Genomic DNA, 55,424 nt, shown 5'->3' on the forward strand with positions numbered 1-55,424 from the left:
TTTTTCGTAAGGAGTGGCTTGGGCCTGACAGAAGTCGTACCGGGGGCCTGCCAAAATCGGATAAATCAGAGACTCAATTGCGGTTATCGGGATAAATGAAGGTATATTTTTTAAAACAGAGTAATAGCTTGAAATAAGTTAATCTTAAGTTGAGAGATCACTACAAATTAGAACAAAAGCTCTAGCCAGAGACCACTTGTTGAAGAGATAAAAGACTGAAGAGATAGAAATTGAGCTGGCTTAACTATGAAGACATAAAAAGCCAATACATAAAAATCAAGGCATAAAAAAACCGCGCTTCCTTACACCAAAGAGTGTAGGTTCACGCGGTTTATTACTGTATCGCTCGGGTTACCCCGAAAAGCGATTAGCCGATAACAGAAACGTTTTCAGCTTGAGGACCTTTCTGGCCCTGAGTAACAGTGAAGGATACTTTCTGACCTTCGTCCAGAGTCTTGAAGCCGTCAGAGTTGATGGCGCGGAAGTGTACAAACACGTCTGGACCAGACTCTTGCTCGATGAAACCGAAACCTTTGTCAGAGTTGAACCACTTAACTACACCAGTTACTTGTGACATGATATAAATCCTGTAAATAAAACTATCTTTTAAGCCTTAACGGCGGTGGAGCTGAAAATGCCGGTATTACTTATGTTTACAGGACGAACTGGTCGTATTGAAGACATAAAAATAAGCCCAACTTTCAAGCTAAGTAGACTATAAATCATTCTGGAGATAAGTCAACAAACTTAATTGAGCCCTTGAGGTTTTTTTTACTTAAATTTCGAGTATTTGCCGTAACAAGTTGAAACCTATCTTATAGTTCTACGTCTTATGTATTACGCCGGTAAACCTGAATGTAAAAATCCAGCTCACAACCCAATCCCTCAGCTTGTAGCTGCTGTTTTTGTTCGGCGCTGAGCTTCCAGGCATAGGGAGTCATCTCCAAAAAGTCATTGCAAACCTGTCCGGCCGGTAAAACCAGCGGCCACTGCAATCGCTCATCATGCAGCAGACCAAAACCCGGTAGCTCTGACTTGGTCTGCTCATGCTCTCTTGGCTCACTGTAGATGATCTCTTTCAACTGAAAGTGATGTCTGGGGCCTGGGGATACACAGATAAAAATGCCGCCTGGCCTACACACCCGCGCCAACTCCTGATCTTTTGATGGCGCATAGATACGCAACATGAGATCAAAAGCAGCATCGGCAAAAGGCATGTCGTAGGCGCTGGCCACACAAAAGCGCATCTGGGGATGTGCCTTGGCGGCATAGCGAATCGCGGTTCTGGAAATATCCAATCCATAGAGTTCGCCACCAACAGCTTGTTGCAAACGCTCGCTGTAGTAGCCTTCACCGCAGCCCAGATCTAAAATCTCGGGTTGTCCCTTGCCATACTCCTGCGCCAGCTCGTTGACCCTGTCGCTGAGAGCCTGATAATAGCCGGCGTTCAAAAAAGCGCGCCTGGCCTGCATCATCTGCTTGTTGTCACCGGGATCGCGGGAGTTTTTCTTCTGCACCGGCAACAGATTGACATAGCCTTCCTTTGCCTGATCAAAACTGTGGTTTTGGCCACAACGCCATTGTTTTCCGTCCTGCACCAACTCGCTGCGGCACAGGGGACAAATATAAGTCATGCATTACTTCCATCAGAATTGGGCTTTGCAGCCCAAGGTGGTTTTACTCTTCGTCGGTCAACTGCCTGACCATGGCATTGAGCTCCGGCGATGACAAGAGTTCATAGCACTCAAGCGCGCGCCTGAGCCTTTCTTCGGTGCCATCATGGTTGGCACTCTGGCGGTAATTGGGACGCTCAAGCGACTGATTATAACATCGCAGCAGCCATTGGCGTTTCTGAGATAGACCTGTGAGCAGATGCCAGACTTCATTGAGCAGGCCTTCGGGCAATTTAGCCCCATGCGCCTGCTGGTATCGTTCCAGCCTGATTCGAGCCTGAGTCACTTCACTGAGTTGCACCGCCAACTTTTCACTACTGGCTTGATAATCCTGAGCTTCGGCCAACGCTGTCTTGGCCAGAATGATCTCTCTTGGCTCCTGGGACAAACGCAAATCCTGCTCCAGGGGCAGCAGCTCGAATCTGCCGGTTTGTAACGAGCAGAGAAATGTCTGCCCCGGCCATAAATCGAGACACACTCCCTGCCTCAGGGCAGCGATGCAACTTGAAGTACTGGTTCCAACTTCAGAGTAGAGTCTAAAGCCCTGACCTGCCGTGCGCGACACTCCATCCTTCCTGACGGATTCCAAGGGTAGCAACTGCTGAGTCAGAAAAGGTTGCAGCCTCAAAATAAACTGCCCCTGCGAAGCCTTGTCTTCTCCTTCAAGCATTACCCACTCAAGCAGCGGCGAGCGCAAGGCCTCCGACAACACAAAATCACTGACACTGTCCGGCAGGCTGAGGCACAACCTAGTCGGCATTGAAAGATTGACTATGGTGGGTGAACTGAAAAACTGACTGTACATCTGCATCCCTTCGGGTAATCCGAACCTCGTTGTCCCTGCCGGCAGGCCGCTTATTGTAACCAGAGGCCATCGATTCACCAAGGGCGGTTTTTAACCGAAATACCAGCGATAATGCTGGCAAAATCCCATTTCCGTAAAAAAATGTTAAGATAAGCTTTTGTCTACAGAGCCAAAGTCATCAGCATGAGTCAAGCCCAACCTCAGCCTTCCATATTCTGGCATGATTATGAAACATAAAACAACAACGCATTGATTAAAATAAGATTTTTAAAGACAAGCCTTTCTAAAATGTACTCACCAATGTACACAACACTCATTTGCCACTTATATAGACTATTTGTGTCATGGGATTCAGCCCGCCTCCCCCCGATCTTCCTTAACCTTCACTTACAGCTGATCATTGGTAAGTGATGCCAATTGGTAGTGTATTGCGGGGTTAGTAACTGACGCCTCATTGACCATTTCTGTTCAATCCCCTGAGCGGCAATAAAAAGGGTATCGGATCCATAACGGTTGTTAAGTGCGTCATATGCCTGCATAAGACGAGGGTCCGCTGGTGAAGGTGTAAATAGATCTGGCTGGAAGTGTTTGTCGCTTATGAGGTCGAGTAAACCAACGCCAATTTTGTAGTAGCGCACACCTGGGCGATAAAGTTCAGGGACGACTCGACTTACTGCTGCGGTGAGAACCGTAGAGCAATTAGTTGGTACCGGGATCCGTACCACCTGCTTAAACCCAACGGGCCGCTCATCATAAGGACTATTGTTAGCAAACACCAATATAGCGCTGGTAAGGCTCCCCTGCTTTCTTGCTTTCGCAGCTGCTACTCCAACATGCTTAGCGATAGCTTCGGCCAGAGATTGAACATCAGTTATCCGTTCACCAACTGAGCGAGTAGAAAAAATTTGCTTTTTATCTACCCGTGCTTCGTCCCATTGCTTGCATTGTAAACCGGACAATTCTCTTGCCGTTCTTTCTATCTCAATATTGAACTGTTTTCGAACAAGCCCTGGGGGTAAACAGGCAAGCTGCCAAGCAGTTTTGACATTCATCATCAAGAGTTTTGCTGAGATACGCCGGCCAATTCCCCACACATCACTTACGCCAATTTGCTCAAGCACATGACGGCGAGTTACTTCAGAATCAATCACACATACGCCATTAAAACCATCAAGGTTTTTAGCTGCGTGATTGGCAGCTTTTGCAAGCGTTAACGTTGAACCAATACCGACACATACTGGCAAGCGAGCTTCTTTCCAAACAGCACGACGAATCGCGGTACCTTGCGCTACCAGGCATTTGCTTTCCAAATTACCTCGGGCAAACGAGAGGAAGGATTCGTCTATCGAATATACATGCTGTTCGGGGGCAAAACGGCCAATGATCTGCATCATCTTCGCTGAGAGATCACCATACAGTTCATAGTTGGATGAAAGAGCAATTACGCCAGCCCGTTGACAAAGCTCCCTAACCTCGAAGTAAGCCTTAAATTTTTCAACCCCAGCGTGTTTGGCTTGTTTGTTGGCTGCCACAACACAGCCATCGTTGTTGGATAGCACAACCAGTGGTTTACCACGCCAGTCTGGTCTAAATACCTGTTCAGCGGAACAGTAAAAAGAATTGGCATCAACTAAAGCAAACATTAGCAAGAATGAAGCAGTCTACTGGGGCGGTGGCAACGCACAGAACGGATAACCACTCCTTCAACCGAAAACTGATCCCACTCAAAGATAGGAACAGGTTGATGATGTTCATTTGCAGAGACCAGTTGTCTGCGGCCAGTGTCGATTAACTTGCATACAAATTCACCATTGAGGTTTGCCACAATGACATCCCCATTCAACACTTTTATGTGCCTATCTACGATCAAAATATCTCCTTCGAAAATGCCAACTCCTTGCATAGAATCCCCTGCTGCTTGTCCTATGAATGTAGCACTGGGATGTTCAACCAAGAGCTCATCTAAGCTCAACGGAAGTTGATAATAATCCGCTGCCGGGCTTTCGAAGCCTGTTATCCCGGCTCTTGCGAGTAAAGGAATGACTTTCATTTGACACAAACCATACTGTATATATATACAGTTTAGTATGCGATTTGGGGATTATTCAAGTTGATGTACCCGTTAACGGGTACAGGTGACGGGGAAATGAACAATGGCTAGTATGGGAAACACTGTAAACCATGAAGGAAAGACGATGACATTCACTAGCTTGCTATCATTTACCAAGCAGAATCGTTACAAGAATAGTCAACCTGATATAGTTCGTGTAACCCAATACGTTTTAGATCACGGGAAAAATGGATTCAGCGTGCTCTCTGCATCAAATTCGAAGGAGCTAAACGGTATAGGTGTTCACACCGTTGCCACGGTATTGCGGAGCATTTGCTTGGATCTATGGGAAGGCCATCTGGAATTCAATACTAAGGTAGATTCAACATACTCGCATGCATCCTATGTAAAATGGGAGCTTACCCCGCAAGCGTACAATGACCATATTTCCCATCGTTCACTGCTGATGTCCAAATGGTCATTGTGGGCTACGTTACTGGCGCTGTTAGTTGCTATTGGGAGTTAGAAAAACTCTTGCTGCCGCCAGGATCGACCACATACCCCCCTTCCACTATCGCATAAGACGGAAATCCATAACGGGGTTCGGTGAACCGATACTCTTTGTAATGCTTACCGTCTTTATAATACTCATAAACGTTGTATTGCTGAGGCCCAGCAATACTCAGCATTTGGCTCTCGGTCATACAAATAGCCAAATGCCGCCAACGTATTGCATCACGTGGTATTTTTTTCCCATAACAAGGGTGATTATTGGTCATGTCTGTGGAAGGTTTTTCTTCCACAGCAGGTTCATATTCCACTTTAGGTGGGACCCGGTATTCAACGTTGGATCCTTGTCGAAGCTCTAACGGCTTGCTGTCAATGCTACATGGCTCTGCTTGGAAAACCCCAGGCTCGCACTCGTACACCTCTGCAAATGCTGCCGAAGAACCCAGGGCCAATATTAGCGCTATCGTTCTCATGCTGCTGTTCCTCCTTGATCTGTTTCAGTCTACACAAGGATTTGCGAGTGCGGCAAGTCGGGCGCCGGGCCCAGTACCCGGCCATCCTGAATATAAACGTATGAGCCAACATTGCCGCTGCCTGTTGCCCTGAATGTTTTACCGCTGCGCGTGGTAGCAGTCACTGTGCCATCTGCGTTCTCTGCGTTGACCTTCGCTATCTCACGCGCTGGCAGCAGCTCACGTTTCAGTTGTTTCAGCATTATGCCCCCTGTCTGATTAAACCAGCGTTCTGGCGCACGGTAAGGCCGCTACTGCTCATGTTTGCGCTGATGGTCACGGTATCACACAGCGCCTTATAGACTTCACCGCGCCAGGTAATACCAATCAGCTGGCCAGGGCGCAGCGGCGGCAAGTCGGCCATCACTGTGGTGTTGATACTGACTCGGCGCTTGGTACCTGAATCGGCAATGGCATTGGTACCTGCCAGCCTGGCGGCTTGGGTATCAACAATCAGCATGTTGCTGATATCGTCTGTTGGTTCGTCACCGGCGGTACCATTAAGCCGAACTTCTACCGAAACGCCCTGTTGTTCCCCGCGCACCCAGGCGACATTGCATTGCTGGCCACGTTCTGTTTGCTCGCTGTGATTGAAGATCACCGCATCGTGCAGCAATACGTCAGGAATTGCAGCGGCCATGCTCCAGGGCGTATAGGTCCAGCGCGGCAGGATCCTGAGTTTGCTGTTATCTTCGTCCGGGTCCACCATGCAGCCAACCAGCCCGGCCAACTCGGCCACGGCATCCAGCGGCGTTTTGCCGCTAACTGAGCAAACCCCTGCCGGGATCACAAAGTCAGGTACCTGAACCAGTTCAATGCTCCAGCCGCTGTTGGCTACAATATCGCTCAGGCAACCGGCGAATGACCGGGCCGCTTGATTGTGGTAACTGATCTCACGCTTCCAGGGCCATGCCAACTGAGAAGCCCGGCCCCTGGCGGCTGAGGTGTAGCTGTTAGAGGCCCATGCTTCGCTGCTGCTCGGCGCCTCGGCCAGCAGGTAAAACTCATAGCCGTTAATGCCAATTCTCAGCACCTCGTCAACGGCAAGAAGCGCATCCACTTTGCTTGAAAACTTGATACTGCCAGAGGTCACAAACTGGCTGCGGCTGTCAGTAATGCTGCATTCAGTAATAACAAGCTCGCGGTTATCAGAGAGGCGGTGACAGGTCAGTGTCGGTTGCATTAAATACAGTCTCCGGATCTGGGGTTCAATGGGGACTTTGAGATCAAGCGGTGGCTGAACCGGATTGGCATCTATCAAGCCGCCGCCATCATCCCAGTAGCAATGCCGTGGGTTTGGCTTGAACTTCAAGCTGACTGGGCTCTGGTTGTCCTGCCAAGATTCACTGAAACGGATAGTGATTGGCCCTGGCTCAGGTGGCAGGTAGGCATCAGAGCAAATCCAAACACCCCGATGCGGCCCCCAGGCTATGGCAGGTTCTGCGCCGCGCTGATCTTCATGGCTGTAGCTGATCTCGGTTTCGCCATAGCATTCAATACCAAAGGCCCAAGCAATGGGCTGAGGTAAATAAACACTGCTAAGCGCTTTCCATCCAAGCTGCCAGATGGCTTGCCAGGCTGCAGGGTTTAACCAGCGAATACCGGCGGCCGTCTGCAGCGGTACCGGCAGGCGCCAGGCAACTGCAGTTGAATGCTGCAGGGCATCTTTACTTTGCCAGTTTGCCAGTACCTCAATACCATGCTGCCTGCCTTGGCTCCAGTAAACCTGCAGCCGGTCGGCAATGGTCGTCGGGCTCTGCCAGCTAAGTGCCAGCTGGGCCGTAGTGTGCGGCCCAACCATAGGCAGCTGCAGCTGCTGCTCAGTCTGCTGAATATGGATCCAGCGAATAGCGATATCGGCGCCAAGAGACGGCTCTGGAATATCCGGCCCGGGATCCGGTGGGATATCACCACCAAACTTTATCTCAACGGGTGAAGTCACATTCTGCCATGGTCGGCTGAATGTGATGGTTACCCCGCCCTTATCGAATTTTGGTGATACCGGCGATTGAAGCTCGATCCATGCTTTGCTGAATCTCATCGGTTATCCTTACACTACTGGAATATTCGCATCAGCAGCCTCCAGCTTTATGCCGTCGATAACCTCGGCAGCATATTGCTTGTCATCATCCAGTATCATCAATATCACTGAGTTTGTGTGCTGATATCTTGGAGAAAATATCAGCGTTCTGTCGTGGGAACTGCCAAACACACCGACCCGCAATACCTTGCAGGTATCACGGTCAATAACCATGTATCTCTCAGCCGCAACATCGGCGTTAACAATGGTCAGTTTCGACATATTGCGGGGGATAGTCTTATCTTGTGAAGCTACAAGCACTTTACTCATACCATGACTCCGCATTAATCCAGTATTGGCAAGCTCCGTTATATGGGTTGGGAACCAAATAGTGTTCTACCCCATTAATCACTTTGGTGACCGGGAAAAGAGCATCAGAATATGCGGGCGATGAACTCAGCAACAACCCAGGGAACTGCCCTCTTATTAGAGGCTGTAACAGGCTATCTTTGAATAATACTCCCTCTGAGTCCTTGTATGCGTCGCCGGTGTTTGATGCATTATATGCGTCCATGACTATGGCCATTTTCGAGTATATTGGGTTTGGCGAGCCCTCCCCATTGTGCGCAGTGGAAAGAGATTGCGACATAGGAAAGAACATGGCTGCCTCATGAACTTTTCTGGTATCTTCACCTGTGACCTGTCCATATCTTCCAACTAATGAAGTACTGTTGGTGTAACCAAGGGCAAACTGCCATGAAGAGTTAAGGTTGTCTGAATTGTTATGAACAGTCAGAATCCCGAAGCCGTTAACATCATTAACGTAAAAGCTGTCAATGCTACCGATCCCGAATGCTGGATGCTCATAGGTGCCCTGTGCCATTGTCGGCCTATAGTCTGAGCTGGTTATGATGTAAAACGAAACGGCAGTGGCAATAACGATCCACTTTGTAGCGTAAGAACCACCCCAAGAAAAAAGGTAACTTACACCCGGAACAGAAGCCCAATCAGGATTGGACAATGATATTGCCGGAGCGGTTCTTACCTGCATAATTTCATTATTGCTGCCATTCTTGTTCTTTGATGACAACCACATGCAACCACCAGGATAGCCAGGTACAGTGTCAGCAGTTTTGAAAATCGTGTAGTTGTTTGCGGCATCGTCCAAAATAACGCTCCACCCGGCAGGCTGTTTGGTGCCATATCCATCAACCAAGCACTTGCGAAGGATCTCAATCCATTCAGCATAAGTTCTATTTTGCAGCTGAGGTGCGCCGGGATCGTCCCAGCGGTAAACCGTTACTGGTAAAGACATTTGATAAACTCCAAATTAAGGCCCGGTTGGGCTGAGACTTTGATTACGATTCGGTACCACGGAAGCTGAGCACAGATTTATCATCGGTTATCTGGCTGTGGCCGCTCTGGACTGAGCGAATTGCCTGGACTGGTTTTGATGCAGCATACTGCTGGAACCTGGCCGCTTCACCCGGTTGCCAGCCGCCGCCGAACGCGCCTTGGCGAATGATGAAAAATGGCAGTCCTGTAGCCGGGTTGTTTGGAATAAAGTCATTCAATGTGTCACCAGTGGCCACCTGGCCCCGACCGCGGCCAATGAGCTTGAAGGTTTCCCCTGAGCCGGTAAACACCAGCGCCCAGTCTTCATTTACCGCGCTTTCGTTGACCACTTCGATGGGGTATTCAATCACGTTCAAGCTGCCATTTGCTGGCGCCCCGTCTTGATCCCAATTGCCGTCCCAGGCGGTCATATCGCGCACCTCACCGATGCGGGATTCCAGCTCACCAAGTTTGAGAATGCTCGATACTGTGGCGCCAAGCTGATAATCATTTTTCAACTGGCCGGCGAGCAGCAAAGAGTTATCTGATACTCCGGTTACCATGGCCAGCTCGCCAATAGTGTCTGACAGAATGAAAGGCGCGGTGAAGCCAGGAAAAGCGCTCTGGATTGTTACCACGCCGGTTTCTTTGTCATGCTCGAAATGCTGATCGTCTATTGTCCAGAGGCTGAGGCCATCGGCATCCGTGATATCAACAAAACGGGCATTCTGGCGCACGTTGAGCGTTTGCCCTGCCTGCGGGTTATTCACCGGCTGAAAGTTGCTGTGCTGAACGCTGACAGTGCCGAACTTGCGGAAAATATCGACCTGGCCACCGCCGGGGATCCTCAGCGGGTTAAGGCCATACATTTCTGGCGGCGGCAGCAGCCGCACACGTTCAGTGAGGTCATAGGTCAGAGTGCTGAGGTTTACCGGCTGATCAAACGTCAGGGTTACCAGGCCGTTGCTGATAGTGCCGTTTACCCCGGCGCCGGTTACCGTTCCGTCATTATTGCCGCTGGCGCTGAGCAGTGAACCGGCAACCGCTTGCACTTGGATATAGAGCGAGTCCAGCAGAGGATCCTGCGAGTTGAGATTAAAGGCACACTCTGTTTCGCCTACCTGGCTGCGGATCAAAAACTGTATGTCACGGTCACTGTATCCCTGTTCAAATGTGACTATGCCGCCCTCATAGTCAACAATCGCAACTCTGGTGTTAAAGCTGTATAGAGCACTATCTTTCTCTGACGTAATCGGGGCGCCCCATCCGTTTGAGTCTTCGACAGCGCTACCAAAAAAGCTGCCTTCTGCGATTATCGCACCCTGGGGCAGTGGGTCAGCCAGCATGTGTTCTTGATACACATCCGAGCTGATATAGGCACATGACACTTCCGAGCCCAAATCCGGCTTTCGTGTCAGTGTCGCGGCAATTTCACCCGTGCCCACAGTGACCACGGCTTCCTCATTACCGTAGATCACGCCGCCGGAAATGAAGCTAATCACCGGCTGATAATCCACGTTCTGGTTTTCACCCTGCAGCACATCAACAGCGGGCCAGCTGTAGCTCTGGGCGCCACTGGCGGCGGTAGTCACTATCTTGCGCACAATGCTGTTATCGCCTGCAGTGATACGGATCCCCGCCTTGGTTTGCTCGGTAACAATCGCAGGCAGCAGTTGCTGCTTGGTTTCTTTCACCGCCAGGCTGTTATCGCCGGAAGCGGCGGGAGCGGTTAGCTTAGTGACACCGTGGAAAATCACATTGTCGGCCGAGTTGGTGAGGCGCAGCTTGGTGCAGTTGGCCTCACCGTTGATCAACCTGTCATGCTCAGGGGTCGCAAAATCAATCGGCGGGTCAAACACTATGTTGCCGATGTTGTTACCTGGGGCATTGGTTTCAGTCACCATTGCGTAATGAGTGCGGCGCGGCCAGTTCTTATCCTCCTGGCCCTCATACTCGGTTGAAATGGCAATGATCTGCCCTACTCTGAGATCTATCCGGCGCACGTATTCTTTGCCGTTCAGCATGTAAATGCTTTCCAGATATTCGCGGCTGAAAGAGTTTTGATTTGGCAGGAACCCGGGCGCCCCGGATCGAAACAGTGAACCAGCAGTAACCGATGACTCAATGGCGTTAACCATTTCCGGCATGCGGCTGGCATCATCCAGGGTTGGCGACTCCACCAGAAACAGATTGACCAGAGGATCCTGAGGGGGCGAAGACCAGAAAACATGCGCCCCGCGCAGTGTTGCCGTGTCCTGGGTGACCAGTGACGGAAACGCTTTGGCGATATCAATGGCGGCCTCAGCGTGATCCACATCGGAAATGGCCCGGAATAATTCATTCAGGATCCCCGACCGAATGGGGTTAAGAGTACGCTGGCCCCCGGCATCTTCGTTCTGGCCAAGCTTTTCGGGTTTGTAAACTATCAGATTGTTCCGATTAATCACGATGCTATGCCTCTGCAGTCAGGAATTTAAGAACGACATTGCTCAGCAGCGAGTCGCCGCCGACTGTTGGGAATAGATCCTCCCCGACAACAGCCGGGCCATCGCGGTTATCCCAGATCACATTCCAGCTGTTGCCATCGAGCTCCAGTTCAAACGGTGTGAGGGTTGAATAGTTGTGCTGTTGCAGCGCTTCAAAATCTGCGCGGGTCATTCCCGAGTTGGCGGTGCCGATGACCAAAGGGAACCCGCCAGGCAAAACAAATTGCTCGTATATCAGGGACCCATTCCCGCCGCGCTCTGCCACAGCCATTACTCGCTGCTGTTCGTTTTGGTTCAACCAGAGCAACTGCTGGTGCTCTGGGATAATGGTGTCAATGCGCTGCATTAGCCCCCCTGGGTCAGTTTTGCTTTCTCGATAGAACGCAGCAGCTCGTCCAACTGATCTTTATTGGTATCCAGTTGGGTACGGCGCCCCTCAACAATCAGAGTCAGTGTGGCGTTATAGCTATTGCCGAAACTGGCCTGACTGGTTGTTTGTTTTGTTTGGGCTTGCTGCTGGGTAGAAGTGGGGTTTGATTGAGTGTCGCGCTGGTTTTGTTGTTGCTGGGCTTTAACTTCCTCAGTGCGATACTTGTAAACTTTGTTCAGCGTCTGCTCGGCGCGGCGCAGTTGATCAAGCAGCTCCCTGTCGCCAGTCTTTTCAGCGGCCGCCAGCTGGCTTTTGATATCGGCCAACTCCTGCTGATAACGGCGCTTCTCAATATCTGCCTGGCGACCTTCGTACTCGTCCAGCTCATCAAGCAATGAGCTGAGCGTGTCTGATGCCGAGTCTTTCAGAGCGTCCATTCTCGAACGCGCCTTATCTATTGCGGCAGTGAGCAGATCAAGATCCTGTTCGTTCAATAGCCCCAGGGTCTTGCTTGCGTGTTCGGCACTACGTAGCAATTGCATGTTGGCACTGTCAGTATCGTCTAATGCTTCAACTAACTTCAGCAACTCTACACGCTGCTCGTAGTAGGCCATTTGAGCAGATTTGCTGGCTATGTCCTGCTCATACTGCCAGCGGCGCAGACGGGTAAAATCGAGTGTTTTTGATTGCTCAAGATAAAGCTCGTTAATGGCATGCCGCAGGTTTTCGATTTTCTCTTGCGTTTGCTCAATATCAGACAACTCACGGTTATATGCAGCGACACCTGATGTCAGCGATTTGAACAGCGCAACCGTTCCCTCGCTGAGTTCTTTTACCGCTGCATAAGCTGCATAACCGGCTTGACTGATAACAGCCGCTACCCCGGATACCTGTTTGCCAACATTCTCAGTAGTGTCGCCGACATCCTGCATGGCCTGATTCATTCGCTCGCCGGATTGCTCCACTGAGTCTGCGGTGTTGTCAGCTCCCTGCTCAACATTCTGTTGCGAGTTACTCAAGTTTTGCTGAGTAGCAATGAGTCGCTGCAATTCAGCGTTTAAGCCTAGGGCCGCGGCGGCTTGCTGTACCATTACCGAAACCTGCTGCTTTCCAGCTGCAGCCACTTTTACCTCAGCCTCAGCCCACTCCAAAAACGCTTGCTTTTGATCATAGGCTGATGCGGTACCGTCTTTCAGGGCCGCGGAAACTTGAGCAAACGTTGACTTGGCAATATCAGCCTGCTCGCGCAGAGCTCGAACGGTTGTGATCCCAGCCTTGGCCATAGCTAATTCATAGGCCTTGGCTTTTGCGGCTTGTTTGTCGAGTGCGCTGGATGTTTCGTTTGCCGCTGCTTTCTGTTCAGCGGCAGATTCTTTGGCGGCAGTTGCGCTGGCTTTGTAAGAGTCCTTGCTGCTCTTGGCCATCGCTTTAGTAACAGTTGTCCATGCCTGACGAATATCGGCGCCGTCCTGCTCTACCTGATCCTTGAAACCTTTGGAGATCGCATAGATGGCCCCGGTCGCCTCGCGGATTTTGGCAGCCAGAGCATCTACTCCAACAGCATCAAGCAGTTTTGCCCAACCGCTGAGAATGGTCGCATAGGCAGCCGTGGCGGTCATTGCCAGTGTGGACAGGCCTGCAGTGATACCGTTCCAAACCAGTTGAATACTGGCGCCAACAACAGTTAACCCCTGAGTGAAAGCGCGGATGTTATCAATGGTTGCAGTGAGACTTTCGCCGCCATCTTTGATGATAGTGGAGAAGAAGTTACTGATATCCGCAGCAGCCTGTTGCAGCTTGCCATTGCCGTTGAGCTCATCAAATTTGTTGTTGAGATCATCCAGAAACTGCAGGCCAACCTCATACAGACCTGAATCGGCAATTTTCTGCTGAAACAATTCCCAATTGTTTGACAGCACATTGACCTGTCCGGAAAGGCGCTCGAGTGATTTTGCGGCTTGGCCGTTGGCGCCCTTGCCCATTTCCTCAAACAGGGCTTGGATAGTTTCACGCCCGAGCTTGCCTTGTTCGGAAAGCTTTGAAAGCTGCACCGTGTTCTTGCCTGTGACTTTCTCCAGCAGCTCCCACACGGGCACGCCACGCTCAACAAGCTGCAGTATCTCTTCCCCTTGCAGCTTTTGCTTAGCCCACGCCTGGCCGACGGCAAGAATTATGCCCTCTAGCTTTTCTTGGCTACCGCCGAGCTTGGCGTTATAGTCCACCATGGCTTGCAGGCTGCCATTCATGGGGTCTATACCAAACGCCTTCAGGCTGGCAAAGGCCTGCTTGATAGTATCGAGTTTTGAGCCGGTATTGTTTGCAAACTCTTTAATCCAAGCGGTGGCCTGTTCGCCGGCAGACAAGCTGCCCATCATGGCAGTCATTTGGGCAGTGAATGCCTTGGCCTTATCACCTGCCGATAAGATGCCTGTCAAACTAGCCCAGAGGCGATCAACACCGATATAAGCCGAAGCCATGGCAAGCAGTGATGCCGTGGCTTGTTTTATTGAACCGCCAAAATCCTCGGCGCCTTTGCTGCTTTCATCAAGCAGCCTGTTCTGATGCGCCAGGTTTTTATTAACGCCCTCAAGCGCATTTTCAGCCGCCGCTTGCTGCTGTTTCAGGTCTTCGCTGGCTTCGGCCAGCTTATCCATGCTGATCCCGGCTTTATCGAGAACAGCCTTTTGCTGATTAAGCGTGCGCTGGTTTTTGTTGAGGCTTGAGCCCAGTGTGTTAAGTTCGCCCCTGGCGAGTTTTACTTTAGCCGCATAGTCGGCACTGGCCAGCGCCGCCTCATCTGATTCAGTATTGAGCCTATCTAGTACCTGGCGCTGTTGTTCCAACTCAGTGTTAAGCTGGTCGGCGGCGGTTCTGGTTGATGACTGAGCCTGCTCCAGCGCCTGCAGATCAGCTTTGGCAGCCGCTATGGCAGTTGCATGTTTGCCGCTGGCCACGGCCCCGGATTGCTGCTCTGCTGTCAGTTGTTCAAGCCTGGCCCGCGTAGCATCTATCTGAGAGTTGTATTGTTGCAGCTCATCACTCAGCTGCTGATAATCCTGCTCAAGCTTTGCGGTTTGAGTGGCAGCCTGAGCCTGTTCTTGCTGTAGTTTTTTGGCAGAGCCGGCTGCGTCGCGTTGTTCCTGCTGCAGCTTTGCAAGTGCCGCGGTAGCTTCTGAATATGAACGAGTGCCCTTGCTTACCGCAGCGGTTAAATCATCAATTGTATCAACGGCCTGCTTTTGGTCTTGTAATTCTTCCAGCCGTTGGTTGAGTTTTTCACTTTGTTCAGCCAACTCGGCCAACGTCTTTTCAGACTTTTTGGCTTCGCTGCTAAAGAGATCCCGCCCCTGAATGATCAGGTTGATCACTTGGTCTTTAAAGCTCATAGAGATTTCCGAATTGGCTCAACAAAGAAAAAGCCGCACTACCGCCCAAAGGCAGCAGTACGGCTGAAACGACTACTATTAAGCAGCCAGGCGCTTGAAGAATTTCGACTTGCCGGCGGCAACTATCGCATCGTTGGCGAGCACTTCGCCCTCAATGTCGAATGAACCATAGTCATCGGTAATCAATGACAGGCTGGACGTTGGCGAAGGCTTCCACAGATAGAACCTCAGCACACAAGGTTTGCCGTTTGCATCGTTCATACCGTCGATCACCACAGGGACGGTAACACCGGCCTCGGTCAATGCTTCGAGGGCGTTGCCGGCAGCAGAGGTATAGGACACCTTCAGCTGCGCCCCATCGACAATCGTCCCTGTGCCAATGGCGCGGATACCAGCAGCGCTAACGTAGTAATCAACGTCCACATCGTATTCAGTGGTGCCATCACTATTGGTGACGGTTACCGGCTGGGATATGTCTATCAACTTCTCGGTTGGGGCCAGGCCATCCAGTTTTGCAACAACAAGCTCATTATCAACAGGATCAGCTGTCAGCACTGAAACTTTGCCGCGCAGCGCAAGCGCCAGGTTTTCATTGCTGAATGCGTTGAGTGTCATCTTGAGTTTTACAGATGACACTTTTGTAACTGAGTCATAGTTACCGCCACCACCACGATGGTTTGGCAGAGACTTTCCTTCCTGTTCGATTGAAACTTCAACGCCGGATGCGTTGCCAACATCCCGGCCGGCAACGTACACGATGCCGGCGCCGATGTACGACTCTTTGACTATTACACTCATAATCTATCCTCGAAGGTTGGGCTGTTTGAAATGGAGATGGTGATCACTGCCAAGCCGTGGTGTTCATGAGCTTCCGGCATGATGAATTTGCATTCTTCGGACTCTGCAAGGCCAAAGGCGCCATTAAGCCAGTTGGGCCGAGCGGGATCCCGTTGGTTAGAAAACAGGCACGAGCGGATTTCTCTGGATAGATTGATCAGCTCGCTGGTAGGTTGGGTAAAACCAGGTATCTTGATGCCAGCCACAATTTGCAAAGTGAGGCCTTCTTTGTATTTGGGTTGCATACCTGGAATGTCTGCTTTGCTTGTGTACGGTTGCAGGAATATGAATTTAGATTCACGCACCAATGACTGGGCATAAAAGCCTTCGCGCACAGTGGCGCCCGGCACCAACTGCAGCCGTTCAATAATGTCGTTGATCATGGAATGTCCTAACGCTTGGCGTGATGCCGATACCGCTCACGCAAATGGCGGATAATGGGGGGCTCTATTTCATCCCTGATAACACCGAATGAACCGGCAACGCTGGGCCCGTATAGGGTTTTACGGCCCTTAAGGCTGCGCCAGCGGTTATCACCTTTTTGGCGCGACACCATCAGCTCATTGCCATTGCGGCCAATAAATGTAAACGCACCTCTGAACCATGTTGGTTTGTTGCGAATAGCCGCTATCGTTATGCCATCAGGAACTGCGCTGCCGCCGCCTTTGCTGGTTCGGGTATTACGGCGGACAATGAATCGGTTTAAAGTGCTGGGGCGATAGCGCGCTGAAACTCGCCCCTGCAGAGTTCGTTCGTTAAATGAAACTGACAAGTGGCGGGCAACATAACTACGATCACGAAAGCCGTAACGCTTGAATACTTCGTTAACTGCCAGTTCTTCGCCAAAACGGGTGGCCTCTTTCACAGCTGCAGCGATAGCCGGTGCCTGGGCATTTCGTATTCGCTGCAATTCTCTGGCGACAGCGTTGAACCCCTCAGCTCGAATGCTGGCCATTACAGTTCCAAATAAACATAAGTGACAGACACTGCGTCTATTGCCGAAAGCAGAGTCAGTTTCAGTTTGGCGCCATCGGCAACAAAATCACCATGTGCATCAATGTCTCCAAGCTCAACAGTGTCGCCGGAGAAAACCTTGCCATCTTGCACCAGAAACTCGGCCTGCATAATTTTTTCAGGCATGTATTCATTGCCTGCTGATGCGGCTATCTCGCCTTTTGAGCCGGCAAGATTCACCAGCCTTACAACGGGCTCAGCGCCGTCGAAAGGAACAATCCTGCACCATTGCCCCATGCGTTCAAACAGACGGCGAAACTTCGCCGCCTGTCTGTCTGCTCTACTCATGGAAAAGAGCTGATCAATGTCAGACATTGATCTTCACTTCGACATAGAGCGCGCCGTTACCGGCAGCAGCCCAGGCTTTACCTGCCGGGGTGTTATCTGTGGCTGTGGTAGTGATCACCTTGGCAGCTGCATCCCAATACACTTGAGCGCCTTGGCCGATATCGTCAGCCTGGGCTTTGGCGAGTTCAAACACGCCTTCTGGAATAAAAGTGCCAGGTGTATTTGCCGGAACATTAGCCAAGGCAACGGCAATAATTGCGCCAATCAGCACAGGAGTACCACTCACAACCGCCACGGTTGGAGCGTGAGTAATGGTGGTGCCATCTTGAATAAGGTTTTTCATTGGGCTGTCCTTTTAGATTTCGGATATAAAGAAGCCGCCCGAAGGCGGCTTAAACCGGAAGTGAATGTTACTGGCCTGAAGACTTGTACAGACCGCGATAGTCACGGGCTGCAACACCAGCATCAATGCGCACTTTGGTGGCGATACCATCAATGTTAAAGCCCTGCAGCTGCTCAATATAGGGTTTGTCGATACCATCCAGGTAGGCAACCTCAATAGTGTCACGCCCCTGACCTGCAGCCAGGTACCACTCGACAGCACTGTGGTCGTCCAGACGCGGCTCACCAATTACCTCGGCCATGTCCTTCACAGGGTTGGCCACGCCCGAGTTGGCATCGGTGCCCTTAACAGAGGTTGACTTGATGATCTGGTTGAAGGTGTCCTCAAGCGCCACCGGACAGAGCACAAACTCAGTGCGGATATTAAGGTTACGGCCACCTGACTTTTGCAGACGCATGTTTTTGCGACCCACAGACAGGGCTTCAACCGACGGCGCACCACTGCCCAGGTTTCCGTGGTCGGCGTGGAACAGCGCCTTGCCATCGCCCATCTTGGCGTTGCTGGTCAGCACGGCCCAGAACAGGTCGCCGATGGTGCCTTTGCCCGCAGCCCCCATCATCATCGGGACGCGGGTCAGCATGTCCATGTCATCGTTAACAATGGTCTGGCGGGTGATGGAAAAAATCTCACCATAGGTGGCCAGCGCGATGCTCTGACCATGGTCACTGGTGGTGATGTGTTTGTACTCGGCACCTTCTCGCACCTGGCGTAGGCTGCCAAATTCATTGAGACCAATGCGGCGCGCCACTTTAAAATCGCCAAGCTGGCCCTTGTAGGCGATACGTTCAAAGGATTCTTCGGCCTGCTCCCAACCCATCAGCACCGACTTGTTCGACACATCCAGCAGGATATTGCCAAAGTCGCTGCTTGAGTGGGTAAAGGCCAAGCCCACCATGCCCATTTTATCGTAGCCTGCCACACTGATACCACGGTCGGTAAGTGAGGCGCGGGCCAGTTCCAGCAGGCCATAGCTGGTGTAGCCGTTGTCCTTTTCGCGCTCGGCGTAACCGGCGCGCGCCATCAACTGCGCACGGATGGAGTCGCCGACAATGTTGCCGTTGCCGGCATGGATGATCACACTGCGTGGCTGGGCTGCTGCAGGGGTAGTATTCTCACCGAGTTTAGCCAGGATCTTGTCCTTGGCTTTTTCAGCGGTCATTTCAACGTCAGCAATACACTCGTTTTTCAGCTCGGCAAACTGAGGCCAACTGGCAAACAAGGTGTTCAGCCCATCAACCCGGGTGCGGTTCAGCTCAGCGGCAGCCGCATTGATCTGCGCTTGCGTTGGCTGAGAACCAAGTTGTTGTGTAGTTGTCGCAACGGCTTGCTGCTGAGTTGTAGTGGCTACTGTAGCAGCTGGCTGCTGAGTGGTTGCACCTGCATTCCCCTGCGGTGCGAACAGGGCTTTCAGTTTATCCGGCATGTTGTCATACTCCTGGAGTCGTTTGGGGTCAATCGAGGCGGCCATTTCAATTGGCTCAATCACTTCATCAGCAAGGCCAACGGCCAGAGCCTCATCAGCACTGAACCAGGTGTCTTTGCTCATCCAGCCATTGATAACCTCATCAGGCTGTTTGGTTTTATCACGGTATGCTTTGGCCATGCTCTCCTTCCAACGGTCAAGCAGATCGGCATAATCGCGTAAGTCTTCAGCAGTTCCGCAAGCGCCACCCCAGTTGGAATGGACCATCAGAAAAGCATTTGCAGGCATGATCAACTTGTCGAATGCCATGGCGATCACTGACCCCATGGATGCTGCTACAGCCTCCACATATAAGGTCTTTGGAACTGGCATGCGGGCGATAATGTTATAAATTGCGAAGCCATCCATCACACTGCCACCGCCAGACTGAATGTAAGCCGTGACAGAGGTAACTTTTGGTACAGCAGCAATGTCGCGGGCAATACTCTTGGCGGTAAAGTCCCAGCCAACGTCGCCGTACATGGTCAGAGTCACGGCTCCTTCTGCAGAGGCCTTTATCTCGTATTTACCTTTAATCGGCGTCACGCTGTTGCCTTGCGGCGCGATCAGCGCGGCGCTGGTTAGCGCGGTCGCGCACGCTGCCGCTAGATGAGTTCGTTTCATTTTTAGCTCCGTTGGTTTCTGGGTCTGGATCGTTGGCGGTCAACATGCCGTTATCGCGGTTGTATTCAACTTCGCGGCGGCGCTGACGCTTCACTTCTGCAGGGTTGCGGCCTCGCGCCCGAGCCCACTCGGCCTCTGTCGCAGCATTGCCCGCGATCATCATTTCCCAGCCCTCGGCCTCTTTGCGAGGGTCAATCCATGGCATGGTTGGCCCGTAGTACTGGGCATCAAATAACGTGCGAATATCCAGCTCTCTAGGCAGCTTTAACGGATCAACTTTGTTAAGTTGCTCGGCGACAAGCCATTGGCGATAAACAGGCCGTGACCAGCCGGCGCAAAACCACTGTTGCAAGATGCGGTTGGATTCATCCTGCTCAACCAACTCCTGGCGCTGGCTTGAGTAACTACCGGCATATTCGCGGGCGATGCTTGAGTAGCTGGTACGTGTTCCGGCCGCAACTGCACGCAACTGGCCATTTCTGAAGTCCACCATGTGGACATTGGGGCGATTGCTCTCAATCATGCCGACATCCTCGCCGGGTGCGAGGTCGTCAAAGGTCATGCCGGGGGCAATCGGGATTTCCCGGCTGCCTCCGTTATCGCCAGAGCCGGTGTACATATCGGGGTTGCCGCGCTTGATGTAAAACGCCAGCGCCGCAGCAATCCGCGCCGCTACCCGTTCGGATTCTTCGTAGTCCTTGATATCGGCCAGACGGGTGAGAATGCTGTGAAACACACTCACACCGCGCAACTGATGCAGGCGCTTGAGCTGGGCCAAGTGCATCATGGCCTTGGCAGGGATCTGTTTGGTAACGTGCTTGAACCCCATGACATCAGCGGGGTGCTGCTTGAGTACGTTATATGCAGTGACCTGGCCCCAGTCGTTCACGGTTAGTCCTTGGCGGATCTTCTTTGCCGTATCGTTGAGCTCATAGGGAACAAAGTCAGGCTCAAGAGCTTCGATAGAGTAAGGGGTGCCCTGTGGATTGGGGTGAATAAGACTAGGGATTTTGCCAACCACATGCTGGCCAAAACATTCACCATCCCGCAATGCCGTGCGAAGCACTAAACGCTCAAGCTCTGGGCGGGTGTAGCGCCCTGTTACATCAGGCTTAAGACTCCAGGCAGCAAAGCGGCGCGCCAATTCTTCGGCAAAGTCACCGAGTATATTGCCCGCCATGTCTCTTGGCTGTGGCTCCACCACAATACCATTGGCGCCGACCACCCTCTCTTCCAGCCTGTCGAGAATGCCGATACTGAGATCGTGGTTTTCATCCAGCCAGCGTGCTTGCTCTCGCAAGTTTTTGCCGGCGGCGAATACTGCCTGGTTTGCACCTCGGCCTTCACGCTTGCCCTTATGAGTGCGGCTTGGGCTGGCGGCTTCATACGCCCTGATATTCTGGTATTGCACTGCGGCAACTGCACGGTTTCGCGCCCACGCGGGCGAGACTGTGGCAATGATGTCATTGAGCCAACTCATGAATGCCCTCGGGTTTGTGTTGATTTAATTGAAAGTGGCCAGGCTGGCACCACCACGTTGGCGCCCTATGGATGCCAACCGCCGTTCCCATTCCTGACGGCCTTTGCGAATGGACTCCAGATCTTCCATTGCCAGCTGCTTGCCGTTGATAGTGGTGGACTTGCCGGCCAACACATCAATTTCAGCCTGCAGATAAACGGCAATCATTTTCTCGATTTGCTCTTTGTTCACAGCCAGCCTCCGCCGGACGTTTTCAGCCAGCCATTGCTCTCGCTGGATTTTGTTTTTTGGGGTTTGGGTTTTGGTTGGGTATGCTCAGGCTCAGGTTCACTTTCCTGACTTACGGCCTGCAGGCTTAGCTTTTCGAGATCTATGCCGAAACGCTCAATGGCGATATAGAGCGCGGCCAGGGCATACACAAAGCAGTCCAGCGCTTCGTTGCGCTTTTTGCCTGCATCCCAGCGATACACAATGCGACCATCTCGGCGCACCGGGATTTTTCGCTCGGCGGTGAGCTGCTGCAGCTCTGCGTCATCACATACCGCTTCATTGAGCGGCAGGTGAATGGCACCTGGTTTGGGCAATGCCAAATCTGGCTGTAAGCGCAAACGCGACATAACCAGCTCTTTGGCGTTGTCGGTGCCAACCTCAGTTAGGTACACGCCTTTGTTGGTACGTTTACGGGGGAAATTGGCAATAGGCTTGCCGTAAACGTTTGCGCCTCTGATGGGGATAACCCGCATTACCCCAAGCTTTTTACTCATGGAATACACCACATCGGTGTAATGCCCGCCTGAGTCCCACGCCACAATTCCAATTGGCATCACAATGCCATCGGCTCTGGTGTAGGTTCTATTAAGCCGCTCGGCCACCTTATCCAAAAGCTCTTGGCTATCGGGCTTGCCGTTCAGGATAAAGCGGTCGATTAAAAAGGCTTCCTGCCCAGCTGCCCAGCCCCAAACCCTGCCTTCGTAGCGGTCGTCTTGGGTATCGACCCCGGCGGTGAGGTACACCACCCGGGCAGGCACTTTGCCATCCGGATACATTTCGCGGCGGCGGGCCAGTTCTTCCCATTCCAGCTTTTCGCCGGTGTCATCATCCCAGGGTTGGCCGAGCTTGGTATTGACGAATGTTTGCAGCTTTTCTTTGTCGTCCTTGGCCTTGTAGAAGTCGGCCACCAACTTTCGCCAACTTGAAAGGGGGTTGTAGGCCGACCAAATGTAGATAGCAACGTTTTCAGGGGTAGCTATCTCGCGGCCTTCGCTGTCGAAGAACGCCAGAAAATCTCTGGTCCAGATGCCTGTTTTCTCACAAATCCACTTGGCATCAGGGTGTTCCTGCATGGCCGTGAGGCATTTGTTTTCGATTACGCAGGAGCAGTGTTCACACAGGTAATAGGCGGTTTTGGGGTCGTCCCCATGCCACTTGATACCAAAGGGCTCGTCTTTGCCACCCCACTTAAGCCGCTGCAACTCACCGCAGTGAGGACACGGCAAATAGAAATGAAAATGGTGAGGGCTTTCGCTGCAGGCCTTCTCCATTTGACAGTGGCCAAGGATCTTTGGCGTTGAACCACGGATAGACTTGGGAAACACCGACAGCTCAACTCGAGTATCACCAAGCCCGGTAGCGTTGCCTTCATGCTCAATGGATTCATCGAAGCCGGCGAGCTCATCGTAAATCACATCATCGGTTGATATTTCACGATAGTTGGCAGCAGCCGTGCCACCTCGAACCATCAAGGTTTTGCCGTTGGAAAACATCTTATCTTCCAACGTGCTGTCTTTATGCTTTTTCCCCAGCCATGGCGCAAGAGCGCGCCATACTGGAATGTCTCGGATAGCCGTTTCAACGTGCTTCTTCATAAAGCTGACGGCTTGCTTATCGCGGGGCTGATAGATAAGCACATTGCGCTTTTTGTGCTCTATCTTATAGCTGGCATTGGCCATCAGCATTTTGGTGTAACCAACCCGCGCAGACTTCATCACATTCAGAGTGGTGATCAGGTCGTTACCCATGGCATTGAGAGTGCCAACCTGGAACGGCAGACTCTTCCACTTACCCTCTGAGTAACTGGACTCAGACGACATATAAAAATGCTCATCGGCGTACTCAGCGCATGTCATCCTTGGCGGGCGCCACATGGCTTTGAGTCCAGCAGTAACCGCAGCTTTCAGATTGTTAATCTGTGCTGCGGAGATATTCATCCAGATAATCCTCTATACGTTCCCCGATGCCTGACGCGATATTGCCCGCCTTGATGATTTCGGCGCGCATGGTTTCCAGTTGGTGTTCGTCGGTGTCGGGGTGTTGCCTTTTGACATTGAGCGGTGCCTGGTCGAGGATTGGACCAATTTGCACCGCTATTTTGTTAAGAAGGAAAGTGGCGAAACCAACCTCTACAACTAACTTTCGGTCCTTATCGTTCTTGAGCTCTTGCCCATCCGCCTGAGCTTTGGTCAGACGCCAGCGCTCAAAGTCGAGGTTTGGCTTTTCGGGATCATCCTCTGGTACTGATGCAGCAAACTTTCGCTCGGCATGGCCAACCCGGTTGGCCACTACATCGGCCACGGAATATAAACTCTGACGGCCGTGCTTTTTGGTAACAGGAACTCCCCACTTATCGAACGCCGTGGTACTTATGCCCAGACTCTTGCACAGATCGGTTTTGTTCAGAAGAACGGCAGCGTCCTCCTGAGGTTTTATTCTGGCCATTAACTGCCATCCAGTTTTTCCAGTTGTGCATTGAGCAGCTTTGTTTCCAAAGAGTGGCGCTCCGCATCACGGCGATCACGCCTGAATTGATAGAGCCAATTCACAGCCCAGGTAAAAAGTGCCAGCACTATACCCAGCAACACGGCAATGTCGTTCAGCGTTAATGCACCGCCAATTGCACTGAGTAGCGATGACATATAGGAGGCAATGCTGAATCCCTTTTGCGTAGCGGCATCACTGTTTATCAGACTCATTGGCTTTCTCCTGTCGCCAGTTATGTAATGCCTGCCAATCCACATTGCAGCGAATCAGGGAAGCGATAAGCTTGTTGGAGTAGTTATAGAGATCGGGGTTGATTCGCCCCTGATAAACCGGGATGTCGCAGCTGCTCATCAGGGATTCCGGTGGCAGTACATACACTGTCTCTGTGACCGTTACCGTTCGCACAATAGGAGGTGTGCCAGAGCAGCCGGTTAAGCTGGGCAGGAACAGCAGTGACAGCCCAAGCAAGCGCTTCTTCATCTTCTGGATCCTCGAGTAGTTCTTTTGTCGCCTGGTCAACTGCTTCAGCATCAGCATCAGCCACTAAGCGACTTCGCTCCCGTTCATCAAGCAACCGCGCCAGTTGGTCGGCATTACGCCTAAGATCTGCTTTATCTTTCTCAGCCAGTAACAGGCTGGCCGTGACCGAATCCAGATCAGTCTGCAATATGATTTGCTTTGATTCGGCTTTCTCGATGTTGCCATTGAGTGTGGCGACTTCAGCTTTCGAGAAGGACAACGCCACGCCAAGCCCAACGCAGGCCAGGATCAAAACGCCAATCACGTAGAGTTGCGCGCTGCCAACTCCGCCTTTCAGTAATTTCAACATTGGTTAACTCCTGTAGACAAAGTTCGCGCTCAGCGGAGCGGCGCTTTACAAGCCCTGGTAGGATCTCGCCTTTTGCATAGACCCAGCGGCTAAGTTCATTGCAGGCACCAGTGTGATCACCTGCAAGCAGCTTCTTTCGTAGTGTTGACGTTCTGAACGCTTCGGCACCAACGTTATAGATGAACGACAGATAGGCGGCTTTCTCACTGTCAGTTAATTGAACTGGAACCGTGTAGTGATGCAGTTGCCGGGCAGCAACATCTAAATCATCAGCGAGCTGCGCCAGGCATTGCTGCTCAGTAAAGAACTGGCCCAACTCGAGTTCAGCATCTGTGTGCCCATAGCAGCTAGTTAGAATGCCAACGGGATCCACATAGGTTTCAAGAACGCGGCCCTCATGCTCAGCAATAAAAACGCCACCGGTTAGGGTGGCGCCAGATAAACCTGCAGCGATGAGGAATGTTCTGAGCTTGTTCACGAGGATTCACCTCTTAAACCAATCAGAGCGATTTCATGATCAACTCCTTCTTGATAAACAATTCTCAGGTCGAGCTTTTGAGCCAGAGCGATTTCGGCCTGAGCACCAAAACTGTTTTCGTACCCATCAAGCACATAGAGCTGATCAGCGCACATCAGCATGGGCATGCAAATACTCATGTACTCAGGCTCTGTAAGCCCAGGTGGCAGCATCGCTGGATTAAGTACCAAGTGCCCGAGTTCTGATTGCACAGCCGCAGCGATATCAAATGCAGGGCGATTGAAATCTGGCAAACCAGACATGGGCCCGGCAATGTAAACGCGCTTACTTTTACGTGGCATCGAAAGCCCTAAAGTAAAAAAGACCCGCTGAGGGTCTTTGGTGGTTGGCAGTCATTTTTAGCTCTGGCGAGCATGCCATAAACATAGCGATTTTCGGGGGGCAAAAAAAACCCTTTTCTGTCCGTTTTAGTCCTAGATCTGCCCCATTTGATAAAAGCGGTTTGAAAGTTGTGTGTTAACACACAAATAAAAAGCCCGCAGGAAAGGGCGCGGGCTTCGGTTTACTTATGACAGGAGTCTAAATCTGTCACTGAAAGCCTAGTACAAAACCAATCGTATGCAAAAGATCGGCGTGATCAAAAAGGATCTGCAAAGTTGGTGTATCAGCGAACCATGGACCAGGCGAAAACCCATAAGCATTTTTACATTTACAATCAATAGATTGTGATACAGAGAAGGCACCTAGAAAAGGTGCCTATAATCAATGGTTATAAAACAACAACCAACCGCCAAAATTTTTCATATGTAGTGAAGGATTGCGAGTCCCCGCCCCCTCATTGACTGGAATTAGAAGGACCCACGCTATCTGTTTGTCTATATGAATAACTGATATCAGCGGTGTAATCAGATGAATGCTTTCTTTGGTACTTGTTATTTATAAACTCACGATATACACCAGAATCGAATTTAGAAAACGACTCTATCTCAGATAATGGCAACAAAACCATAAACCTTTGTAGTTGCTCTTTCGTAACACTATTCTTCTTATAATAATCAGCATATGATACATCTAAATCTAGTGATAAGTTCTTTTCGTTACGGTAACCACTAATTAAAGGAATAATCTCTACATAGGCTCGTCCCGAACCATCAATGATATTATCGTGGTCAATTTCCCCCACAGAATAACCCACATAACACTTTCTTGACTTCAACGTAATCAAAACTAAAGACTTAGAAAGAGAAACCTCTATCAAAAACTTACTGACATTATCATGCTCAAGCGCTTTTGCAATCAATTTAAATTTAGATTTCTTTCTTAACGTGTAGTACAACCTTGTTGTCCAGCCAGCAATATATGCCATAAACAAAGAGGCTATTGCCCAGCATGCACTTTTTAGTGTATTAAGATCTACAGAAAGCCGAGTGAAATCACTCACTTTAATACACATTTTATCTAATAAAGTAGATGGTGGTGTATAATAACCCACTATCAATCCCGATAGGAAGTCTACATTATTACACATATTATCTAGCAAAGAAGACGGCAGATCGTAATAATCGACTACTAATCCTGTTAGCAAAGTGAAGGAGCATATCCACGCTCCCCATTGAGCAACATGAAAGTAAGAGTCCCAACCTATAGAACGCTTTTGTTTATACCTAGCTGGCAAATACAAATTTGTAAATACAAAACCAGAAATCAATACGACTGCTACGTAAAAGATCCCCATCAATCATTCCCTGTAACTTTAATTATTTTTAAAATAAAAACGCCAGTAATTAATAAACTTACTGGCGCCTTATGAAAACAAACTAACTACCAACCATATTCTCTAGATCGTAGAATTACTTTCGCTTCATTTTCAATATCAGACAATTTATTGATATGTTCAGTTAGTGTAGAGATAGTACTTGGCGACTCTAAATCAATTCTCACGAAACCATTATTGTCTATAGTAAGCATTTCATGAGATTGCATCAATGCTTGTTCAAGCGAGTCTGAAGAAGTTAGTACTTCATTCAATTGTTCTTCGCTTAATTCGTTTCCTTCAACTAGTTCTGCTTCTTTTAAGTCTAGTTTATGAAGGAGATTTATTAAGTCACTATAATGAAATGAAAACATAATCTATACCCCCCAGTCCACTTATCCACAAATTTAACAAAACCACCAGAAAAAACATAAAAACCTGTGCATATCTTGTTTATAACTGTATTTGATGGTATCAATCTATGACAAAAGATAGTATTTAGTCAATATATTTACCAATATTACTCAGCATTAATCACGCTATCTGCGTTTGCAACATCCGCCACTGAGTTTTGGAATCACTCAAAAGTTCGTGGAAGATAAAATTGCCAGTTCGGCGCGCCTTAACCAGAATACAAAGGACTTACGACTGTCGAAGTCCAGCAATGCCCACTTCCCCCGGCACAGGTACTGAGCTCGAATAGCTCGGCGGCACTCGGGCGCCAGTTGCTCAATGCGCCGGTCGTAACGAATAACCCAGGGCGGTGGGTTAATGTCACGCTCACTCACTGTCGTTCCGTAGGTGATAGGGTCCTTTAGCCGGTCACAGCTACTGCGGGCGGCATACCCTTTGCCATACTCATGCCTAAGCCACCAATTTGCCCACGCTCGCAATTCAAGGCGGAGCTGCTTCATGTTCATCAGCGCTTCATGCTGCGCATCGTGCTTATGCTGCATCGGCCATCCCTCTTAGGTTGAACAAGTCCAGGGCAAAAATATCAGCACAGATGGCGCAGAGGTCGTCATACGGTACCGGGCTTTGTCCCTTCTCCCAGCGCCGATAGGTTTTGACATTCACCCCGTAGGCGCTTGCCACTTCCTCCTGGGTCATTTGGCGCAATCTCCGACCCATTGCCAGCAGTTTTGCCCCTGATGCTGCCGCCGCTTTTGCCATCCTAAAACGCCCCTTTTCGTGCAATTGCATCCTCTTTTGACAATGATGCAGTGATCATCACAGCCACCCGCTTGCCATCTGACTTTGCCCGTTACCAAGATCTGAATGCGATCTAGGGATTATCTCGGGCGCGATCTGATTAAATCCACGCTCAATCAAATACTGGTGATACTGCTCAAGTGCCTGGCTCACCCCTGCATTAAGGGATGACTGAACATAGGTACGCAAAAGCACAGGCAGGGAGTGATTGAGCAACAACTCACCGATAACGGTATCAATACCAATCTCAGCAATAATGGTGCGAAAAAGCCGCCTGATATCGTGTGAAGTGAAGTATTTAAAGCGAAGGCCAACAGACCAATCCTGAGCAGTGCGCACAGCAATAGGCGCCTGACCACGGCCGGGAAACAACCAGGCACGCTTGCCAACATTGGCCAACTGCCAGCGGCGGTAATGATCAATCAAAGCCCGGGCAGATTTGGTCAACGGCAACCGCAACTCATTACCGTTTTTGGTGTTTGACGGCGGTATCACCCAAACATCGCCGGTGAACTGGTCCCACCTAGCCTGGCGGGTTTCATTGATACGGGTACCAAACATCATCATCAACACAAACAGCATGGCCTGAACCATCACAGTCTCTGACAACAGCTTGAACAGCTCGCCAAGGTCAGAGTCATACAGCCTCGCATCCAGCGCTTTGGGCAGCCTCACACTCGGCTTGAACCCGGCCAAAGGATTGCTATCGAGCAAGCGCAGCCCAGCGGCCGAACTGAACGCCGTCTTTAGCTTACTGACCACCTCCACCACATAGCGGGGCGAATACCCATCAGCCAGCATCGACTTAACCAGCGCACTATCCAAATCACTCCAACTCAGTGATGCCAGCGGCAACTGCCCAGCCCTTGGGATCAAGTGCCTGGTAACTATCGAACGCACATTCCGGCGCCAACTCACACTCATAGTCGTGTTATCTGCCACATGCCCGGCATACCAGGTAACCACATCAGCCACAGTCACAAACTGCCCAAACATAACCTCACCCCCGGCAGCTCGCTCGGCAAGAGTTGCCGGCAGCTGCTCCAAAAACGTATGAATACACAGATCCGGCCAAGTGCCCACCTTGCGCCAGCGGGTCACGTTCTGCTCATTGAACACCAGAAAAATACTCGCCTTGGTGCGCTCACCATTGGCCCGCAACCGCACAGTCGGATACTGAGGATCCCGATAATCCCGGGTAACACCGCCGCTCAACCAACGGCGCAGCGGCGCCCGCTTCAGCTTGCCAACTTCAACACCGCTCGCCATCAAGCCACCATCCTGTATTCATAGGTTTTGTTCGTACCCTGGCGAATGCGCTTCATCCGCTTTTCGGCGGGTAACTCCCGCCAACGGGCACTCAGAGCTGTTTCGCTATCAAGCGTCCCAAAGCGTTCTCGGCTTAACCGCTGAAGCTCAAACAACGTGTGCCACTTGCCATCATCCAGCATCGCCACCAAGCGTTGCTTCTGGGTTTTCGGTAATTGCTTACTCATCGTTTGCTCCTTTCGTCGTCCTCAGGCCAAACTTCACCCGTAAATCTGCAATGTTCGCTCTTGCTTTATTGGCCGCTGTAGGCCGAGTAACCTTCGTTGGCAGTGCCTTTGGCAAATTAAAATCAATCTCCTCACCATTGGCATAACGGCGGATCAACATGGTGTAATTGCGCTCAAATACCTTGAACGAATCATCAGCTGTGGATGCCCCAAACAGCCAACTCCCGCCAGACTCTCGCAACGCCAACCGCACAATGGCATGGCTCCACTTGTGTTTGGCAACATGCGAGTAATGCCGCATAGCTTCACGATAAGCCTGCTCAACGCTTGGCAGTCCTAAATCATCGGGTTCCGCATGGCACCAATGGCAAAACTGCAAAGGTGATGGCCAAAACTGCCGCTTACCATCGCGCTCACAACGGGCACGGTTAATGCCACGCTGCACCACTTCAACGCTGCCAATGCGCTGCGCGACCAAGGTTTTTAACCATTCCGCCTTCATGCTGGGCTCTTGCTCAGGCTTGGGCGCCCCAATCGGAAACAAAATTTTCAGCTTCGCAAACACGCTATCAATCAGCTGCCCGTCAAACTCCGACACCACAGGGCGCGATTGCTGCGCCGACGGCATAAAATCCAACGCCTGAATCGGCTGTGGTTGATGGTTTCGTTGTGTCATATCAGCGGATCTCCATCGTCAAAAACATTGCTGGTCCAGTGCTGCGGTGCCTGCCCACTGGTTGGCACCAGCCCACGGTTTACCGCCCAATCAAACTTGAACCCCTGCCAGCCCTCGCCCAACGTCACTCGCAAGCAGTCATCCACACTCATGCCAGCTGCAATCGCCTTGTGCAGCTCAAGGGCAACGTAATCAACCGCACCTTGCGTCAAGGGCTTCTTAGCCGCTGCGCGGGCCTTCACCCAATCGGCAAATACCTCATCCGATGGCGCCGCAGGCCACTTATCAAAAATAAACTTGTCGCTTGGAGAATTGCGCTTGGCGGGCACGCCAACACGCTCTTGGTTCATTGACTGGTTAAATGACTGGTTCTGAGTACCGTTTTTGGGACTATTCAAAGTACCGTTTTTGGGACTATTTCCTGTCCGTTTTTGGGATGATTCCGTTTTTGGAACCATTCCGCTTTTGGGACTGTTATCACCGGTGCTTATTGGCTGCGAAACATCCACCAAATTCAGGCGGTAAATCTTCACCTTGCCCGTTCTGCCGGCTCGCTTACCTGTATCGGTTAGCACACCCGCCTCTTGCAGCTTGGCAATGTTGCTAATAATGGTTTTACGGTCCAGGCCAGTGTCTTTCACCAACCGCTCAACCGACGGATAACAGCGGTGATACTCGTCCGCACGGTCAGCCATCGACAACAACAGCAATTTCAAACTCGCAGGCTTAATCGCTAACGACCAAGCCCAATCAGTCGCAGCACGGCTCATAACCCACCCCACATTGCGCAAGGTGTTGAAACTGAGCTACTATCACCACGCAGCTCACTTTCTCCACGAATGTTGTTGCACTCGCCCACCAGTCCGCCAAGATCGAGTGGGCGTTTTACTACCATCAAAAGGAACTTGATATGCCGAAAAACCGCAATGAATACGGCGTTGTAATTGCTATTCACCGCAAACGGGGCATGGTGGCTGTCAGCATCGAAGGCACCGGCATCACCGTTTTTAATGTGGTTGACTCTTACGACATTGAGCTGAACGATGTTGTTTACGGCCCGTTGGATTACGTTGGTGGTCAAACAATTTTTCATCCCGCCAAAAGGCAAGAAATTCAGGTTGTTGTTGAAGCCACCGGCTGCACTGAAAAGAACTTTCGCCATTACATGTCCTCCTGAGTTATCTTGCGCAGTAAGTTGTCGTGCAATAGCTCTAACAACGCACGCCGTTCACCCCAGCGTTTCAAGTGCTCCTCAAGCCCATCGAATGGCTGCACATAACGCTTGCGTAGCATCACCTCATCACAACGGCCTTGCTCCATTTCCAAGTAAGCCAAAAAGTATTCAACGGCCGCAGTGGGCATCGGCAATGCACGCTGCCCAAGCAGCGCCTCATTCACAATGGTTTTTGCCACCTCATCGAACTGCTGTCTCACCGTATGGTGATCAATTTTTGATACCAAAACGTCATACCAACCCACATTAGAAACGGCATTAATTAACGCGTTTTGGATCAAACACTGCATGTGCCTTGCATAAATCTCATGCGCGTTCATGCCATCAAAGCAAGCACCGTCAGATTGCATCGGCACCAAACACAAAGGCTTTTCTGCATCCAAAGCGGCAGGCGTTAACATGGCGTCATGCTGCGCTCGCTGCTCTCCAGTTAAGTGGCTGTTTAGCGCCACAAGACCATCATCATTTTTATTGTCCATGCTCATACGTCACCGCCTTGCGCCAAATTGACGCACATCAATGGCTTGGCTATGATGACCAAGCCTGAACTCAGGTAAGCGCCCGCAGCTGTCACTAAACTAACGCGGGCGCTTCTGTTTTTATGGCTCATGCTGCCTCCGGTCCATCGTCAGGCAAACGGCAGCCTGCGTCATACAAACGGGCGCAAATGCCGGTAAAGCTGGTTGAGTGAGAACGCGCCGCAATAGCCGCCATTTTGGCTATCTGCTGCTGGCGCTCACTGTCTTGCTGCCTAAGCTTTTGGCGGTTGGCCATAAACTCAAACGCCTCGCGTTCCTCTGCCGTTTCGATGCTGATAACATTGCCTTCGCTCATATCGCCTCCAATCCCAACGTCTTGCGCAACGTAGAGCGCAACACTGCAACAAACTCATGCCAGGCCAGCGCCAACGCTTCACGCTGTTCCATTTCGTCAATCACCCGGTCAAGTTCAAGTGATGCCGCCCTGAATGCGTCTATCGCCAGCCCTCTCTCAATTGAGTTTGCCGGCAGCGGGGCCGCCACTTGATAGGCCACCACAGTCGCGGCATATGCCTTGCCAATCACCGCCAAGGCGCCGCGCGAAAACCCGCAGCGGTTCGCATCACGCCAAGCGTTAACGTTCTCAGCCTGCATTTGCGGGTAAATATCGAGTTCAATCAGATCAAGCTCGTCCATGCTTCCTCCTGTTAATCCATTCAAAATCATCACGGCAATCCGCATCACAAAAACGGGCCTCAGCGGCAACCGGAGCACTGCAATACAAACAGCGGCCGGTGCTTGCAGCTGTCTGCACTGGCTTCCTTGCTTTGGCTATTGCCAGGCTGTCAAACAGCTCAGTTACCCGCTGGGCTTCGTCTGCTTCGTTACTCATTGGCAGTGGCTCTGCCAGCGCGAAGGAAAGAAAACTCGGCTTCCAGCAATTGAATACTGGCCTCAGTCGTCGCCCGGGACTCCCTCAGCTCACGGTGGCACTGCACAACCTGCTCGCGGGTCGGCTGCGAGCCCAGGGTAATAACCGCAATCTGTGCTTCGCTGTTTTCCTTGGTGAGAATTGCCGCCACCCTGCCCGGCTCCAACTGCCCGCCAACAAGGCCAGAGTCCTCTACTACCGTTACCCCAATCGGGCCATACACATCATTGAGATAAGCCATACGCAAATGCGTAGGCATCGCAGCAAGCAATGCTTGCTCAACATGAAACAGGCGTTCCGGGTTTGGGTGGCACTCTTGATACTGGCCCAGCCAGCGGAAGATCTTCTGGGCATTGATCCTGGCATCGTTGTAAGGGTCGTCGGTTCGCGCAAAGCTAATCCCCTCTCTGGCCAGTGGCTGTTTCAGGCCCAGGCGATCAACAACCTCCACAACACTGGCCGCCAGTGACGCACGGCTCACCTTCGGCAACTCCAACCAGCGGTGAATGGCAACCATTAGCAGGTCAAGGCGTGATTTGTGTTTCATGGCTAAACTCCCTTTTAGGTTTACCGTGTAATCAAGCTGCTAGCTGCTCGTCATCATTTTGCGAATCATCAGCCTTTAGCTGGCCGTTGGTAATACGTTCGAGCTGGTACGCTCTAAGTGGTGGGACGTGTTCGCCCCATTGAGATACAGAAGATTTTGAAATGCCCAACGCATTGGCTAACGCTGTAGCGGTTTTGAAATGAGCAATAGCCATCGACGTTTTCATCAGAAGCCTCCTTTGCCATAAGTAAAGCCAAGGTTAAGACCTCTTTACTTTTCAGTCAACCGAAAAGTAAAGGACAATTGACTAGATGAAAGTTAAGATTGCTAAACTATGATGAACGAACGAATCAAAACCAGACGAAAAGATCTGAAGCTGTCACAGGAAGCTTTAGGTAAGCGTGTTGGTGTCACCAAAGCCACTGTATCCCAATGGGAGAACGGTATTACTTCGCCTGCTGGTGAGAACATGCACAAACTTTGCAAAGCTTTGAGCACATCACCATCATTCATACTTTATGGCGTTGAAGACAAGAATGAACCTTCTTCTGAAGGTTCATTCCAAGGCGAAATGGCACCATGGGACAACAGCACTCCGCTTGAAAAAGATGAAGTCGAAGTGCCCTTCTACACAGAAGTAAAGTTGTCTGCTGGCAATGGCATCATCGCTGATGTCGAAAATCATGGTCCGAAACTACGTTTTTCCAAGTCAACCCTGCGTAGTCAAGGTGTAGAACACAGCGCTGTTGCTTGTGTGAAAGTGTCGGGTAACAGCATGGAGCCTGTTTTGCCGAATGGCAGCACCGTGGGTATAGATACCGCCAATAAAACCATTGTTGATGGGAAAATGTATGCTATCAATCACGATGGCATGTTGCGCGTAAAATTGCTCTATACTCTACCCGGCAATGGGTTGCGCCTGCGCAGCTACAATCAAGACGAATACCCAGATGAAAGCTATAACGGTGATCAAGCTAAAGTGATTACCGTTATAGGGAAAGTATTTTGGTATTCTGTTCTCTTATAAGGAAATTTTAGTTAATGATCGAATGGTTTTGGAACTTTTGGAACAATATTAAACAATATCGTTTACACAACAAACGACTTTTAAAATATCTTTTAATAGCTATTTGCGTTTATCTTGTATGGGTCAGCTTTTGGATGATGTATGCAAATATTTGGTGTGATGATCTTTGGTTTGATGTTCACTTCCCTAACCGGGCAAAGCCTTCCGATTTTTCAATCTCATATGCTGCCTCATCTTTAGATAATTTAATATTCTTCGTATTAATCGGTGTTCTTTCGATCCTCATATCTTTGAAAAACCCCAAAAATGATGGGCTACAACAAAAAGTATCATATATTTTCCCAAAATCAGAACATGATGAAAAACTTTATAGCCATCTAAGTGATTCAATTTCGTCATTAGCTTGTATAACAACAAAAGTTGATCGGCAGATAACTTTTCTTGATGCATGCTTCAATGCAGATCGAACCAAGACCGCTATAAAAATATACAACAAATCAACATCGCACATAAAAAATATTTTTAATAATCATGACTATATAAAAGATAGCCCTATATACATAGCAACAGCAGATGACCTATCTACAGATTTCTGCGATATTGAAATTTTTGGTGAAATCCATGAACTTTCAATTATTAACAATTTAGATCAAGGTTCAGAGTCATGCCAGAAAGAAAATCTAATTACTGGTTTAGAACAATTGAAAAGAGATCAGATGTCATTTGAACAAAAGTTAGATATGAAGCTAGCTCCAGGTCAAACTCTTCAATTCATGACTGGTAGTTGGATGTGGCAACCAATTAATGAAGAAACTAACATGAGCTTTACAGCTGCAAGATATATTGCAGCTCAAGAGTTTACATTTGTAAATCGATTAAAATGCAAATTGGAGCTGAAAATTTCTGGTGCGTTCGGTTCCGAGTCATTAACTTTAGAATCAGGCAGCAATACTGTAAAAAAATTCAGTACGATGAGGCCTGATGATAAATTGAAGATACAAATAGTGAACCAGATATCTGAAATTTTAACCGCTTATCCAGCAGTAGAAGGTGATCAAAATGTGACATCAATCACTGTTGCAAAAACGTCAGAGGCTCTAACCCAAACTTGATTTTACATAATAATCAAACAGTTAATAAACTTATTGACACAAGAGAAATCATAACTAGAATAAAAAATGAAGCTGGTTATTTTTAGCTTCATTTGGCTAAAATGAGGTAAGGTACTTAAAAATATTTAAAGGATATCACTAGATTTTCACAGGTAAAGGATAATTAGGAGTAAGCGTATGTTCAAAGGTGATTACACTGGCCCATAGCTTCGAGCTACTTAAAAACGTGATTTCTAACCCGTCATAAATGACGGGTTTTTTGTCTTCTAAATAGTGATACCGTATCGACCACTTAACAAAACCCTTGACCAAAAAGTAAAGACATCTTAACATCATCCCGTACCACTTAACCAGAGGACGGGACCATGCCAATTCTGACCACCAACCCAAGCACCGCGAAGGAACGCGCCGAACACCGCTTGTTAGTGTCACTGCGCTTCGCCTGCTTGATGACCAAGCACAGCAATCCAATGGACTGCCCACGGGTAAAGCAACGCGTGGCAGAGTTGGAGCGCTACCTCTACCAGCACCACCCAAGCCAACGGTTCGACCAAGTATATGTCGATTGCGCTGGCGAACTTGGTGAAAGCTTTGCCCTTCGGGTACAAAGCCAAAACTACCAAGCCACTATCTGGCGCAGCCATCATCATGCTGCCGCTATCACACCGCTGTTTAGCAACGCTATTGCGTAGGAGGCCGACATGGACTGCCAATCAACTCGCACCCGCACTGCCCGTAAACCGCACCAATGTTGTGAGTGCCACAGCACCATCAACCAGGGCGAGCAATATGCCTTTACCTCAGGTGTATGGAACGGCGAACCCGCCAGTTTTAAAACATGCCACAACTGTTGGGAAATACTTGCACAAACATCACGTTATGTGAATTTAACAGCAAGTGAATGTGATGACTATCCCTACTTTGGTGGATTGGTTCAATGGTTTGATAACCGCATTACCTGCGATTTCCAAGGCGAGGCCTTTGTTTTGGAAATGGCCGAGGCCCTCCAAGTGCCGCCACAGCAGTTAGCCACCCTACTCTGCATTGAGTTAACCAAGGAGGCAGCGGCATGAAGGGCGAAATCGATTTAACGGGCAGCAGCTATGCCAAACGCCTATCTGAGTTGAAGGCGAAGCCTTGCCATTTACTCAAAGAGGTCGGTGACCAATGGCGCACACCTCCTGCACTATTTTGGGGTGTTTTCACTAAGTTTGGTCCATTTGCATGGGACTTGTTTAGCGACGGCGATAATGCCAAATGCCCGAACTTCTACACGGCAGAAGATAACGCCTTGACCAAAGACTGGGCAAAGGACTTAAACGGCCGCAAAGGCTTTGCTAACCCACCATATTCACGCGGCAGCTACGAGGACGGGCAAGCCATTACTGGAATGCGTAACATCATCGATAAGTCGATGCTCGAGCGTGATAAGGGCGCCAAGTTCGCCTTTTTAATCAAAGCTGCAACCTCTGAAGTGTGGTGGCCAGAGGGCGCGGATCACGTCTGCTTTATCCGTGGACGTATTAGCTTTGACCTACCAGATTGGTTTAACCCTGCCGATAAAAAGCAAGAGGCCTCTAGCGCCGGATTCGCCTGCGCTATCGCTGTGTTTGATAAGGACTGGCACGGCGAACCGTTTAGCTACGTAAACCGAGACGACTTACTACGCGACGGACAGGTAATGCTCGACATGATATGTGCTGCAGCTAAGAGTCTCAGAGCAGCTGGTTCTGAAGCTGGCACTGTTGACCCAATTGAACCTGATAAGCAATGGGCAGCACCGGATGACCGTTGGCATTCGTCGGTCACCAGCTTAGTAAATAGCATTCTTGATCTGCATCCAGAATTTAAAAAGCGAAGCATTCGCGACCGGTTGTGTGATGAGGCAACAGAACTCAGATCCAATAAGGTTGGCTACGATGACGCCCAAACAAAAATAATCTCACTGATGAAAGAGATTGGTACGCAAAAGACTGCCAACAACGCCTGGCCTGTAGAGGTCAAGGATCTAGTTGAGGCTGCTTTGGATGTTGAACCATGCGAACCAACAGACAATTTTTATCAAGCCCTGTGCGTTATAGCTAATGAGCGACTGTGGCAATGGGAAAAGAAAGAAGTTATCGACTACCTGGTTATCCATTTGAGGGAGGCAGCATGATCCAAGTAACTAAGCCAGCGCTACGATATCACGGTGCTAAGTTTCGCCTAGCCCCATGGGTTATCAGCCACTTTCCAGATCATCGTTGTTATGTTGAACCATTTGGCGGTGCTGCAGGTGTATTACTTCGCAAACAGCCAAGCCATGCAGAGGTATACAACGATCTTGATAATCACATTGTTACCTTCTTCCGCGTGTTGCGCGATCCTGGTCTACGAGAGCAGCTGCAAAAAGCCTGTGTCATGACGCCATATAGCCGAGAAGAATTTATTTTAGCCTGTCAGCAATGCGATATGAATGACCAAGTAGAAGTCGCTAGACGAGTTGTTGTTAGAGCGACTATGGGGTTTGGTGTTGCAGCTGGAACGCATGGTAACACCGGTTTTAGAACTGACACGCGCCGTAAATATGGCACAGCTATGCAGCTGTGGTCAGAGTACCCAGGAAACCTAGCAATGCTAGGAGCTCGCTTTGCTGGTGTGTTAATTGAAAATCGGCCTGCTATTCAGGTGATGCAGGCACACGACACTATAGAAACACTGCACTACATCGACCCACCTTACATGCCAGAAACCCGTTGTAGCCGCAACCGTTACTACCGCCATGAAATGACAATTGAAGATCATGAGAAATTACTAGCTTCAATGAAGCAGCTGGAAGGCATGGTGATTATCAGTGGCTATAACAGCGAGCTATACAACGACATGCTTCCAAGTTGGCGAGTTGAAAAAAAACAAGCTCGAATATCTGCCGGCAGAGGCACAGGCCTGCGCACAGAGTGCTTATGGATAAACCCAGCTGCTACTGAAGCTTTAGCAAGAATGGCCGCTTAAGGAGACGATATGGACCAGATAGCAGAACTCTACAAACGCGGCCTGAGCTTTGAACGAGTAGCCGCTGAACTGCAGTTGCCTGTTCATCGAGTAAAGCGCCACCTGCAAAGCTTGGGGATCACCCGCTCACGTATTGAGGCGGTGGCCATGGCAAACAAGCAGCAAGAGCAACGGCCGAGTTACTTGGATATTGCAGAACGAAAGGAGGCGGCCCCTTATGCCCGCTTCCTGCATCAAATGGATCAATTGAGGAGGAAGGCAGCATGAGTAATGAGCAACAGCAAACAACCCAACTGGTAATACAGCACACAGAAGAGAAACTGTTTTTAACCACCAAAGAGGTAATGGAACGTTACCGGCTTTCCAGCCCCACAACACTGTGGAACTGGCGCCGTAAAATTGGTTTCCCCGCTCCTATTCACAACGGGAGGTTTTACTCGAGAAAGCAGCTGGAAGCTTGGGACAGAGAGCAAGAGGCGGCTTGAGGAAGTTAATTAGTTTTGCGGTCATACACCACTTGCTGGCGCATGGCCGCAACTAAAAACTGTATCAGTTCACTAAATGACGTACGCTAACAATCTCAAAAAAAAGTGGAACTATCCTCTGACAATTGTCAAAGTTTAATTGGCTCTCGCATCAATCGCAGAGATCTTTTGATTAATATTATTACGCTTTAACTGACTAAAGTGTGACTTACTGAAATCATTCCAAGATACGAATGAAATCAATTTTTCTTTATCGGCTGATATAAGCACAACACCTGATTCGGTATTTAAAATAATTGAGTGTTTTGAAGAGTCACGAAGTGTCACCTCTGAAGTATTAGTGATGTGCTCACCTCTATAATAACCAACTGATACCGAAATCAAAATCACAAAAACACCAATTTTCCCCACAAAAACACTAAGCACATGGTTTTTCATTTCATTAAATATAGAAACTGATAAACCCGAGCTTACATTAAAACTATTGTCTTCGACTTTTCTAAAAACCCTCTTATTTACGATAGTGTGCAATAGATAGAATACAACAAAAACAATCGTATACCAGAAAAGGATTGCTATTATTTTTAGCAAATTCTCAAGCCCCACATAAAAGCCTGAAAAGACACAAGTAATCAAAAATATTTTTGTGATCAAGTGACTAAGGATTCTGTACAAAATGACATTGGCATTTTCTAAAGCAAAAATAATTTTATTCAAGGATGAAAAAATCATCTGTACTGCTTTATTATCTGTGTCGATATGGTACAGAGGCTGTCTTACATCTCCACTCATCACGCTCAAAAGATAGTGTATAAATATATTAACAAGCGCACTAGAAAGAACATAATAAAGAGCTGCAACGGTCACATGACCGGCAAACGATTTAGCATCGACCAGTGAAAGTATATTAATGTCAAAAAAGTAAATATATGCCACAAAGGTTGAAGAAAGGGATGATAAAACCAAAATGATATTACCCCCTAGCTTTTTAAAATCAACCTCACCAAATAATCTAATAAACCTGTTATTCATAGTCGCCAAATTTAATAACTCTGTAAGCTGCTTGATGGAGTACGTAGTAATTTCTTACTCCACATCTCATATGCTTTTGTTTGTTCATCAAGCCAATCATGCTTGTTATATACCGCCATTACCCCGCCGAGCACATGGCCAAGCATTTTCTCGGTAACATGGGGCAATACCCCTACTTCACTGAGCCTTGTAGACAGAGTGCGACGAAAATCATGCAAGCGCCAGTGTGGGATATCCATTCTGGCACGTATTTCACGCACTAACTTATTGACCGATGCTACTCCCAGGGGCTTTCTGTGTTCATTAGGGGCCGGAAAACTCCACTCTGACTGATACAGTGACCACTGCTGCTGCAGAATGGCCAGTAAGTCTTCCGTGATTGGCCTGCGAACAGGCAAATTAGTTTTACTATTTTCAGCAGGTACTGTCCAGACCATGGATTCCAAATCAAAATCAGCACGTTTTGATTTCAACAGCTCAGAGATCCTTGCCCCGGAGTACAAGCAAGCCTTTATCGAGTTGATAACTGTAGTAGTTGCACGGCTTTTATCTAACTCAGCGAGTATTTTATGGCACTCGGGAAAGGTCAGTACCCTGTCACCTACCTTGGAGGGTGAACCAACATCAGATACACGCAGTTGAAGTACATCAAGATTAGAGATCATCTGCCGGCGAATAGCCCAATTGCATATTGCTTTTATGTGCTTGAGCATAGCGCCTGCAGTTACCCGGCTGGTTTTGGCGATACCGTCGAAGAAATCGATCCACTCACTCATAGTGATTCTTTCAACTGGCTTACCGGGGAATGCGTTGAACAGATAAGCATTGAACGCAGAACGATAGATAGCAACTGTGCCCGGCTTTAACCCTGGGGCCCGTAGCTCTAAGAATGCCTCACAGATATCTTTCAGTGTGGGCATACCTTCTTGGGTAGTTCGGTGTTTCCAGTAAAGGCGTGGGTCTGTACCATTACTCAATACATTGCGGATTTCAGGAATCAGCTGCCTCGCTTCTGCAACCTTTAAGTCGGGATATCGGCCAACAGATAACCGACAAGGCTTTCCTTGCCAGCGAAAACGCCACTGCCATGTTATAGTGCCCTGAGGTGTGATGCGTACCCCAAGGCCATCACGGTCTGAAAGCTCGGGTTTACCCTGATATGGTTTGCCAAGAATCGCGCGTAACTTAGCATCAGACAACGACATTTCACTAACCTGTGTACATATTTTAGATTAAGCATAAGTTAGCTTGAGCAACATGTACACAGGTATGTACACACATGGGTTCAAACGGTCTTAAAATCTGGTGAAAACAAATAAACAAGCATGGTCAGCGTTGGCGATATTTATCAGATAGTTGAGCAGAATATTTGAAGAGTTATAAATGACAAGAAACAACGATACAATGCCAACAATATTCTGGCATGATTATGAAACATTCGGTGCTAATCCGGCGAAAGACAGGCCGGCGCAGTTTGCCGGGATACGTACCGATCTGGAGCTGAACATCATTGGCGAGCCCGAGACCTTTTACTGTCAGATAGCCAGCGATTACCTGCCCTCTCCCGAGGCGATCCTCATCACAGGGATCACGCCGCAACTGGCAAATGGCAAAGGGCTGCCGGAAACCGAGTTTATGGGGCGGATCAATGCCCTGTTCAGCCAAGCCAATACCTGCGTCGCCGGCTACAACTCGCTGCGATTTGATGATGAGGTCAGCCGTTATGGTTTTTACCGTAACTTTATCGATCCCTATGCCAGAGAATGGCAGCAAGGCAATTCCCGCTGGGACATTATCGATCTGGTTCGGGCCTGCTATGCCCTGCGCCCGGACGGGATCAACTGGCCAACCAAAGAGGACGGCTCTCCCAGTTTCAAGCTCGAACATCTGACCCAGGCCAACGGACTCGGCCATGAAAAGGCTCACGATGCCATGTCAGATGTTTACGCCACCATAGCCTTGGCCAAACTGATAAAAGAGCAACAACCAAGACTGTTTGACTACTATTTCAAACTCAGACGCAAGCAGGCAGTCTCTGAGCAAATCGATGTACTCAATATGCAACCCTTGGTGCATATCAGCTCCAAGATCCCGGCGACTCAGGGCTGTGCCACTCTCATTGCCCCTGTGGCCCATCATCCGGAGAACAAGAATGCCATTGTCTGCGTTAACCTGCATATGGATATCAGCCCGCTGATTGAATTGGATGTAGACAGCATTCGCGAGCGCCTCTATACACCAAGAAGCGAATTGGCAGAAGATGAATTACCCATACCTGTCAAACAGGTGCATATCAATAAGTGCCCCTTTATTGCCACCGCCAAGACACTGACCGATGAAGCCGCCGAGCGGATTGGATTTGACAAGGCCTTTGCCCGCGAGCAATACAAGCGCCTGCGCCAGCATCCGCAGATCCGCGCCAAGCTGGCAAGTCTGTTTGATACCCCAAGGGACAACCAGAGTACAGATCCGGATCTTATGCTCTACAGCGGAGGTTTTTTCTCTCCGGCAGATAAGGCCAAGATGGAAATGATCCGCCATACCGCCCCCGATAATCTGGCGGCGCTGGATCTCAGCTTTGACGACCCCAGACTCAAGGAGATGCTGTTTCGTTATCGTGCCCGCAACTATCCTTCGACACTGACGGACAAAGAAACACTGCGCTGGCATGAGTTCTGTCAGCAAAGGCTCAACGATCCGGATTATGTCATTCGCTTGGAAAATCTGTTGGAAGAAACTGCCGAAAATGAAAGTCACCAGCGACTTCTCAAGGCTCTGGTGCAATACTTACAGGCGCTTTAACGGAATTTTGCGAAGCCAGTCCCGTTTCCACTGTAACTTCCTGACTAAACTGGATAACCATTAGCTTAACATTTAACAAGGAATGGCCAATGCAAGACAGATTTGTAAACAGCCTGAACCAGTTGCCCAAAGCACTTGCCGAGCAATTGGTGCCACTGCTCAACGATGAGTTCGCCGGTCATCTGGATGCACAGCAGCTGAGTGAGTTGGCCAAGGCCAGCGGCCTTGGTGATGATGAGTTACTGCTGGCGCTCTTGCCTATTGCTGCGGCACTGGCCAATCCGCCAATCAGTGAGTTCTATGTCGGCGCCATCGCCAAAGGCAAGAGCGGTGATATCTATATGGGCGCCAATATCGAACTGCCGGGTGAAGCCTTGTGCCACTCGGTTCACGCCGAGCAAAGCGCCATCAGTCATGCCTGGCTGAGCGGTGAAAGCCAGGTAGTCGATATCATAGTCAACGAGAGTCCCTGCGGCCACTGCCGTCAGTTTATGAATGAGTTAGTGGCCGGGCAAGAGATCCGTATTCACCTGCCCAAGCAGCCTACAGCGCCTTTGAGTCATTACCTGCCCTACGCTTTTGGCCCCAAAGATCTCAATGTCACCACGCCTTTGCTGAGTAAACAACAGGTAAACCTGGCGCTTGAGAGCTCCGATCCTATGGTGATTGAGGCGCTGGATCACGCCAGCCTCAGCTATGCCCCGTACAGCAAGAGTCATTGTGCGGTAGTACTGGAAACGGCTGATGGCGCCACCTTCTGTGGCCGTTACGCCGAGAACGCCGCCTTTAACCCATCCATGATGCCAATGCAGATGGCACTGTCGACCCTGCTGCGCCATAACCGCAGCTTCAGTGAAATCAAACGGGCACTGCTGCTGGAATCGGCCGATGGCAAAATCTCTCTGGTGGGAGCCAGCATGGACGCCCTGCACGCTGTGGCGCCTGTAGAGCTGGAACATATAGTGGTCAGCCCCGAGCCCAACTGATAGCAGACTCAAAACCCAAAAAGGACAGCTGAAGCTGTCCTTTTGTTATCTCCAATCGCTGGCCTTACTTATTACGGCACTTCTCCTGGCGAGCCATCAGACTGGAAGTATCCCAGCGGTTACCACCCATGGCCTGCACTTCTGCGTAGAACTGATCAACCATGGCAGTCAGCGGCAAATGCGAGCCATTGCGTCTGGCTTCATTGAGTGCTATGCCTAAGTCTTTGCGCATCCAGTCCACCGCAAATCCAAAATCATACTCACCCTTCAACATGGTCTTGTGACGATTTTCCATTTGCCAGCTCTGGGCCGCGCCTTTGCTGATCACCTCAACCACCTTCTCGCCATCGAGCCCGGCGCTCTTGGCAAAATGCATGGCTTCGGCCAAACCTTGTACCACCCCGGCAATGCAGATTTGATTGACCATCTTGGTCAACTGCCCGGCGCCAACATCTCCCAATAGTTCGGCGCAGCGGGCATAGGCAGCCATCACAGGTTTTACCCGTGCAAATACCGCCTCAGAGCCGCCGGCCATAATGGTCAATACCCCATTCTCGGCACCGGCCTGACCACCGGAAACCGGCGCATCCATAAAAGCGATGTCCTTCTCGGCCAGCAAAGCGGCCAACTCCCGCGCCACGTCGCATGAGGCAGTGGTGTGATCGACAAAGATACTTCCCGGAGCCATACCATGTACTGCGCCCTCTTCACCCAGTACGACCTGGCGTAAGTCATCATCATTGCCGACACAGGCAAAGACAATATCCTGTCCCTCGGCGGCTTGGGCCGGAGTCGCGCAGCAGCGCCCACCAAACTCTGCCGCCCAGGCTTCAGCCTTGGAGAAAGTACGGTTGTAAACAGTGACCTGGTGCCCCTGTTTTTGCAGATGCCCAGCCATGGGATACCCCATAACACCTAGACCGAGAAATGCGACATTCGCCATGATATTTCCTTGATTGTTTTAAGTGCGGGAACAGGCTGGCCCGATTGCCGACCATGCTTCAAAACCTTTGGCGTAAAGCCAAGGTTTTGGTTTAAAGCAAAATTCTTAGTTTAAACCAAAGCCGAGAGTGACAATTCGAGCCGATGTTTAAGCCGCATTTTGCCATGGGGCAGCGTAAAGGAGAAGTTGATACGGGCAAACTCAGCATCCCGCATACAGAAAAGAGCCACGAATGTGGCTCTTGAAATCAACACTTAAGGATGAACGTGCGCTTCCATTTCCGCGCCGATTTTCTTGCGCATCTCCATCAACTTGATTGCCGAATCCCTGAGCTCTATGTCTCTTGCCGATGTCGGCTGCCATTCAGGTACAGGCGTAGGTTTACCTTCATCGTCTACCGCCACCATGATGACAATACAGTGAGTGGTCAGATGGCGCTCGGAATCCTTGGGATCGCCGGCCTTTACGTCCAAACCTATGTGCATGGAGGTGCTGCCGGTATAGATCACCTTGGCGCTCACCTCCACTATATTGCCCACATGAATAGGTTTGACAAATCTGATCCCACCGGCATAAACCGTGATGCAGTATTTACCGCTCCAACCGGCCGCACAGGCATAGGCCGCCAAGTCAATCCACTTCATTACTGCGCCGCCGTGTACCTTGCCGCCAAAGTTGACGTCAGCGGGCTCGGCTAAAAACCTCAGGGTTATCTGTCTCTCTGTTCCTGCCATGGGATCCTCTCATCAGGCTTGGCGATCTGCTGACCGCACCTGGCTGAGAGTGTACGCGAAAATTTCGCAATCACCCAAACTTACATACCAGGAAACTTCCGCCAATCACCAGAGGTAAGGCCAGCCGATAGATCCAAAGCTGCAATTTGCTGCCGATAAAACGGGACAGATGAAACAGCGAGTAAATGCCCATCGCCAGCAGGAAGATGCCAAGCACCTCTACCCCGGCTATCACATCGGCATCGCCGCCGGCATAAACCGCTGCTGTCAGCAAGGCAAACCAGAGCACTGTATAGGCAGCTATGGCCAAACTAAAAGTGCGAACACCAATTTCCATCGCCGGTTGCCAGCGGCTGTTTTCGCCCCGCACCAACTCGGTTAAATTGGCAGCAATCGCTCCGACTACGGCCATAACAGGAAACATTGCAGGATTGAGCATAGTGAAAACTCCAGAATCATTTGGCGGGATTCTGGCGCTATATTCAGGGAATGCCAATAGAGATGAACAAAGGTTAATTCTGGGTTTAGCTTGAGAATATGACTAACTGATTTTAAAGATAAAAAAAGCGCCATCTGGCGCTTTTTCAAGAGGTTGTATCTTAAACTCGCTTCAGCAACAAAGAGCCATTGGTGCCACCGAACCCGAAAGAGTTACATAGCACATGCTCTACTTTGGTCTGACGTGCGGTATGGGCAACAAAGTCCAGATCGCAACCTTCGTCCGGATTGTCCAGGTTGATGGTAGGCGGAACTACCTGATCTTTAAGGGCCAATACAGAGAAAATGGTTTCCACTGCACCGGCAGCCCCGAGCAAATGACCCGTCATTGACTTGGTGGAGCTCACCATCAGCTTATAGGCATGATCGCCAAAGATGGACTTCACTGCCGCCGCTTCGGCCTTATCGCCTGCCGGCGTAGAAGTACCGTGAGCGTTGATATAATCTATGCTTTCGGGTGCCAAGCTTGCATCTCTCAGTGCATTTTTCATGGCTGCCGCAGCGCCGGCGCCATCGGCTGGCGGTGAAGTCATATGGAAGGCATCGCCGCTCATACCGAAACCGACCAGCTCGGCATAAATCTTGGCACCGCGAGCCTTGGCGCGCTCATACTCTTCCAGCACCAACACCCCGGCGCCGTCGCCGATAACAAAACCGTCTCTGTCTTTATCCCATGGGCGGCTGGCCGCCTGAGGGTCATCATTACGGGTAGACAAGGCCTTGGCCGCGGCAAAGCCCCCCACGCCCAGAGGACAAGTCACATCTTCAGCGCCACCGGCAACCATCACATCGGCATCGCCATAAGCTATGGTACGGGCTGCGAAACCTATATTGTGAACCCCGGTGGTACAGGCAGTTGTCACCGCAAAGTTAGGGCCGGTCATGCCGTACATGATGGACAGATGACCGGCAATCATATTGATGATGGTGCTGGGCACAAAGAAAGGGGAAATTTTACGTGGGCCACCGGCCATTAAGGCGCTGTGGTTTTGCTCAATCAACCACATGCCGCCCATACCGGCGCCGATAGCGGTTCCAACTCGGGTCGGATCTTCTTTATCCATCTCCAATCCGGAATCACGCATGGCCTGAATGCCGGCAGCCATACCGTACTGAATAAAGAGGTCCATCTTGCGGGCGTCTTTACGAGACAGGTACTGCTCTACGTCAAAATCTTTGACTGAGCCTGAAAAACGGGTGCTGAATTCGCTGGCATCAAACTTGGTGATAGGCGCGATACCGCTCTGACCTGCCAGCAAGGCTTGCCAGGTGCTGTCCACTGTGTTGCCGACCGGGGTCACCAGACCCAGGCCAGTGATAACGACTCGACGTTTAGTCACTGTGTCCACCTTAGATTAACGGGTGAGTTACCATGATAGGCCAGGCTGTTGCAGCCTACCATTGCCGCCGGCCAGCAGCCGAATGGTCACAAGACACGATAATGCATCGGCTGATACTGGTACAACCAGAAACTGACGGGGCGAAAACAAAAACAGGCGGCAATTATGCCGCCTGTTTTCTGGAATTCTGGATTACTGATTCTTGGAAACGTAATCGATCGCTGCCTGAACGGTAGTGATTTTCTCAGCTTCCTCATCAGGGATCTCGGTATCAAACTCTTCTTCCAGAGCCATAACCAACTCAACAGTGTCCAGAGAATCTGCACCCAGATCGTCTACGAAAGAAGCTGCTGGCTTAACGTCTTCTTCTTTAACGCCCAGTTGCTCTACGATGATTTTCTTTACACGTTCTTCGATGTTGCTCATTAGTTTTCTTTCCTATTCAAATTACGCACTTGCGTAAGATTGCGAGTAGTTTATTAGATTTGACCAACATTGCAAGCCTAGAATTCGTGGTCTAACCACGATTTTAGGCCCTCAATTGCTGCAGATCACCACCCAATTGCGACAGTATCCCTGCCATTCGCCCTTAAACCATATACATCCCGCCATTTACATGCAAGGTTTCCCCTGTGATGTAAGCGGCGGCATCCGAGGCCAAAAAGAGCACGGCGTTGGCAATTTCCTGTGCCTGACCCAAGCGTCTCATTGGAACCTGGGACATGATGGCCTGTTGCTGATCTTCTGTCAGCTCATCCGTCATATCTGTCTGGATAAAACCAGGAGCAATAGCATTAACTGTAATTTGACGAGATGCAACCTCTCTGGCGAGAGATTTTGTAAATCCGATCAAACCCGCTTTGGCCGCAGAGTAGTTCACTTGGCCCGCATTGCCCATGGTACCTACCACAGAGCCGATATTGATGATACGACCATGACGTTTCTTCATCATTGAGCGCATCACTGGCTTGGATAACCTGAAAAGAGATGTCAGGTTGGTGTCCAGGATATCCTGCCACTCATCCTCTTTCATCAGCATCAATAAATTGTCACGGGTGATGCCAGCATTGTTTACCAGAATATCAACATCACCGGCTTTTTCTTTGATCGAGGCAAATAAATTTTCAACAGATTGTGGATCTGTGACATTCAGCACCAAACCATGGCCCTTATCGCCCAGATAAGCCGAGATGGCTTCAGCGCCGCGCTCACTGGTTGCGGTACCAAATACTGTGGCACCGGCCTCGGCCAGAGTAGTGGCAATCGACTTGCCAATGCCACGACTGGCGCCGGTAACCAGGGCAATCTTGCCGCTTAAGTCTAATGTTACGCTCATGAAAAGCTCCTTATTCGATCAATGCAGCCAGAGAAGCGGCATCGTTGACTGCCTTGGCAGTAAGGGATTTATTAATGCGCTTGCAAAGCCCGGTCAAGACTTTACCCGGACCCACTTCATAGAGCTCAGTGACCCCCATGGCCGCCATGGCTTCAACGGTTTCAGTCCAGCGCACCGGGCTGTAAAGCTGACGTACCAAAGCATCACGGATATCAGCGGCAGCTTGTGGCTGGGCGACATCCGCATTGTTAATCACGGGAATTTGCGGCTGGCTAAATTCGATGTTACCCAGTGCACTGGCCAGTTTATCGGCGGCAGGCTTCATCAAAGCGCAATGGGAAGGCACGCTCACAGGCAAGGCAACCGCCATTTTGGCGCCTGCTGCCTTACAGGCTGCGGCGGCGCGCTCAACCGCGGCTTTTTCACCGGCAATCACGACCTGGCCTGGGCTATTGTAGTTAACCGGGCTAACCACAGCGCCTTCGGCGCTGTCTTCACAGGCCTTGGCAATGGCGTCGTTATCCAGGCCTATGATGGCAAACATGGCGCCGGTTCCGGCAGGAACCGCTTGCTGCATCAATTGACCACGCAGTTCAACCAACTTAACTGCATCGGTAAACTTGAGCACCCCGGCACACACCAGCGCCGAGTATTCACCCAAACTGTGGCCTGCCATCATGCTGGGCGCGGATTTGCCGGCCGCTTGCCAGGCGCGATACAGGGCGACACTGGCGCTCAGCAAGGCAGGCTGGGTCTTGTCAGTCTCGTTAAGAGTTTCGGCCGGTCCCTGCTGCACCAGTTGCCACAAGTCGTAACCCAGTACTTCACTGGCTTCACGAAAAGTCTCGGTCACGACCGGATAGCCTTCGGCAAGATCGGCAAGCATGCCAACAGCCTGAGAACCTTGTCCCGGGAACACGAAAGCGAAGTTTTCCATATTCATTTACCTATGATTGCAGGCAGCAAAGCTGATGCCGCTGCCCGAGTCCACTGATCTGCCCGGCAGATCAACTTGTATGCATTGAGACGTCCCGCTCACTTACGCGAAGAAAGCAGGCACTGAATATCAGAAGCGAACCAAGGCGCTACCCCAGGCAAAACCGGCACCGAAGGCTTCAAGCAGCAAGAGTTGCCCGCGCTTGATGCGGCCATCGCGCACCGCTTCGTCCAGTGCAATCGGCACTGAGGCAGCTGAAGTATTGCCATGTTTGGCCAGCGTCAGCACCACTTTATCAAGACTCATGTCCAATTTCTTGGCTGTAGCATTAATAATGCGGAAATTGGCCTGATGTGGCACCAGCCAATCTATTTCTGACTTGTCGACGTTATTCAATCTCAGGGTTTCTGTCACCACATGGGACAACTGAGTCACGGCGACCTTGAAGACATCGTTACCCTTCATGGTCATAAAGCCCACGGCTTCGGAGGTTTCTCCGGCTCTGGGTGGAAAGGCACATTTGAGCAGATCGCCCTGACGGCCATCGGCATAGATATGGGTAGAGATGATCCCCGGCTCTTCACTGGCGCCCACCACGGCGGCACCGGCACCATCACCAAAGAGAATAATGGTGGTTCTGTCTTCCGGCTCACAGAGTCTGGAAAGCACATCGGCGCCTATTACCAGCACTTTCTTGGCCGCACCGGTTTTCACGAACTGATCGGCAACCGACAGCGCATAGACAAAGCCGGAACAAGCGGCTGCGACATCAAATGCCGGAATGGTATGAACCCCCAACATGGCCTGCACTTCACAAGCGGCTGCCGGAAAAGCGTTTGCCGCACTTGTGGTGCCGCAGATAATCATATCGAGTTCACCGGCTTCGATGCCTGCCATTTCAATGGCCTGCAGCGCCGCCTGATAACCCATAGTGGCAACCGTTTCACTGGCATCAGCGATCCGACGCTCAGAAATACCCGTGCGCTCAACAATCCACTGGTCACTGGTTTCCACCATTTTTTCCAGATCCTGATTGCTACGCACCTGCGCCGGCAGATAACTGCCAGTTCCAAGAATTTTTGTATGCATAAGGAGAAATCAGCTGTTTATATCTAAAAGTATCGACTCGAGACGCTGCTTGATCATCTCAGGGAGTCGACGTCTTGCTTCAGTGACTGCCAAGCTAATCGCTTGTAAATAGGCAGTTTCATCCGCATTCCCATGGCTCTTGACGACTATTCCGCGCAATCCTATCAGACTTGCTCCGTTATAGTGGTCGGGGTTCATCTGTTTAAGCACGCTTTGAATACTGGGAGCCAATAATTTGGCCAACATGCGTACAAAAAAGCCTCGGGTCAGCCCTTCCTTAAGCTGATGGATCAACAGTCTGGCAATGCCTTCTGAAGTTTTCAGGGTAATATTACCGACAAAACCGTCGCAGACAATCACATCGACTTTGCCTCGGTAAATCTCATCCCCTTCGATAAAACCTTGATAATTGATTTGAGGAGTATGTTGCAACAACTGGGCCGCCTGCTGCACCTGGTCGTTGCCTTTGATCTCTTCGCTACCGACATTGAGCAGCGCAACCTTGGGTCTGGGTTGTTTGGTCACGGCTTCGCAGAGTACTGAACCCATGACGGAAAACTGGAACAGAGTATCTGAATCACAGGAAACATTAGCCCCGAGATCCAGCAGATAGACTGGCTTATGATTGATAGTGGGAAGACAACTGACCAAAGCGGGTCTGTCTATGCCAGGCAGCGTCTTTAGTACCACCTTGGCCATCGCCATCAGCGCGCCGGTATTTCCCGCACTGACACACGCCTGGGCCTCGCCTCTATGCACCGCATCCAGCGCCTGACGCATTGAGCTGTCACGCCGGCAACGCAAAGCATGCACTGGCCTGTCGGACATACTGACCACTTCAGTGGTATGCCTGAGTTCTATTCTATCTGTAATGTCTTGCCCGGATTGGGCGAGGTATGGCTGTATCTGGTCTTGGTCACCAACCAGAATAAACCTGAGATCTGGATATAATTTAAGTGCCTGCAGGGCTGCAGGCACAGTCACGTGGGGGCCATGGTCGCCACCCATCGCATCTAACGCAAGCGTCAGACTCGTCATAAGACAATCAACAACTTACTTGTTGATTACCTTTTTGCCACGGTAGAAACCGTCAGCAGTCACATTGTGACGACGATGCAGTTCACCGCTGGTAGCGTCTACAGACAGCTGAGCAGTGCTCAGTGCATCGTGTGAACGGCGCATACCGCGCTTTGAACGAGATTTTTTATTCTGTTGTACAGCCATTGATCTGTCTCCTGGATTACTTGCTCTTCAGTTTTTCTAACACTGCAAACGGATTTGGACGCTCCTCTTGAGCGGCTTCAATCTCGCCTATAGCCACATCCTTGGAACCTGTATGACATTCATCTACGTCATGGGTAGGTATCAAGGGCATAGCCAGTATCAATTCATCTTCAATCAATTGATGCAGACGAACTTCGCCAATTTCATTACACTCAATAGGGTCATACGCATCCGGGAGCTCATCGATTTCAGCTTCATTCCGGCAAGGACTGAAACTAAACTCGACCGTAACCTCTGTGGTAAATAGTGTCATGCAGCGTTGACATAGCAGAGTGAGCTCCGTCACAGCCTTCCCTTTCAGGTAGACTATCCCCTGTAAATCCACACCACACTCAATTGACACTGTCACATCGGAACAGTCGCCGGCACATAATTCATTCAATCGCTTCAGTTGCGTACCAGGAACAACACCTTGATAGCTAAGGCGGCTGGTCGCAGCACGAATGGGATCAATTGAAACCGGTATCTTTACTGTTTGCATAAGGCGCGCATATTATAGTTTGAAACCGCCGGAGTCAAAGGAAAAATGATGATGAGGCTCGCAAAGGAAACAAAACCTGTGCGCTCCCAGCCATCATAGGCCTGTTCCAACGGGTTCGAAATTGACGGACGCAGAATTCTACCCAAGCACAGGGCTCTTCACAAGCCGTTGCCGCGCAAAATAAAGCCAGTCATCTCATCCCCAAGCCACTCTTGCCAGGCATTGGCAAATTTGGCGACAATATCCGGCTCCCACATCGCTTTGGAACCCAAGATATGACCCACCAAGATGACAGCACCCAGGCTGCGGTATCACCCACAGAACCTCAGTTGATTTTAGCCTCAACCTCCAGCTATCGAAAGGCACTATTGGCAAAATTGGATTTGGCGTTTGAGTGTGTAGCTCCCGAAGTGGATGAAACGCCCCTGCCTGAAGAAACCGCCTTTGATTTGGTCAAGCGTCTGGCGGCAGCCAAAGCGCAGGCCGGGGCAAAGCGGCTAAGCAACGCACTGGTGATAGGTTCTGATCAGGTCGCTGTGATTGATGGTCAAATCGTCGGCAAGCCACTGACTGAAGAGAAAGCCTGCAAACAATTACAGGCAGCCTCGGGGAAAAGCATCACCTTTTATACCGGGCTGGCGCTCTTTGACAGCCGCAGCGGCCAAACTCAGGTGGAAGTCGAACCTTTCACTGTGCATTTCAGAAACCTGAGCCAAGATGAAATCGCCGACTATGTTCGCCGCGAGCAACCGCTCTGGTGTGCCGGCAGCTTTAAGTGTGAAGGCTTGGGCATCGCCCTGTTTCGGGCCCTTGAAGGACGGGATCCCAACACACTAATAGGTTTACCCTTAATCCTGCTCACCGAAATGCTCTCCCGTCAGGGTATAAAAGTATTGGGAGATGCTGCGGCGCCAGTAAGCTGAAGACTCAGGCGCTGCCTCTTACCTGTACCTATTCCCTCCTACAGACTTGCCAAGGCACATGTGGCACTGTGATGCAAGATGATACGGGTGTCGGATGGGTCTGAATCTTATCACAACAAGGTAAATTGAAGTGCGTCAGCGCGGCTTTCGCTCTACACTAATAACAATTAATCAACATATCTCTTTTGATGATCCCTTGTAGAGTGAAAAGATGACAGATACCGAAGAAGCCTTGGCTCTACTGGCTGCTCCCTGCACAGATAAACGCTTTTTTCAACGGGCACTGCGCGCACTCGCCTTGGTGACCCAATGTCGCTGGGCCGGCTTTGGCCGACTCAAAAACGATTCCCAAGGTGAGATCATCGCCTTTTGTGACAACAAACAGTCTCTGCCTGCTTTTGAGTTTGAATTGGCCGGCTCTCCCTGTGAGTCCCTCTATCAACAACAGGAAACCAGCACTCACATACTCCACGCCCGTGATCTGCAGAAACGATTTCCCCATTTTGCCATGATCCGCGAGATAGGCGCCCAGAGTTATCAGGCCGAGTTGATCCTCGGCAGTGATGGCAAACCGGTCGGCCATATTTTTGTACTCGACACCCTCCCCCAGGCCGAAAGCGCCAAGTCAAAAGAGTTTTTCCGGATCTTGGCCCAGCGTATCGGTCTCGAATATCACAGAATGTTGGTCAGTCGCGAGCTCGCCATGCACAAGCAGATGATAGCCACCACAGATCATCTGTTGGCATTTATCGGTACCGATTACTGTTACCGTATGGTCTCCAAAGGGTATGAGCAGCTTTTCAACCGCGTTCAAGAGGAGATCATAGGTAAGCATATTGCTGAACTGCACGGTGTAAGCGCGTTTGAGAAGAAGATCAGGCCGCTACTTGAGCGGGCCTTTAACGGCGAAACGCCGGAAGCCAATCAGTGGTTGCATCCACCGCATCTGGCCGCGCCGTTGCTGATGAGTGTACGACACTCACCCTGCATCAATGATGCCGGCGAAATTTGCGGCGTCATAGTCTCGTCCCACGACATCACCCGTCTGTCGGCGCTGGCCTTGTCCAGCCTGGGCACTGAGCCATTGGATCTTAATAGCGGGAGCCTTGGTGCAAAGGACTTGAGCACAAAGAACCTGAGCAAAGAGAACTTGAGCGCAGAGCCCCCAAACGCGAATAACCTGAGTCCCCAATTGGGCCAGGAGTTGAAAACCGCCAATTCCTGAACTTGCACTTCACTTTATTTAGGGAAGGTACGAACAAGTCCCATGTGTGCTCTGCGTCGGCTTACAGGCCTGGATGCAAGGCGTGGTTCGCAGCAAATGGCCCTAGTCCTTTGCAAGAAGCGCAACACAGCAGGCAGGCTTGTAAGCCACGCCCTTCGGGGCTTTCACAGCAACCGGCTTTCTGCGTTATCCGACTTCGACAGGCCCCGGCATGCCTTCAGTCAGATGCCTTGAACGCCAATTGTTGTGCAAGCCAGAGTGCCACGAGGACTTATTCGCACCTTCCTTAGCAGAATACGGAAAGTAAAAGGCCTGCATCTGCAGGCCTTTTCACTGTGCACTAGGGACCGTATTCCCGTAAGCATCATAAGTGATGTAAAAGCCCCAATGGCGTGTCGATAATAGCTTTGGGCGCTGCTTCATGTAAGCGTTCGCGACTATGGGCGCCATAACTGACCCCTATGACATCCATACCGGCACTGGCAGCCATATTGAGATCGTGTACCGAATCACCCACCATCAAAGCTCTCTCAGGCGCTATCTTTAATTCAG

At 50.3% G+C, this 55,424-nt stretch carries 67 protein-coding genes (1 of these 67 running past the window's edge); 12 read left to right on the forward strand and 55 right to left on the reverse strand.

From position 1 onward, the window contains the following. Nucleotides 1-367: 367 nt before the first annotated feature. The 41 genes from ACF8D4_RS22375 to ACF8D4_RS22575 all read right to left on the reverse strand — a co-directional run bounded on the left by ACF8D4_RS22375 (nt 368) and on the right by ACF8D4_RS22575 (nt 33,873). Entirely contained in the window at nt 368-577 is a 210-nt protein-coding gene (locus ACF8D4_RS22375; RefSeq protein ID WP_025009607.1) for a cold-shock protein, read from the reverse strand. 253 nt (nt 578-830) lie between these two features. Beyond that, entirely contained in the window at nt 831-1,634 is an 804-nt protein-coding gene (gene rlmA, locus ACF8D4_RS22380; RefSeq protein WP_208135702.1) for a 23S rRNA (guanine(745)-N(1))-methyltransferase, read from the reverse strand. Between the two features lie 43 nt (nt 1,635-1,677). Then, the gene (locus tag ACF8D4_RS22385; protein ID WP_261752469.1) at nt 1,678-2,478 is read right to left on the reverse strand and encodes a hypothetical protein; all 801 of its coding nucleotides are present in this window, start codon (nt 2,476-2,478) and stop codon (nt 1,678-1,680) included. Nucleotides 2,479-2,861: 383 nt separating this feature from the next. Beyond that, nucleotides 2,862-4,121: a Y-family DNA polymerase gene (locus tag ACF8D4_RS22390; RefSeq protein WP_392469007.1), complete on the reverse strand. Its 1,260-nt coding sequence runs from the start codon at nt 4,119-4,121 to the stop codon at nt 2,862-2,864. Next, nucleotides 4,121-4,528: a LexA family transcriptional regulator gene (locus tag ACF8D4_RS22395; RefSeq protein ID WP_208134432.1), complete on the reverse strand. Its 408-nt coding sequence runs from the start codon at nt 4,526-4,528 to the stop codon at nt 4,121-4,123. The genes ACF8D4_RS22390 and ACF8D4_RS22395 overlap by 1 nt, the downstream gene beginning before the upstream one ends. A 512-nt stretch (nt 4,529-5,040) precedes the next feature. Then, nucleotides 5,041-5,511: a hypothetical protein gene (locus tag ACF8D4_RS22400; protein ID WP_025009604.1), complete on the reverse strand. Its 471-nt coding sequence runs from the start codon at nt 5,509-5,511 to the stop codon at nt 5,041-5,043. A 29-nt stretch (nt 5,512-5,540) separates the two neighbouring features. After that, nucleotides 5,541-5,753 carry a hypothetical protein gene (locus ACF8D4_RS22405; protein ID WP_025009603.1) on the reverse strand — a complete coding sequence of 71 codons (213 nt, stop codon included), beginning with the start codon at nt 5,751-5,753 and terminating at the stop codon, nt 5,541-5,543. After that, nucleotides 5,753-7,591: a hypothetical protein gene (locus ACF8D4_RS22410; protein WP_392469010.1), complete on the reverse strand. Its 1,839-nt coding sequence runs from the start codon at nt 7,589-7,591 to the stop codon at nt 5,753-5,755. Before ACF8D4_RS22410 ends, ACF8D4_RS22405 begins: the two co-directional genes overlap by 1 nt. Before the next feature lie 9 nt (nt 7,592-7,600). Then, nucleotides 7,601-7,900, reverse strand: coding sequence for a hypothetical protein (locus ACF8D4_RS22415; RefSeq protein WP_392469011.1), 300 nt, complete (start codon nt 7,898-7,900; stop codon nt 7,601-7,603). After that, nucleotides 7,893-8,885: a hypothetical protein gene (locus ACF8D4_RS22420; protein ID WP_368881133.1), complete on the reverse strand. Its 993-nt coding sequence runs from the start codon at nt 8,883-8,885 to the stop codon at nt 7,893-7,895. The genes ACF8D4_RS22415 and ACF8D4_RS22420 overlap by 8 nt, the downstream gene beginning before the upstream one ends. Nucleotides 8,886-8,928: 43 nt before the next feature. Next, the gene (locus ACF8D4_RS22425) at nt 8,929-11,352 is read right to left on the reverse strand and encodes a hypothetical protein (RefSeq protein ID WP_392469014.1); all 2,424 of its coding nucleotides are present in this window, start codon (nt 11,350-11,352) and stop codon (nt 8,929-8,931) included. 4 nt (nt 11,353-11,356) lie between these two features. Then, on the reverse strand, nt 11,357-11,737 hold the full coding sequence (locus ACF8D4_RS22430) for a hypothetical protein (RefSeq protein WP_392469016.1): 381 nt from the start codon (nt 11,735-11,737) through the stop codon (nt 11,357-11,359). Then, complete coding sequence (locus ACF8D4_RS22435) at nt 11,737-15,147, reverse strand: tape measure protein (protein WP_392469018.1); 3,411 nt, start codon at nt 15,145-15,147, stop codon at nt 11,737-11,739. Before ACF8D4_RS22435 ends, ACF8D4_RS22430 begins: the two co-directional genes overlap by 1 nt. 78 nt (nt 15,148-15,225) lie before the next feature. Next, nucleotides 15,226-15,945, reverse strand: a complete 720-nt coding sequence (locus ACF8D4_RS22440) for a hypothetical protein (protein WP_392469021.1) — start codon at nt 15,943-15,945, stop codon at nt 15,226-15,228. Further along, nucleotides 15,942-16,367 carry a hypothetical protein gene (locus ACF8D4_RS22445; RefSeq protein WP_335899815.1) on the reverse strand — a complete coding sequence of 142 codons (426 nt, stop codon included), beginning with the start codon at nt 16,365-16,367 and terminating at the stop codon, nt 15,942-15,944. Before ACF8D4_RS22445 ends, ACF8D4_RS22440 begins: the two co-directional genes overlap by 4 nt. Before the next feature lie 8 nt (nt 16,368-16,375). Further along, a complete protein-coding gene (locus ACF8D4_RS22450; protein ID WP_392469024.1) occupies nt 16,376-16,939 on the reverse strand; it encodes a hypothetical protein in 564 nt (187 codons plus the stop codon). Beyond that, the gene (locus ACF8D4_RS22455; RefSeq protein WP_392469026.1) at nt 16,939-17,313 is read right to left on the reverse strand and encodes a hypothetical protein; all 375 of its coding nucleotides are present in this window, start codon (nt 17,311-17,313) and stop codon (nt 16,939-16,941) included. The genes ACF8D4_RS22450 and ACF8D4_RS22455 overlap by 1 nt, the downstream gene beginning before the upstream one ends. Then, nucleotides 17,306-17,629, reverse strand: coding sequence for a DUF2190 family protein (locus ACF8D4_RS22460; RefSeq protein WP_392469029.1), 324 nt, complete (start codon nt 17,627-17,629; stop codon nt 17,306-17,308). The genes ACF8D4_RS22455 and ACF8D4_RS22460 overlap by 8 nt, the downstream gene beginning before the upstream one ends. Nucleotides 17,630-17,696: 67 nt before the next feature. Then, on the reverse strand, nt 17,697-19,775 hold the full coding sequence (locus tag ACF8D4_RS22465) for a ClpP-like prohead protease/major capsid protein fusion protein (RefSeq protein WP_345845663.1): 2,079 nt from the start codon (nt 19,773-19,775) through the stop codon (nt 17,697-17,699). Then, nucleotides 19,684-21,255 (reverse strand): phage portal protein, encoded by a 1,572-nt coding sequence (locus tag ACF8D4_RS22470; RefSeq protein WP_345854230.1) that lies wholly within the window; start codon nt 21,253-21,255, stop codon nt 19,684-19,686. Before ACF8D4_RS22470 ends, ACF8D4_RS22465 begins: the two co-directional genes overlap by 92 nt. Nucleotides 21,256-21,279: 24 nt before the next feature. Then, entirely contained in the window at nt 21,280-21,486 is a 207-nt protein-coding gene (locus ACF8D4_RS22475) for a hypothetical protein (RefSeq protein ID WP_107110136.1), read from the reverse strand. Then, complete coding sequence (locus ACF8D4_RS22480) at nt 21,483-23,462, reverse strand: phage terminase large subunit family protein (RefSeq protein WP_392469031.1); 1,980 nt, start codon at nt 23,460-23,462, stop codon at nt 21,483-21,485. Before ACF8D4_RS22480 ends, ACF8D4_RS22475 begins: the two co-directional genes overlap by 4 nt. Beyond that, nucleotides 23,437-23,970, reverse strand: coding sequence for a terminase small subunit (locus tag ACF8D4_RS22485; protein ID WP_219017681.1), 534 nt, complete (start codon nt 23,968-23,970; stop codon nt 23,437-23,439). Before ACF8D4_RS22485 ends, ACF8D4_RS22480 begins: the two co-directional genes overlap by 26 nt. Beyond that, the gene (locus ACF8D4_RS22490; protein WP_123115644.1) at nt 23,970-24,224 is read right to left on the reverse strand and encodes an HP1 family phage holin; all 255 of its coding nucleotides are present in this window, start codon (nt 24,222-24,224) and stop codon (nt 23,970-23,972) included. Before ACF8D4_RS22490 ends, ACF8D4_RS22485 begins: the two co-directional genes overlap by 1 nt. An 83-nt stretch (nt 24,225-24,307) precedes the next feature. Next, nucleotides 24,308-24,841, reverse strand: coding sequence for a hypothetical protein (locus ACF8D4_RS22495; RefSeq protein WP_392469084.1), 534 nt, complete (start codon nt 24,839-24,841; stop codon nt 24,308-24,310). Beyond that, nucleotides 24,732-25,319: a lysozyme gene (locus tag ACF8D4_RS22500; RefSeq protein WP_392469035.1), complete on the reverse strand. Its 588-nt coding sequence runs from the start codon at nt 25,317-25,319 to the stop codon at nt 24,732-24,734. Before ACF8D4_RS22500 ends, ACF8D4_RS22495 begins: the two co-directional genes overlap by 110 nt. Continuing rightward, entirely contained in the window at nt 25,316-25,660 is a 345-nt protein-coding gene (locus ACF8D4_RS22505; protein WP_123115641.1) for a DUF4406 domain-containing protein, read from the reverse strand. The genes ACF8D4_RS22500 and ACF8D4_RS22505 overlap by 4 nt, the downstream gene beginning before the upstream one ends. Before the next feature lie 494 nt (nt 25,661-26,154). Beyond that, nucleotides 26,155-27,054, reverse strand: coding sequence for a hypothetical protein (locus tag ACF8D4_RS22510; RefSeq protein ID WP_392469037.1), 900 nt, complete (start codon nt 27,052-27,054; stop codon nt 26,155-26,157). An 86-nt stretch (nt 27,055-27,140) separates the two neighbouring features. Continuing rightward, complete coding sequence (locus ACF8D4_RS22515) at nt 27,141-27,446, reverse strand: hypothetical protein (RefSeq protein ID WP_392469039.1); 306 nt, start codon at nt 27,444-27,446, stop codon at nt 27,141-27,143. Between the two features lie 207 nt (nt 27,447-27,653). Beyond that, the gene (locus ACF8D4_RS22520; RefSeq protein WP_392469041.1) at nt 27,654-27,860 is read right to left on the reverse strand and encodes a hypothetical protein; all 207 of its coding nucleotides are present in this window, start codon (nt 27,858-27,860) and stop codon (nt 27,654-27,656) included. A 157-nt stretch (nt 27,861-28,017) separates the two neighbouring features. Beyond that, a complete protein-coding gene (locus ACF8D4_RS22525; protein WP_308427924.1) occupies nt 28,018-28,275 on the reverse strand; it encodes a helix-turn-helix transcriptional regulator in 258 nt (85 codons plus the stop codon). A gap of 27 nt (nt 28,276-28,302) precedes the next feature. Further along, the gene (locus tag ACF8D4_RS22530; RefSeq protein ID WP_392469044.1) at nt 28,303-29,553 is read right to left on the reverse strand and encodes a tyrosine-type recombinase/integrase; all 1,251 of its coding nucleotides are present in this window, start codon (nt 29,551-29,553) and stop codon (nt 28,303-28,305) included. Continuing rightward, nucleotides 29,553-29,780, reverse strand: a complete 228-nt coding sequence (locus tag ACF8D4_RS22535) for a hypothetical protein (RefSeq protein ID WP_025009576.1) — start codon at nt 29,778-29,780, stop codon at nt 29,553-29,555. The genes ACF8D4_RS22530 and ACF8D4_RS22535 overlap by 1 nt, the downstream gene beginning before the upstream one ends. Next, nucleotides 29,773-30,456 (reverse strand): replication protein P, encoded by a 684-nt coding sequence (locus ACF8D4_RS22540; protein WP_392469045.1) that lies wholly within the window; start codon nt 30,454-30,456, stop codon nt 29,773-29,775. The genes ACF8D4_RS22535 and ACF8D4_RS22540 overlap by 8 nt, the downstream gene beginning before the upstream one ends. Further along, nucleotides 30,453-31,226: a helix-turn-helix domain-containing protein gene (locus ACF8D4_RS22545; RefSeq protein ID WP_392469047.1), complete on the reverse strand. Its 774-nt coding sequence runs from the start codon at nt 31,224-31,226 to the stop codon at nt 30,453-30,455. The genes ACF8D4_RS22540 and ACF8D4_RS22545 overlap by 4 nt, the downstream gene beginning before the upstream one ends. Continuing rightward, entirely contained in the window at nt 31,223-31,618 is a 396-nt protein-coding gene (locus ACF8D4_RS22550; RefSeq protein WP_025009572.1) for a hypothetical protein, read from the reverse strand. The genes ACF8D4_RS22545 and ACF8D4_RS22550 overlap by 4 nt, the downstream gene beginning before the upstream one ends. Further along, on the reverse strand, nt 31,618-32,175 hold the full coding sequence (locus tag ACF8D4_RS22555; protein ID WP_392469050.1) for a hypothetical protein: 558 nt from the start codon (nt 32,173-32,175) through the stop codon (nt 31,618-31,620). The genes ACF8D4_RS22550 and ACF8D4_RS22555 overlap by 1 nt, the downstream gene beginning before the upstream one ends. 121 nt (nt 32,176-32,296) lie before the next feature. Then, nucleotides 32,297-32,524: a hypothetical protein gene (locus ACF8D4_RS22560; protein WP_101054443.1), complete on the reverse strand. Its 228-nt coding sequence runs from the start codon at nt 32,522-32,524 to the stop codon at nt 32,297-32,299. Next, the gene (locus tag ACF8D4_RS22565) at nt 32,521-32,865 is read right to left on the reverse strand and encodes a hypothetical protein (protein WP_392469052.1); all 345 of its coding nucleotides are present in this window, start codon (nt 32,863-32,865) and stop codon (nt 32,521-32,523) included. The genes ACF8D4_RS22560 and ACF8D4_RS22565 overlap by 4 nt, the downstream gene beginning before the upstream one ends. 188 nt (nt 32,866-33,053) lie before the next feature. Then, complete coding sequence (locus tag ACF8D4_RS22570; RefSeq protein ID WP_101054449.1) at nt 33,054-33,647, reverse strand: hypothetical protein; 594 nt, start codon at nt 33,645-33,647, stop codon at nt 33,054-33,056. A 31-nt stretch (nt 33,648-33,678) separates the two neighbouring features. After that, the gene (locus ACF8D4_RS22575; protein ID WP_392469054.1) at nt 33,679-33,873 is read right to left on the reverse strand and encodes a Cro/CI family transcriptional regulator; all 195 of its coding nucleotides are present in this window, start codon (nt 33,871-33,873) and stop codon (nt 33,679-33,681) included. Nucleotides 33,874-33,981: 108 nt separating this feature from the next. Here ACF8D4_RS22575 and ACF8D4_RS22580 point away from each other — a divergent pair, with 108 nt between their 5' ends. The 8 genes from ACF8D4_RS22580 to ACF8D4_RS22615 all read left to right on the forward strand — a co-directional run bounded on the left by ACF8D4_RS22580 (nt 33,982) and on the right by ACF8D4_RS22615 (nt 39,262). Beyond that, nucleotides 33,982-34,674 (forward strand): S24 family peptidase, encoded by a 693-nt coding sequence (locus ACF8D4_RS22580; RefSeq protein ID WP_392469056.1) that lies wholly within the window; start codon nt 33,982-33,984, stop codon nt 34,672-34,674. Between the two features lie 14 nt (nt 34,675-34,688). Then, on the forward strand, nt 34,689-35,786 hold the full coding sequence (locus tag ACF8D4_RS22585; protein ID WP_392469059.1) for a hypothetical protein: 1,098 nt from the start codon (nt 34,689-34,691) through the stop codon (nt 35,784-35,786). A gap of 365 nt (nt 35,787-36,151) precedes the next feature. Continuing rightward, nucleotides 36,152-36,478, forward strand: a complete 327-nt coding sequence (locus ACF8D4_RS22590) for a hypothetical protein (RefSeq protein ID WP_392469061.1) — start codon at nt 36,152-36,154, stop codon at nt 36,476-36,478. A 9-nt stretch (nt 36,479-36,487) separates the two neighbouring features. Further along, on the forward strand, nt 36,488-36,859 hold the full coding sequence (locus ACF8D4_RS22595; RefSeq protein WP_392469063.1) for a hypothetical protein: 372 nt from the start codon (nt 36,488-36,490) through the stop codon (nt 36,857-36,859). Next, nucleotides 36,856-37,944, forward strand: a complete 1,089-nt coding sequence (locus ACF8D4_RS22600; protein ID WP_392469065.1) for a phage N-6-adenine-methyltransferase — start codon at nt 36,856-36,858, stop codon at nt 37,942-37,944. Before ACF8D4_RS22595 ends, ACF8D4_RS22600 begins: the two co-directional genes overlap by 4 nt. Then, a complete protein-coding gene (locus ACF8D4_RS22605) occupies nt 37,941-38,777 on the forward strand; it encodes a DNA adenine methylase (RefSeq protein WP_392469068.1) in 837 nt (278 codons plus the stop codon). The genes ACF8D4_RS22600 and ACF8D4_RS22605 overlap by 4 nt, the downstream gene beginning before the upstream one ends. 9 nt (nt 38,778-38,786) lie before the next feature. Then, on the forward strand, nt 38,787-39,044 hold the full coding sequence (locus ACF8D4_RS22610; protein ID WP_392469071.1) for a hypothetical protein: 258 nt from the start codon (nt 38,787-38,789) through the stop codon (nt 39,042-39,044). Continuing rightward, complete coding sequence (locus tag ACF8D4_RS22615) at nt 39,041-39,262, forward strand: AlpA family transcriptional regulator (protein ID WP_025009557.1); 222 nt, start codon at nt 39,041-39,043, stop codon at nt 39,260-39,262. The genes ACF8D4_RS22610 and ACF8D4_RS22615 overlap by 4 nt, the downstream gene beginning before the upstream one ends. Nucleotides 39,263-39,397: 135 nt before the next feature. Here ACF8D4_RS22615 and ACF8D4_RS22620 read toward each other — a convergent pair whose 3' ends face one another. Then, nucleotides 39,398-40,294 carry a hypothetical protein gene (locus ACF8D4_RS22620; RefSeq protein ID WP_392469074.1) on the reverse strand — a complete coding sequence of 299 codons (897 nt, stop codon included), beginning with the start codon at nt 40,292-40,294 and terminating at the stop codon, nt 39,398-39,400. 11 nt (nt 40,295-40,305) lie between these two features. Then, nucleotides 40,306-41,499: a tyrosine-type recombinase/integrase gene (locus ACF8D4_RS22625; protein WP_392469076.1), complete on the reverse strand. Its 1,194-nt coding sequence runs from the start codon at nt 41,497-41,499 to the stop codon at nt 40,306-40,308. 178 nt (nt 41,500-41,677) lie between these two features. Between ACF8D4_RS22625 and sbcB the strand changes: the two genes are divergently transcribed. Both sbcB and cdd read left to right on the forward strand, forming a co-directional pair. Continuing rightward, nucleotides 41,678-43,096, forward strand: a complete 1,419-nt coding sequence (sbcB, locus tag ACF8D4_RS22630; RefSeq protein WP_392469079.1) for an exodeoxyribonuclease I — start codon at nt 41,678-41,680, stop codon at nt 43,094-43,096. 89 nt (nt 43,097-43,185) lie between these two features. Beyond that, nucleotides 43,186-44,082 (forward strand): cytidine deaminase, encoded by an 897-nt coding sequence (gene cdd, locus ACF8D4_RS22635; protein WP_045283753.1) that lies wholly within the window; start codon nt 43,186-43,188, stop codon nt 44,080-44,082. 64 nt (nt 44,083-44,146) lie between these two features. On the opposite strand, the gene ACF8D4_RS22640 is transcribed toward cdd, so the two are convergent. From ACF8D4_RS22640 to yceD, 11 genes are all read right to left on the reverse strand, one after another. Continuing rightward, on the reverse strand, nt 44,147-45,025 hold the full coding sequence (locus tag ACF8D4_RS22640; protein WP_144190511.1) for an NAD(P)-dependent oxidoreductase: 879 nt from the start codon (nt 45,023-45,025) through the stop codon (nt 44,147-44,149). A 254-nt stretch (nt 45,026-45,279) separates the two neighbouring features. Then, on the reverse strand, nt 45,280-45,759 hold the full coding sequence (locus ACF8D4_RS22645) for an acyl-CoA thioesterase (RefSeq protein WP_025009552.1): 480 nt from the start codon (nt 45,757-45,759) through the stop codon (nt 45,280-45,282). A 70-nt stretch (nt 45,760-45,829) separates the two neighbouring features. Next, nucleotides 45,830-46,198, reverse strand: coding sequence for a hypothetical protein (locus tag ACF8D4_RS22650; protein WP_025009551.1), 369 nt, complete (start codon nt 46,196-46,198; stop codon nt 45,830-45,832). Between the two features lie 160 nt (nt 46,199-46,358). Further along, nucleotides 46,359-47,597: a beta-ketoacyl-ACP synthase II gene (fabF, locus tag ACF8D4_RS22655; protein WP_028779317.1), complete on the reverse strand. Its 1,239-nt coding sequence runs from the start codon at nt 47,595-47,597 to the stop codon at nt 46,359-46,361. Between the two features lie 192 nt (nt 47,598-47,789). Continuing rightward, the gene (acpP, locus tag ACF8D4_RS22660) at nt 47,790-48,023 is read right to left on the reverse strand and encodes an acyl carrier protein (RefSeq protein WP_006081231.1); all 234 of its coding nucleotides are present in this window, start codon (nt 48,021-48,023) and stop codon (nt 47,790-47,792) included. Nucleotides 48,024-48,186: 163 nt separating this feature from the next. Further along, nucleotides 48,187-48,933 carry a 3-oxoacyl-ACP reductase FabG gene (fabG, locus tag ACF8D4_RS22665; RefSeq protein ID WP_025009550.1) on the reverse strand — a complete coding sequence of 249 codons (747 nt, stop codon included), beginning with the start codon at nt 48,931-48,933 and terminating at the stop codon, nt 48,187-48,189. A 10-nt stretch (nt 48,934-48,943) separates the two neighbouring features. After that, nucleotides 48,944-49,870, reverse strand: coding sequence for an ACP S-malonyltransferase (gene fabD, locus ACF8D4_RS22670; RefSeq protein ID WP_025009549.1), 927 nt, complete (start codon nt 49,868-49,870; stop codon nt 48,944-48,946). Nucleotides 49,871-49,999: 129 nt separating this feature from the next. Beyond that, entirely contained in the window at nt 50,000-50,959 is a 960-nt protein-coding gene (locus ACF8D4_RS22675) for a beta-ketoacyl-ACP synthase III (protein ID WP_144221097.1), read from the reverse strand. Nucleotides 50,960-50,968: 9 nt separating this feature from the next. Beyond that, nucleotides 50,969-51,997, reverse strand: coding sequence for a phosphate acyltransferase PlsX (plsX, locus tag ACF8D4_RS22680; RefSeq protein WP_025009547.1), 1,029 nt, complete (start codon nt 51,995-51,997; stop codon nt 50,969-50,971). Between the two features lie 15 nt (nt 51,998-52,012). Continuing rightward, nucleotides 52,013-52,183, reverse strand: a complete 171-nt coding sequence (gene rpmF / locus ACF8D4_RS22685; protein ID WP_025009546.1) for a 50S ribosomal protein L32 — start codon at nt 52,181-52,183, stop codon at nt 52,013-52,015. A gap of 16 nt (nt 52,184-52,199) precedes the next feature. Beyond that, entirely contained in the window at nt 52,200-52,724 is a 525-nt protein-coding gene (gene yceD, locus ACF8D4_RS22690) for a 23S rRNA accumulation protein YceD (protein WP_025009545.1), read from the reverse strand. Nucleotides 52,725-52,999: 275 nt separating this feature from the next. Here yceD and ACF8D4_RS22695 point away from each other — a divergent pair, with 275 nt between their 5' ends. Together ACF8D4_RS22695 and ACF8D4_RS22700 are read left to right on the forward strand one after the other, a co-directional pair. After that, nucleotides 53,000-53,647, forward strand: coding sequence for a nucleoside triphosphate pyrophosphatase (locus tag ACF8D4_RS22695; RefSeq protein WP_044734364.1), 648 nt, complete (start codon nt 53,000-53,002; stop codon nt 53,645-53,647). Nucleotides 53,648-53,858: 211 nt separating this feature from the next. Then, entirely contained in the window at nt 53,859-54,872 is a 1,014-nt protein-coding gene (locus ACF8D4_RS22700; protein ID WP_392465024.1) for a PAS domain-containing protein, read from the forward strand. Between the two features lie 364 nt (nt 54,873-55,236). On the opposite strand, the gene ACF8D4_RS22705 is transcribed toward ACF8D4_RS22700, so the two are convergent. Beyond that, nucleotides 55,237-55,424: the 3' end of an HAD-IA family hydrolase gene (locus tag ACF8D4_RS22705; RefSeq protein WP_392465022.1), read on the reverse strand. It continues 457 nt past the right edge of the window; the window shows 188 of its 645 coding nt (coding positions 458-645); its start codon lies beyond the right edge, outside the window — the gene reads right to left on this strand; its stop codon occupies nt 55,237-55,239.

The organism is Shewanella sp. YQ_9 (genome assembly GCF_043103185.1).
Taxonomy (GTDB): Bacteria; Pseudomonadota; Gammaproteobacteria; order Enterobacterales; family Shewanellaceae; genus Shewanella; species Shewanella algae.

Coding starts and splice junctions, on each gene's coding strand:
- ACF8D4_RS22420 (WP_368881133.1), bottom strand. CDS start 8,885: ATGTCTTTACCAGTAACGGTTTACCGCTGGGACGATCCCGGCGCACCT.
- ACF8D4_RS22625 (WP_392469076.1), bottom strand. CDS start 41,499: ATGTCGTTGTCTGATGCTAAGTTACGCGCGATTCTTGGCAAACCATAT.
- ACF8D4_RS22485 (WP_219017681.1), bottom strand. CDS start 23,970: ATGGCCAGAATAAAACCTCAGGAGGACGCTGCCGTTCTTCTGAACAAA.
- yceD (WP_025009545.1), bottom strand. CDS start 52,724: ATGCAAACAGTAAAGATACCGGTTTCAATTGATCCCATTCGTGCTGCG.
- ACF8D4_RS22570 (WP_101054449.1), bottom strand. CDS start 33,647: ATGAAACACAAATCACGCCTTGACCTGCTAATGGTTGCCATTCACCGC.
- ACF8D4_RS22455 (WP_392469026.1), bottom strand. CDS start 17,313: ATGTCTGACATTGATCAGCTCTTTTCCATGAGTAGAGCAGACAGACAG.
- cdd (WP_045283753.1), top strand. CDS start 43,186: ATGCAAGACAGATTTGTAAACAGCCTGAACCAGTTGCCCAAAGCACTT.
- ACF8D4_RS22560 (WP_101054443.1), bottom strand. CDS start 32,524: ATGAGCGAAGGCAATGTTATCAGCATCGAAACGGCAGAGGAACGCGAG.
- ACF8D4_RS22580 (WP_392469056.1), top strand. CDS start 33,982: ATGATGAACGAACGAATCAAAACCAGACGAAAAGATCTGAAGCTGTCA.
- ACF8D4_RS22540 (WP_392469045.1), bottom strand. CDS start 30,456: ATGACACAACGAAACCATCAACCACAGCCGATTCAGGCGTTGGATTTT.
- ACF8D4_RS22445 (WP_335899815.1), bottom strand. CDS start 16,367: ATGATCAACGACATTATTGAACGGCTGCAGTTGGTGCCGGGCGCCACT.
- ACF8D4_RS22495 (WP_392469084.1), bottom strand. CDS start 24,841: ATGTTGAAATTACTGAAAGGCGGAGTTGGCAGCGCGCAACTCTACGTG.
- sbcB (WP_392469079.1), top strand. CDS start 41,678: ATGACAAGAAACAACGATACAATGCCAACAATATTCTGGCATGATTAT.
- ACF8D4_RS22700 (WP_392465024.1), top strand. CDS start 53,859: ATGACAGATACCGAAGAAGCCTTGGCTCTACTGGCTGCTCCCTGCACA.
- ACF8D4_RS22465 (WP_345845663.1), bottom strand. CDS start 19,775: ATGAAACGAACTCATCTAGCGGCAGCGTGCGCGACCGCGCTAACCAGC.
- ACF8D4_RS22610 (WP_392469071.1), top strand. CDS start 38,787: ATGGACCAGATAGCAGAACTCTACAAACGCGGCCTGAGCTTTGAACGA.
- ACF8D4_RS22600 (WP_392469065.1), top strand. CDS start 36,856: ATGAAGGGCGAAATCGATTTAACGGGCAGCAGCTATGCCAAACGCCTA.
- ACF8D4_RS22565 (WP_392469052.1), bottom strand. CDS start 32,865: ATGGACGAGCTTGATCTGATTGAACTCGATATTTACCCGCAAATGCAG.
- acpP (WP_006081231.1), bottom strand. CDS start 48,023: ATGAGCAACATCGAAGAACGTGTAAAGAAAATCATCGTAGAGCAACTG.
- ACF8D4_RS22480 (WP_392469031.1), bottom strand. CDS start 23,462: ATGAATATCTCCGCAGCACAGATTAACAATCTGAAAGCTGCGGTTACT.
- ACF8D4_RS22510 (WP_392469037.1), bottom strand. CDS start 27,054: ATGGGGATCTTTTACGTAGCAGTCGTATTGATTTCTGGTTTTGTATTT.
- ACF8D4_RS22450 (WP_392469024.1), bottom strand. CDS start 16,939: ATGGCCAGCATTCGAGCTGAGGGGTTCAACGCTGTCGCCAGAGAATTG.
- ACF8D4_RS22395 (WP_208134432.1), bottom strand. CDS start 4,528: ATGAAAGTCATTCCTTTACTCGCAAGAGCCGGGATAACAGGCTTCGAA.
- ACF8D4_RS22470 (WP_345854230.1), bottom strand. CDS start 21,255: ATGAGTTGGCTCAATGACATCATTGCCACAGTCTCGCCCGCGTGGGCG.
- ACF8D4_RS22620 (WP_392469074.1), bottom strand. CDS start 40,294: ATGAATAACAGGTTTATTAGATTATTTGGTGAGGTTGATTTTAAAAAG.
- ACF8D4_RS22535 (WP_025009576.1), bottom strand. CDS start 29,780: ATGAGTAAGCAATTACCGAAAACCCAGAAGCAACGCTTGGTGGCGATG.
- ACF8D4_RS22585 (WP_392469059.1), top strand. CDS start 34,689: ATGATCGAATGGTTTTGGAACTTTTGGAACAATATTAAACAATATCGT.
- ACF8D4_RS22575 (WP_392469054.1), bottom strand. CDS start 33,873: ATGAAAACGTCGATGGCTATTGCTCATTTCAAAACCGCTACAGCGTTA.
- ACF8D4_RS22640 (WP_144190511.1), bottom strand. CDS start 45,025: ATGGCGAATGTCGCATTTCTCGGTCTAGGTGTTATGGGGTATCCCATG.
- rlmA (WP_208135702.1), bottom strand. CDS start 1,634: ATGACTTATATTTGTCCCCTGTGCCGCAGCGAGTTGGTGCAGGACGGA.
- ACF8D4_RS22695 (WP_044734364.1), top strand. CDS start 53,000: ATGACCCACCAAGATGACAGCACCCAGGCTGCGGTATCACCCACAGAA.
- ACF8D4_RS22615 (WP_025009557.1), top strand. CDS start 39,041: ATGAGTAATGAGCAACAGCAAACAACCCAACTGGTAATACAGCACACA.
- ACF8D4_RS22435 (WP_392469018.1), bottom strand. CDS start 15,147: ATGAGCTTTAAAGACCAAGTGATCAACCTGATCATTCAGGGGCGGGAT.
- ACF8D4_RS22460 (WP_392469029.1), bottom strand. CDS start 17,629: ATGAAAAACCTTATTCAAGATGGCACCACCATTACTCACGCTCCAACC.
- ACF8D4_RS22515 (WP_392469039.1), bottom strand. CDS start 27,446: ATGTTTTCATTTCATTATAGTGACTTAATAAATCTCCTTCATAAACTA.
- ACF8D4_RS22530 (WP_392469044.1), bottom strand. CDS start 29,553: ATGGCGAGCGGTGTTGAAGTTGGCAAGCTGAAGCGGGCGCCGCTGCGC.
- ACF8D4_RS22650 (WP_025009551.1), bottom strand. CDS start 46,198: ATGCTCAATCCTGCAATGTTTCCTGTTATGGCCGTAGTCGGAGCGATT.
- ACF8D4_RS22605 (WP_392469068.1), top strand. CDS start 37,941: ATGATCCAAGTAACTAAGCCAGCGCTACGATATCACGGTGCTAAGTTT.
- ACF8D4_RS22505 (WP_123115641.1), bottom strand. CDS start 25,660: ATGCCACGTAAAAGTAAGCGCGTTTACATTGCCGGGCCCATGTCTGGT.
- ACF8D4_RS22645 (WP_025009552.1), bottom strand. CDS start 45,759: ATGGCAGGAACAGAGAGACAGATAACCCTGAGGTTTTTAGCCGAGCCC.
- ACF8D4_RS22400 (WP_025009604.1), bottom strand. CDS start 5,511: ATGAGAACGATAGCGCTAATATTGGCCCTGGGTTCTTCGGCAGCATTT.
- ACF8D4_RS22440 (WP_392469021.1), bottom strand. CDS start 15,945: ATGAGTGTAATAGTCAAAGAGTCGTACATCGGCGCCGGCATCGTGTAC.
- ACF8D4_RS22675 (WP_144221097.1), bottom strand. CDS start 50,959: ATGCATACAAAAATTCTTGGAACTGGCAGTTATCTGCCGGCGCAGGTG.
- ACF8D4_RS22550 (WP_025009572.1), bottom strand. CDS start 31,618: ATGGCGAAAGTTCTTTTCAGTGCAGCCGGTGGCTTCAACAACAACCTG.
- ACF8D4_RS22410 (WP_392469010.1), bottom strand. CDS start 7,591: ATGAGATTCAGCAAAGCATGGATCGAGCTTCAATCGCCGGTATCACCA.
- ACF8D4_RS22545 (WP_392469047.1), bottom strand. CDS start 31,226: ATGAGCCGTGCTGCGACTGATTGGGCTTGGTCGTTAGCGATTAAGCCT.
- ACF8D4_RS22590 (WP_392469061.1), top strand. CDS start 36,152: ATGCCAATTCTGACCACCAACCCAAGCACCGCGAAGGAACGCGCCGAA.
- plsX (WP_025009547.1), bottom strand. CDS start 51,997: ATGACGAGTCTGACGCTTGCGTTAGATGCGATGGGTGGCGACCATGGC.
- ACF8D4_RS22405 (WP_025009603.1), bottom strand. CDS start 5,753: ATGCTGAAACAACTGAAACGTGAGCTGCTGCCAGCGCGTGAGATAGCG.
- ACF8D4_RS22415 (WP_392469011.1), bottom strand. CDS start 7,900: ATGAGTAAAGTGCTTGTAGCTTCACAAGATAAGACTATCCCCCGCAAT.
- ACF8D4_RS22385 (WP_261752469.1), bottom strand. CDS start 2,478: ATGTACAGTCAGTTTTTCAGTTCACCCACCATAGTCAATCTTTCAATG.
- ACF8D4_RS22595 (WP_392469063.1), top strand. CDS start 36,488: ATGGACTGCCAATCAACTCGCACCCGCACTGCCCGTAAACCGCACCAA.
- ACF8D4_RS22525 (WP_308427924.1), bottom strand. CDS start 28,275: ATGCAATTGCACGAAAAGGGGCGTTTTAGGATGGCAAAAGCGGCGGCA.
- ACF8D4_RS22490 (WP_123115644.1), bottom strand. CDS start 24,224: ATGAGTCTGATAAACAGTGATGCCGCTACGCAAAAGGGATTCAGCATT.
- ACF8D4_RS22555 (WP_392469050.1), bottom strand. CDS start 32,175: ATGAGCATGGACAATAAAAATGATGATGGTCTTGTGGCGCTAAACAGC.
- ACF8D4_RS22375 (WP_025009607.1), bottom strand. CDS start 577: ATGTCACAAGTAACTGGTGTAGTTAAGTGGTTCAACTCTGACAAAGGT.
- rpmF (WP_025009546.1), bottom strand. CDS start 52,183: ATGGCTGTACAACAGAATAAAAAATCTCGTTCAAAGCGCGGTATGCGC.
- fabD (WP_025009549.1), bottom strand. CDS start 49,870: ATGGAAAACTTCGCTTTCGTGTTCCCGGGACAAGGTTCTCAGGCTGTT.
- ACF8D4_RS22390 (WP_392469007.1), bottom strand. CDS start 4,121: ATGTTTGCTTTAGTTGATGCCAATTCTTTTTACTGTTCCGCTGAACAG.
- fabG (WP_025009550.1), bottom strand. CDS start 48,933: ATGAGCGTAACATTAGACTTAAGCGGCAAGATTGCCCTGGTTACCGGC.
- ACF8D4_RS22430 (WP_392469016.1), bottom strand. CDS start 11,737: ATGCAGCGCATTGACACCATTATCCCAGAGCACCAGCAGTTGCTCTGG.